Genomic DNA, 57,671 nt, shown 5'->3' with positions numbered 1-57,671 from the left:
GTTACACATAAAATATCAGCATTGGGAACAATGTCGTGTAATCCTGCTATTGGTGGACTTGGAAAAGGGCATCTAGTTCGGGAAATAGATGCATTAGATGGTCTCATGGGAAGAGCAGCAGATGCTGCTGGAATTCAGTTTAGACTACTTAATAGACGTAAAGGACCGGCAGTAAGAGGACCACGAACACAGGCAGATAGACAACTTTATAAAAAAGAAATTCAAAAATTATTAAAAGAACAAGAAAATCTTACTCTTATTGAGGATGAAGTTATTGATCTGGTTGTTAAAGATAATTGTGTATCAGGTGTTATTTTAAAAAAACAAGGAATAATTTTATCTGGTGCTGTTGTTTTAACAACAGGGACGTTTTTAAATGGCTTTATTCATATTGGTGATAAAACATGGGCTGCTGGACGTATGGGGGATCAGTCAAGTGTGAAACTTGCTAAACGTTTAAAAAATTATCATATAAAACTTGGTCGATTAAAAACAGGAACCCCTGCTCGTTTGAGTAAAAAAACAATTGCTTGGGAAGCTCTCCAAAAACAACAAGCAGATGAAAATCCCATACCCTTTTCTCTTTTAACAGAGAAAATTGAACAACCACAAATTGAATGTGCAATAACACGTACAAATGAGAAAACACATCAAATTATTCGTGAGAATATTTATCGTTCTGCTTTATATTCTGGAAATATTGAAGGGTTAGGACCACGTTATTGTCCTTCTGTTGAAGATAAAATTGTTAAATTTGGAGAACGTGATGGACATCAGATTTTTCTAGAACCAGAAGGATTAAATGATGATACCGTTTATCCAAATGGTCTTTCTACTTCTCTTCCTGAAGATGTGCAAATTTCTCTATTGAAAACCATTGAAGGATTGGAAAATGCTATAGTTTTGCAACCTGGTTATGCTATTGAATATGATTTTGTTAATCCACAACAATTAACGAGAAGCTTAGAATTACGCTCTTTACCAAGTTTATTTTTAGCAGGACAAATTAATGGTACAACAGGATATGAGGAAGCAGCAGCACAAGGACTTTTAGCTGGATTAAATGCTGCACGTAAAGTAGGTAAATTAGATGAAATACTTATAAGTCGATCTACGGCTTATATTGGTGTTATGGTTGATGATTTGGTTTCACGTGGTGTTTGTGAACCTTATAGGATGTTTACATCACGTGCCGAATTTCGTTTATCTTTACGATCTGATAATGCTGATACGCGTTTAACACCTTTGGCACAAAAATGGGGTATTGTGAGTAAAATACGTTTGGAATGTTATCAGAAAAAACAACAACGGCTTGATCAAGCACGATCAATATGTCAAAATATTTTTTTAACACCTAATGAAGCTTCTGCTCATGGATTACATGTTAATCATGATGGAATTCGGCGTTCGGCTTATGATTTTCTTGCTTATCCTCATATGACCTTAGAGCGTCTTTCAGATTTTTGGCCACAATTACAAAAAATTGATTCTAAAACAGCAGAATCTTTAGAAATTGAAGCACAATATGCGGTTTATTTAGATAAACAAGCACAAGATATTGCTTCTCTTCAGAGAGATGAGCGTTTAGAAATTCCTTCTTCTCTTGATATTCAGGCAATTTCAGGTCTTTCAAATGAACTTAAATCAAAAATTAAAGAATTATCGCCGCGTTCAATTGCTGATGCACAAAAAATTGATGGCATGACACCCGCTGCGTTATCTCTTATTATTACATATATTCAACGTCAACGACGTGAAAAGGCTAAAACAGCTTAATGGATTTTTCTATAGAAAAAAAATATCAACAATTATTAAATATTGTTCCTTCTGTTTCACGTGAAACAATGGAAAATTTAATTCAGTTTGAGTCTTTAATACTTCAATGGAATGCGCATATTAATTTGATATCTGCTACAACAATACCAGATCTATGGACACGACATATTCTAGATTCAGCACAAATTTTTCCTTTGTATGCTCATTCTTTACATTGGTGTGATTTAGGATCAGGAGGAGGTTTTCCTGCAATTGTGATTGCTATCTTTTTGAAAGAAAAAAAAGAAGGACATATTAATCTTGTTGAAAGTAATGGGAAAAAAGTTGCTTTTTTGCGAACAGTTATTGCTCAACTTAATCTTCCAGCAACGGTTTATCACGCTAGGATTGAAGATATATATCAAAAAATTCCCATGTCTGATATTATAACGGCACGGGGATTAGCGCCGCTTAATACTCTTTTACAACTTATTTTTCCTTTATTAACAGAAAAAACTATAGCTCTTTTGCAAAAAGGTCGGGATTACGCTACAGAAATAAAAAATGCCTCTGCCAATTGGCACTTTGATCTGTTAAAACATAAAAGTAAAGTTGATGAAAATTCTGTTATTTTGGAAATTTCTCATATTCGATCATATAGAGGGTAGAGCAAAATGAGCGAAACACGAATTATCGCTATTGCAAACCAAAAGGGTGGAGTCGGAAAAACAACCACAGCAATTAATCTTGCAACAGCTTTAGCAGCCATTGGTGAAAATGTTCTTATTATGGATGTTGATCCACAAGGTAATGCAAGTACTGGTTTGGGGATTGATCGTAATAGCCGTCCTTTATCGTCTTATGATGTTTTGGTTTCGGGCGTTTCAATTACACAGGCGGCTTTAAAGACAGCTGTACCCAATCTTTATATAGTTCCCTCTACACTTGATCTCTTAGGTGTGGAAATGGAAATTTCTTCATCAAAAGATCGCATACAACGCTTACGTAAAGCTCTCTATGATGATCCGGAAATGGAAAAAAAATTCAATTATATTTTAATTGATTGTCCTCCCTCCCTTAATCTTTTAACACTTAATGCTATGGGGGCCGCGGATTCTGTTTTGGTACCTATGCAGTGTGAATTTTTAGCACTTGAAGGTTTAAGTCAATTACTTGAAACAGTAAAACAAGTGCGATCCGTACTTAATCCATCTTTAGAAATCCAAGGTATTGTTCTAACAATGTATGATGGACGTAATAACCTTTCAAATCAAGTTGTTGAAGATGTACGTTCTTTTATGGGAGATAAAGTTTATCGTACTGTTATTCCACGAAATGTAAGAGTATCAGAAGCACCTTCTTTTGGCAAACCTGTATTGCTTTATGATCTCAAATGTGCTGGAAGCCAAGCTTATTTGCGTCTAGCATCAGAAATGATACAACGTGAAAAACAAGCACGCGCTGCTGCTTAAAAATATAAAAAAATAATCTAAAAATTCAAAGAGAAAAATTATGAATGATGATCTCTCAAAAAAAAGACTAGGACGTGGATTAGCGGCATTGATTGGAGATATCAATTTAAACAACAATATTGCACGTTCATCAAGCTTTGATAAATTAAATGAATCCGGTAGTATTTCTGAGCGATTTATTTCTATTGAATCTATTTCATGTAATCCTCACAATCCTCGGCGTCATTTTACTGAAACAGAGCTTGATAATTTGGCACAATCAATTCGTCAACACGGTGTGGTTCAACCGGTTATTGTAAGGCCTTTAAGAGATCATCCTCATCGGTTTGAATTGATTGCGGGTGAACGGCGCTGGCGTGCAGCACAACGTGCAAATTTAAGTCAATTACCCGTTATTATTCGTGATGTGGACGATAAAACCGCTTTGGAATTGGCTATTATTGAAAATGTTCAGCGGGCAGATCTTAATCCTATCGAAGAAGCAAAAGGATATGAGATGCTTTTGAATGAGCATGATTATACACAAGTAGATTTAGCACAAGTTATTGGAAAAAGTCGTAGTCATGTTGCAAATACGCTTCGTTTATTAAAACTTCCAGAAAGAGTACAACAATTCTTAACGGATGGACAACTTTCTGCTGGTCATGCACGTTGTCTTATAACCGTTGATGATCCACAAAATTTAGCTGAGAAAATTATTCGTGAAGGGCTTTCAGTACGTCAAACAGAAATACTTGCATATGAGAAAGCCAATCCTAAAACTAAAAAGCGTACCAATACGGAAAAAGATGCTGAAACAAAATCTTTAGAAAAATTACTTGCAGATGTGATAGGAATGAAAGTTATTATTCGGCATGGTAAAAAAGGTGGCGATTTAAAAATACATTACTCTTCATTAGAACAATTAGATGAAATTTGTCGGCGTTTACAAAGTTAATCAATTGTTCTAAAAAGATTTTTAACAGTTATCTCTTAAAATTTGGATTATTCTATACATATGTTCTTTAACAAATTCTAGATTTCTTGAAGGTAAAGAGTTTTTTTCATAAGTATAATTTTCCTCATCAGTAAGTACATATAATGTCGCTTTAAGTGCTAGGTGAGCAACAATAAAATCTTTTGGTGTGATATTATTTTCTTTTAAAATATTCACAAGTTTTGGATTATTAGAAATATAGGCAGCATATTTTTCAATATGATCATCATAAGTATTGATATCACTTTTTGTATTTGTTTGTTCTGGTTCTGAAGATAAATTTCTACATTCTTCTTTGATTTTTTCCAGCTTTAAAAGAATATCTTCTGTTAAGGGATAATTTGCAATGAAAGGCGGTATAAAAGAAGGATCATCTATTTCTTGTTTTTTTTCTTGAGCGTATGATACAAAGGGAAAAATGAAGAAAAAACACAATAGAAGTTTAAACATGACTAAAAATTATCCTTTCTTTTTTGAATTTCAATAAATATTTTTCCGTCTGTTATTCTTTATTTTTAGAAAAACATTTGTAAATATAATCGAAATAAAAACAATTATTAGGAATGATAAAAATACGGTGATTTTTTAATGCACTGACTTCTTTATTAGATTAAAGGGGTGATATTTTCTAACATTTCATAACTGATTAGTTGCTCAAAATGAGTTTTTCACAGCTATCTAAAAGAATTGTTGCTTTGTAAAAATGTTTTTTAACAAATTCAAGATTGTTTAGAAATATAGTATTTTTCTCAGTAGAATATTCCTTTTCAGGTGCAAATATGAGAAGCGCGGATATTTCTTTAAGTACTAAGGTTCCAGCAGCAAAATCTTCTGGTTTGATATTATTTTTTTTTAAAATATTCATAAGTTTTGGTTTACTAGAAATATAGGTAGTGTAGTTTTCAATATTAGAGTGGATACTAGAATCATAAGTGATAAGATCATTTTTTGTTTCTGGAAGTAAATTTTCACATTCTTTTTCAATTTTTTCCAGTTTTAAAAAAAAATCTTCTGTTAAGGGATAATTTGCAATGAGAGGGGATATAAGAGAAGAATTATCTGTTTCCTTTTCCTCTGCTCTTGTTAGTTGAATATGTATCACGAAAAGAAAAAGGAGAAACAAACGTAATACGAACTTAAGCATGGTTAAAAATTATCCTTTCTTCTTCGAATTTCAGCAAAAACTTCTTCATCTGTTTCTTCTTCCATTACAAGGTTCCTTCGCAACACACTATCATCCCAGCGGAGAAAAGGATTGGTGGCTTTTTCTTGCCCTAAAGTGACAGGTAAAGTCATAGCGTTTTTTGCACGTAGCAAAAAAACTTCCTCTATTCTTTGGTGGAGTTTTTTATTATGTGGGTCAATTGTTAGTGCGAAAAGAGCGTTATTTTTTGTATATTCATGTCCACAATAGAGAAGTGTTTCATCAGGAAGTTTACGAAGTTTTTTTAAAGAATTTAACATTTGTGCAGGTGTTCCTTCGAAAAGACGTCCACAGCCCAATGAAAAAAGTGTATCTCCAGCAAAGAGTAAACTCTTCTCAGGAAAATAGTAAGATAATGCGCCTAAAGTATGACCAGGTGTTGAAAGAGCTAAAAGCAGGTGCGTGCCAAAAGAAAAACTTTCATCAGGTTGAAGTGTTTGATCAAGATAATTGATCTTTTCTTTTTCTGCTTCTGGCCCGATAACCATAGCGTTGTAAACTTGTTTTAATTCTGATAGGGCTTCTACATGGTCGTGATGATGATGAGTTACAAAAATAGTGTTAAGTGTCCAATTGTGGCGCTTTAAAGCATTGTGGATTGCTTTGCTTTCAGGAGCATCTATTGCAGCTGTCATACCACTTTTTTCATCATGAATGAGTATACCGAAATTGTCTTCTCGACAAATAAACTGTTCAATCAACATATTTTTTCTCCCGAACAGTGTTTGGCGATGAATCTATAAAATAATCGGTAGTGGTGATTTTTTTTAAGAATCAGATTTGTCCTCTTCTGTAAAAAGTCCTTTTGAATGTTTTATAATTATAGGCATTTGGGTAAGCATGAAAAGGACTGTTATAGGCATGACGCCAAATACTTTGAAACTTGTCCAGAAATTATCGCTAAAATTACGCCAAATTATTTCATTCAAAAGGGCAAGAAAAATGAAAAAAAACGCCCAACGATAGGTAAGTTTTTGCCAACCTAAATCATCAAGTTTTAAGGTAGAATCAAGAGCATAACGTAAAAGTGGTTTTTTAAAAAACATCCCACCAAAAAGTATAAAAGCAAATAAGCTATTAATGATTGTCGGTTTCATTTTTATGAAAGTTTCATTATGAAGCCAGAGAGTTAGAAAGCCAAAAACTAAAACAAATATTCCCGAAATAAGAGGCATAATAGGAATTTGTCTTGCAAGGATCCATGATAAGCTTAGGGAAATAATTATCGCTACCATGAAAATAGCTGTTGCAGGGAAAATAGATTTGTTAAAATTTTGAAAAAATCCAATGTTTTTTATCAGCCATTCTCCCTTATAATTGGCAAAAAAGAAGGCAACCAATGGACCCATTTCCAAAAGAAACTTAAGTGTTGGTGAGAGAGATTTTTTTTTATTGTTATTCATTTTTTTTTCAGAATTATTGTGTAAATTAGGATTAGATAAAGGCTGTTTCATGCATGTTTTCCTGCGATAGTTTCGGCAAAGTCAGAAGCAGAAAAGGGTTGAAGGTCTTCAATATCTTCTCCTATACCGATAAAATAAACGGGTAATTTATATTTTGCTGCGATAGCGACAAGAATTCCACCTCGTGCAGTCCCATCTAGCTTTGTCATGACTAAACCATTAACACCAGCAATATCGCGGAAAATATCTACTTGGTTGAGTGCATTTTGTCCGGTTGTTGCATCAAGCGTTTGAAGGATTGTATGGGGTGCTTGGGGGGTATGTTTTTTTAAAACACGAATAATTTTTGCTAATTCATCCATCAATTCAGATTTATTTTGTAAACGCCCTGCTGTATCAATAATTAATACATCACTGTTTGTTTTTTTTGCTTTTTCATAAGCATCAAATGCTAAGCTGGCGGCATCTGCACCCAATTTTGTTGAAATAACAGGAGAATTGGTACGTTCACCCCAGATGTGTAGTTGCTCAATAGCTGCGGCTCGGAAAGTATCACCAGCTGCCAGCATAACTTTTAATCCCCCTTCTGTTAATTTTGCTGAAAGTTTTCCAATAGTTGTCGTTTTTCCAGTGCCATTTACACCTACCAGCAAAATAACATGCGGTTTATGGCTGAGATCAAGTTCCAATGGTATTGCAACAGGTTCCAGAACTTTTTTGACCTCATCCGCTACAATAGTATGAATATCATCTGGGGAGAGGTCTTTTCCGTAACGACTGGAAGCTAAAGTATTTGTGATGCGTGTTGCCGTCTCTACACCTATGTCAGCTTGGATAAGAATATCTTCGAGCTCTTGCAATGTGTCTTCATCAAGTTTTCTTTTAACAAAGAGATCGCTAATTGATCCGCTTAAGCGTTGTGAAGAAAGGGATAGACCTTTTTTAAGGCGCCCAAACCACGCTGTCTTTTTTTGTTCAACAGAAGGTTCAGATAAAATTTCTTCATTCTTTTTTTCACGGATGTTGTCTGTGACAATAATTTTACCAGAAAAAGGAATTTTATCAGAACGGGATTCTAGAAATGGAGATTTTTCATCATATTTTGTAAGTATTGACTCTGGATTTTTTGTTTGTTCTTCTTTTTCTGTGTCTATAGAAACTTGGTTATTTTTTGTCTTTTCATTTTTGTCTTTATTTTCTTCTATTATATCGCTTTTATCAGGAATAGAAATCTGTTGTTCAATTTCTTGCTCTTGAGATTTGTTAAAAGAGAATATTTTTTTAATAAAAGATTTCGTCATAAGAATTTTCCTGCTCAAGCAGCGTTTAATTTTGGAAGGACAGCAATCAATTTATCGCCATCATGATCAACGATAAGGGCTTGAACAATTGTTCCTGCTTTTGCACCTTTAACCTGTACAAGGGTATAATCTTCTGTTCGTCCGATTTCATCTTTTTCAACGAGAATTGTTTGTAGACTGTTTTGTAAATGAGCAAGATGCTTTTGGTAAGCCATCTCACCTGCTTTACGCAATTTTTCAGCACGCATCTTAACTATTTTACGGTTGATTTGTGGCATACGTGCGGCAGGTGTTCCTTCTCTTGGACTAAAGGGGAAGACATGGAGATGGGTTAAATTACAATCTTTGATTAAAACAAGACTGTTTTGAAACATCTCTTCTGTTTCTGTAGGAAAACCAGCAATTAAGTCAGCACCATACACCATTGTAGGACGTTTGGCACGCAACTCTTGGCAAAATTGAATGGCATGTTCGCGCAGATGACGCCGTTTCATCCGTTTTAAAATCATATTATCACCTGCTTGCAAAGATAAATGCAAATGGGGCATGATTCTTGTTTCATAAGCTAAAAGATTGATGAGTTCTTCGTCTGCTTCAATAGAGTCAATAGATGAGAGGCGTAATCGCGTTAAGTCAGGAACATGATGCAAAATTGCTGAAGTTAATTTTCCTAGAGTAGCTTTTCCAGGAAGGTCGTGGCCATAACTTGTAAGGTCAACACCTGTAAGGACCACCTCTTGGATACCCCCACCTATCAGCTTTTTAATTTGTTCTATGACAGCACCCATGGGAACTGAACGAGATGGTCCTCGTCCATAAGGAATAATGCAAAATGTACAGCGATGATCACATCCGTTTTGTACCTGTACAAAAGCGCGGGTGCGCTCTTGCATTGCACTGACCATATGTGGGGCAATTTTTTGTACTTCCATAATGTCATTGATACGCACCTTTTCAGAATGATTAATACCAAAATCAGGAAGTTGACGATAAGAATGGGCGTGAAGTTTATCTTCGTTTCCTAAAACGAGATCCACTTCTGTCATTGAGGCAAAATTTTGTGCTTCTGTTTGGGCTGCACACCCTGTTACAATGATACGCGCATGAGGATTTTCACGTCGTGCTTTGCGGATAGCTTGTTTTGCTTGTCGTACGGCTTCGGCAGTGACAGCACAAGTATTAAAGATAATAGCACCATCTTTAAGTTGATCTAGCCCTGAAGAAGTACTTTCTTTGCGAATGATTTCCGATTCGTAGCTGTTAAGTCGACAACCAAAAGTTACAATTTCTATTGCCATCAGGAGTGATCCTTTTTGTAGGACCCTGTTAAAGGGCTTAAAAAACCACTAAATTGATATTTTATTGGTCCTGTCATAATAATGTGATCGTCTTCTCGGTAAAAAATATTAAGTGTTCCCTTTGGTAAGTTTACATCAATATGACGTTGTGTAAGACCACGACGATAAGCAGCCACTGCACTTGCACAAGCAGCACTCCCACATGCTTGTGTTAATCCTGCTCCTCGCTCCCATGTACGTAAATTTAGACTTTTCTTTGACGTTATGCAAGCAATGGAAATATTGCACCGTTCGGGAAACAGGGGATCATGTTCAAGGTTTGGTCCATATTTTTCTAATGGAATATGTTGAATATCATTTTCAACAAAAAAGATAGCATGGAGATTGCCAATGGATATGAGACAAGCGTCTTTTAGGGGACCAGCCGTAATTTCTACGTGATTGGTATCAACTATTTCACGTGAAACAGGCATCTCTTTTGCATTGAAATTTGGGCATCCCATATCAACAGAAATGAGATTGTCGGTTTGGTATTTCCCTTCAATAATTCCAGCGGGAGTTTCTAAATGAAATTTTTCACCAAAATTGTGATCTTTAAGCCATGCGATGACACAGCGGGTACCATTGCCACAAGCTTTAGCCATTGATCCGTCGGCATTCCATATTTCGATGCGGAAGTTGGCTTTTTTCTGGGTTGGTGTGTGGATAGCCATGATTTGATCAAAATGCATTTCAGGATCTGCTGACAAAGCAAGGATTGCTTTTGGTGTAAGAGCATGAGTGCTTTCACGCATATCAACAACAATAATTTGATTTCCAAGACCGTCCATTTTGCTAAATGGCGTTTTCATGAAACTTCTCTATTTCTAATGATTACTTATAAAAGAGATATATGGCTGAAAATATTATAAATTTCCAGTGTTTAATAAATATAAAATTTGGTACATAAGTTATTTCGTTTAAAATAAGTGATTTTAACCTGTTTTTTTTAATTTGTTAATTTATCTTTGTAACTATAACAAATATTCGCTTAATTTTTTTGTGAACTTATTTATTGTCGTGGGAGAGAGTACAGACATGGCGTTTTCAAGAGTTTCGTTTTTCGTTGCACTATCAACTGTAATGTTTTTAGGGGGATGTTCAACAACACGGTTTGATGGTAATGACGATAATAACGCATTAGAAGTTTTTTATCCATCTCAACAAATGACAATATTGGAAGCGTCTGATCTGTCGTCTCCTTCTTCGTCGATATCTGAAGACGCAAACGCTTCGGTGTATGAAAAAGGAGATTCTCAGAGCGATGGACGAATGGCTAGTCTCGAATTGCCAAGCAGTGCCACTGATTTATTTCCTGCAAGTATTGCTGGGGTATGGAATCTTTCTATGGGAGGAAAAGTTTGCCGGATTGCAACTCCACAAACAAAGTTTGGAAAAGGGTACCGTGCTGGTCCTTTACACTGTCCAGGAATTGCTTCCCAAGTGAGATCGTGGGACGTTAAAGGAAAAAGATTATATTTTTATAATAACTCTGGACGTGTTATCCTCGTTCTTTATTCTTCAAATGTTGATCGTTTTGAGGGACGTACACTTGATGATCATCCCGTTGTTTTAAGTCGTTAAATCATTTTTGACCGTTTATGACAAGCTAAGCTAGACGGACAGATTCGTGAAAAGTATTTGTATTTTTCATTGAGATCGGTTTGAAAAAGGTTTTTTGGATGATTCTCGTTTCAACACGTTATAAGGAGCTTGTCGCTAAAGGAGAGGTTTGTTTTGATCCCGCTCAATTAGCTATAACAGAATATTTTGATCATTTATTAAAAAAAATTACGGAACAAAATATCCCTCGTCCTTGGACTTGGATATTTTGCTCTTTCTTTAATAGAATATTTAAAAGGAAAAAACAAAATATTTCTTGTGTTGTAAAACAAGGAGATGAAACAGGTTTTTTTCAGGGACTGTATATTTATGGTGAAGTAGGACGGGGCAAAACCATGCTGATGGATTTGTTCTTTTCTTGTTTGCCTAAAGGTCATAAAAAGCGTGCCCATTTTAATGATTTTATGGCTGATGTACATGAGCGTATTAATTTTTATCGTCAAGCATCTGGGTGTGCAAAATTTAAACAAGATAATCCTATTTTAGCTGTTGCTGAGGATCTTGCACGAGAAGCAAAAATACTTTGTTTTGATGAGTTTAGTGTAACAGATATTGCTGATGCTATGGTATTGGGGCGGCTTATTTCTGCTTTGTTTGATAAAGGAATTTTCTTTATTGCAACCTCAAATGTGGCGCCGGATAACCTTTATTGTAACGGTTTAAATCGTGAACTCTTTTTGCCTTTTATTCAAGTTTTGAAAGCATATGTTCGCGTTGTTAATCTTGATGCAAAAACAGATTATCGCCTTGAAAAATCAAATCTACAACAGGTGTATGTGTCGCCGTTGGGGGTCCCGGCAAATGAATATATGGATCAAGCATGGGCACTTGTATTGCAAGGACATAAGGAGACATCTGATGAGCTTTCTATAAAAGGGCGCCTTATTCCTATTCCGCGCTTTGGTGCAGGATGTGCTCGTTTTGATTATGGGGATTTATGTGCAAAGCCTTTGGCCGCGGCTGAATATTTGTTATTAGGAGAGCGTTATCATACGATTTTTATTGATAATGTACCGGTCATGGATGATACATGTCGCAATGAAACAAAACGGTTTATTTTGCTTATTGATATTCTTTATGAACGCCACATACGGTTGTTTATGTCGGCTGCGGCAGGGGTAGGGGATTTGTATAAAGGGCATGCGCAGATTACGGAAACATTTGAATTTAAAAGAACACAATCACGTCTTTTCGAAATGCAAAGCTACGATTATTTAAAACTTTGGGAAGAACATTTTCTTTTGAAGAAGAAGCATTGATTATACTTTTACCTTTACGTAAACTGTAAAAACAATAACTTTTTGAAATTAAAGAAATATAATAATTCTGTTGTATTTTTTTTAAATTCACTTTATCGATACATCGTGATAATTTTCTAATAGTTGTTTCAGCGGAGGGTTGTTGTTTCTGTAAAGAGAGAAATTTGTAAATTTCATTTCTTTACTCCTTTTTATGATATTGTTTGAATATGGTTGAAGTCAAAAATATTCAGTATACGGACGCTGATGGGTGTGCGCTGAATTATCTAAAAGTTAGGAAAAAATAAAATGGCACGGAAAAAAATAGCTCTCATTGGTTCAGGTATGATTGGTGGTACTTTAGCACATATTATTGGGCTTAAAGAGCTTGCTGATGTGGTCTTATTTGATATTGCAGAAGGTGTGCCACAAGGTAAGGCTCTAGATATCGCCGAATCTTCTCCTGTTGATGGTTTTGATATCAGTCTAAAAGGTGCTAATGCTTATGAAACAATTGAAGGTGCTGATGTTGTTATTGTAACAGCAGGCGTTGCGCGAAAACCTGGTATGAGCCGTGATGAACTTTTGGGCATTAATTTAAAGGTTATGGAACAAGTTGGAGCTGGAATTAAAAAATACGCTTCTTCGGCGTTTGTTATTTGTATTACTAATCCCCTTGATGCGATGGTGTGGGCTTTGCAGAAATTTTCAGGTCTCCCTACACATAAAGTGGTTGGTATGGCAGGTGTTCTTGATTCAGCGCGTTTTCGTCATTTCTTATCTGAGGAATTTAAGGTCTCTATTAAAGATGTGACAGCGTTTGTTTTAGGGGGCCACGGTGATACAATGGTTCCTCTCGTGCGTTATTCAACGGTTGGTGGTATTTCTTTGCCTGATCTTGTAAAGATGGGCTGGACAACACAGGAAAGAATTGATCAAATTATCCAGCGTACCCGCGATGGTGGTGCAGAAATTATTGGTTTGTTAAAAACAGGTTCTGCTTATTATGCACCAGCAGCTTCTGCTGTTTCTATGGCTGAGGCTTATCTAAAGGACACTAAGCGTGTTGTGCCTGTTGCAGCTTATCTTTCAGGGGAATATGGGGTTAATGATACCTATGTTGGTGTTCCTGTTGTACTTGGTGCAGGTGGTGTTGAACGAGTCATTGAAATTGATCTTGATAAAGAAGAAAGAGGTGCTTTTGATCATTCAGTAAATGCGGTTAAAAAGCTTTGTGAAGCTTGTATTGCTCTTGTACCTAGTCTCAAGTAAATTGAACAAGGTTTAATTCATTAAAATAAGTATTTAGAATATTAAAACTTTAGGATTAATAAGATCCATGATCCATAAAAGAAAAGGACAAATGCATGAATATCCATGAGTATCAGGCCAAACGTCTGCTTCATGAATATGGAGCACCAATTGCAAATGGTGTCGCTGTTTATTCTGTAGAGCAAGCGGAAAAATGGGCGGAAAAATTGCCCGGACCTCTCTATGTGGTTAAAAGTCAGATACACGCTGGTGGTCGTGGTAAGGGTAAGTTTAAAGAACTTGATCCTGATGCAAAGGGTGGTGTTCGGCTTGCACAATCTGTTGAAGAAGTTGTTGCAAATGTTCAAGAAATGCTTGGAAAAACTTTGGTAACCAAACAAACTGGTCCAGAGGGTAAGCAGGTCAACCGCCTTTATATTGAAGACGGTGCCGATATTGAACGGGAGCTTTATCTTTCACTTTTGGTTGATCGTAGCATTGGTCGAATTGCTTTTGTTGTTTCAACAGAAGGTGGAATGGATATTGAAACGGTTGCTGAAGAGACACCAGAAAAAATATTCACGCTTCCCATTGATGCTGGAGAGGGTGTTACTTCTGCTGATTGTGCAAGACTTTGTGATGCGTTGAAACTACAAAGTAGTGCGCGAGAAGATGGTGAAAAGCTTTTTCCGATTCTCTATAAGGCATTTTGTGAAAAAGACATGAGCCTTTTAGAAATCAATCCACTTATTGTGATGAAAGATGGTCGTTTGCGTGTTCTTGATGCGAAAGTTTCTTTTGATAATAATGCTCTGTTTCGTCATCCAGATATTTTAGAATTGCGCGATCTTTCAGAGGAAGATCCAAAGGAAATAGAAGCATCAAAGCATGATCTTGCTTATGTTGCTCTTGAGGGTACGATTGGTTGCATGGTTAATGGTGCTGGGCTTGCTATGGCAACAATGGATATCATTAAGCTTTATGGAGCAGAGCCAGCGAATTTTTTGGATGTTGGTGGTGGAGCATCAAAAGAAAAGGTGACAGCTGCTTTTAAGATTATTACGGCCGATCCAAATGTTAAGGGCATTTTGGTTAACATTTTTGGTGGTATTATGCGTTGTGATGTCATTGCTGAAGGTGTGGTTGCTGCTGTTCGTGAGGTTGGTTTAAAAGTTCCCTTGGTTGTTCGTCTTGAAGGCACTAATGTTGAGCAGGGTAAAGCAATTATTAATGAGAGTGGTTTGAATGTTATTCCTGCTGATGATTTAGATGATGCTGCCCAAAAAATTGTTGCAGCCGTGAAGGGAGCTTAAGCTATGTCGATTCTTGTGAATAAAGAGACAAAAGTTCTAGTTCAAGGGCTTACAGGAAAAACAGGAACATTTCATACAGAACAGGCGCTTGCTTATCATGGTACGCAAATGGTTGGTGGCGTTAATCCTAAAAAGGGTGGAGAAACATGGGAAGGTTCAAAAGGTGAAACTCTTCCTATCTTTGCTAATGTTGCAGAAGCAAAAGAAAAAACAAGCGCGGATGCTTCCGTTATTTATGTTCCTCCTGCAGGGGCTGCGGCAGCTATTATAGAGGCTATTGAAGCTGAAATTCGTTTAATTATCTGTATTACGGAAGGTATTCCCGTTATGGATATGGTTAAAGTGAAGGCGCGATTAGAAAACTCAAAGTCTCGTCTTATTGGTCCTAATTGTCCCGGTATTCTTACACCAAATGAATGTAAAATTGGTATTATGCCTGGTTCTATTTTTAGAAAAGGTTCTGTTGGGGTTGTCTCGAGGTCGGGAACTTTAACTTATGAAGCCGTTTTTCAGACGAGTCAGGAAGGTCTCGGACAAACAACTGCTATAGGGATTGGTGGTGATCCTGTTAAGGGTACTGAATTTATTGATGTGTTGGAAATGTTTTTAGCAGATGATGAAACTCAGTCTATTGTTATGATTGGTGAGATTGGTGGTTCTGCTGAAGAAGAAGCAGCACAGTTTCTGCAAGATGAAGCAAGAAAAGGTCGAAAAAAGCCAGTTGTTGGCTTTATTGCTGGCCGTACGGCTCCTCCAGGACGTACAATGGGACATGCCGGTGCTGTTATTTCTGGTGGTAAGGGTGGAGCAGAAGATAAAATTGCAGCAATGGAATCAGCAGGGATTCGTGTGTCTTCTTCACCATCACAGATAGGTAAGACTTTGATGTCAGTTTTGAAAGGCTAAAAGAAAGTTTCACCTGAATAAGCAAAGGTTCTTAGATTCAGGTGAAAAAACTTGAGTATAAATAAGGTAAAACTTTTTTGAATGTTCAAATCACTGCTTGTTTGTAAGCATTTAAAGGTCAAAAGAGATATAAGGAGACGGAATAGATGTTCCGGAGAGGTATATGGCAAGGCAGGACGAAATAAATAGCCTTTTTGCACAGACATCATTTCTTTATGGTGGGAATGCGGATTATATAGATCAACTTTATGCTCAATATGAAAAAGATCCTACCAGTGTTGATTCACAGTGGCGTGCTTTTTTTGAAGGACTTCATGATAATAAAGAAGATGTTCTTAAAAATGCTGAAGGAGCAACATGGCAGCGTGATCATTGGCCATTAAAAGCAGAGGGTGAATTGGTTTCTGCTCTTGATGGTGATTGGTCTTCTCTTGAAAAATATCTTGGCGATAAATTAAAGGAAAAAGCAATAACAGGTGCTGCACAAAAGGGAAAAACTTCCAGTAAACAAGATATTATTCGTGCAACACGTGATTCCGTTCATGCAATTATGATGATTCGTGCGTTTCGAGAACGGGGACATCTTCATGCGCAGCTTGACCCTCTTCAATTGGCCGAAAAACAAGAAGATTATAAGGAACTTTCTCCAGAAGCTTATGGTTTTACTCCAGCTGATTACGAGCGTCCCATTTTTATTGATAATGTTTTAGGATTGGAATATGCAACTATTCCGCAAATGCTTGAGATTCTCAATCGGACCTATTGTTCAACAATCGGTGTGGAATATATGCATGTTTCTGATCCAGTTCAGAAAGCATGGCTTCAAGAACGCATTGAAGGGCGAGATAAAAAAAATTCTTTCACACAACAAGACAAGAAAGCTATTCTGAATAAGCTTATTCAGGCAGAGGGATTCGAACAGTTTTTAGACACTAAATATAAAGGTACAAAGCGTTTTGGACTCGATGGTGGTGAGGCGCTGATTCCCGCTCTTGAACAAATTATCAAATGTGGTAGTGCTTTGGGGGTGCAGGAAGTTATTTTAGGAATGGCACATCGTGGTCGTTTAAATGTTCTTTCACAAGTTCTTGCCAAACCGCATAGGGCTATCTTTCATGAATTCAAAGGGGGATCTTATAAGCCTGATGATGTGGAGGGATCCGGTGATGTCAAATATCATTTGGGAACTACCGCTGATCTGGACTTTGATGGTAAAAAAGTTCACTTATCGCTGTTGGCTAATCCATCTCATCTTGAGATTGTTGATCCGGTTGTTATGGGGAAAGCACGTGCTAAACAAGATCAACTTATGGGACCTGCGCATACTGATTTACTCCCATTAAGTGAGCGTTCAAAAGTGATGCCATTGCTTATTCATGGTGATGCTGCTTTTGCAGGACAAGGCGTTATCCAAGAAACTTTTGGTCTTTCAGGTCTTAAAGGTTATCGTGTTGCAGGCTCACTTCATGTTATTATCAATAACCAGATTGGTTTTACAACATCTCCACGTTTTTCACGTTCTTCGCCTTATCCATCAGATGTCGCAAAAATGATTGATGCACCAATTTTCCATGTGAATGGTGATGATCCTGAGGCGGTTGTTTTTGTTGCCAAAATAGCAACAGAGTTTCGCCAAATTTTCCATAAACCAGTGGTTATTGATATGTTTTGTTATCGCCGTTATGGGCATAATGAAGGTGATGAACCTTCCTTTACGCAGCCGCTTATGTATAAAGCAATTCGTAATCATAAAACAACACTTCAACTTTATAGTGACCAATTGGTAGCAGAAGGAATGATTTCTTCAGAAGAGATTGAGCAACAAAAAAAATTATGGCGCGATAAGCTTGAAGGTGAACTTGAAGCGAGTGCTTCTTATAAGCCTAATAAGGCTGATTGGCTTGATGGAAGCTGGACGGGACTCAAAGCTTTTAGTAGTTCTGATGAGCAGCATTCTAGAGCAACCGGTGTTGAATTAAAAACTTTAAAGGAAATTGGTCAGAAAATTGTTGAAATTCCGGCGAATTTTCACGTTCACAAAACCATTCAACGTTTTTTAAATAATCGTGCTAAAATTTTTGAAACCGGTGAGGGTGTTGACTGGGCAACCGCTGAAGCTTTAGCTTTTGGTTCACTTTGTTTGGAAGGTGCACCGGTTCGTCTTTCCGGTGAAGATGTTGAGCGGGGAACTTTTTCACAACGTCATTCCGTTCTTTATGACCAAGAAAATGAGGCGCGTTATATTCCTTTGAATCATTTACAAAAGGGGCAAGCGCTTTATGACGTTGTTAATTCTATGCTTTCTGAAGAAGCTGTTCTTGGTTTTGAATATGGATATTCTCTTGCTGAACCACGAGGATTAACACTTTGGGAAGCACAATTTGGTGATTTCTCTAATGGTGCACAGGTCATTTTTGATCAATTTATTTCATCCGCAGAGCGTAAGTGGCTTCGTATGTCTGGTCTTGTGTGTTTATTGCCTCATGGTTTTGAAGGGCAAGGGCCGGAGCATTCTTCTGCACGTTTAGAACGATTTCTTCAACTTTGTGCGGAAGATAATATGCAGGTTGCTAATTGTACAACCCCTGCAAATTATTTTCATATTTTGCGTCGACAAATTAAGCGTGATTTCCGTAAGCCATTGATTTTGATGACACCGAAATCACTCTTACGTCATAAGCGAGCGGTTTCTCTTCTCAATGAAATGGGGCCAGAAACAAGTTTCTGTCGTGTGTTGCTTGATGATGCAGAATGTCTCAAAGATTCTGTCATTAAGTTGCAAAAAGATAATAAAATTCGCCGTGTCGTTCTTTGTACTGGTAAGGTTTATTACGACCTTTATGAAGAACGTGAAAAAAAGGGTATTGATGATGTTTATCTCCTTCGTATTGAACAGCTTTATCCTTTCCCTGCAAAAGTTTTGGTGAATGTGTTATCGCGCTTTTTGCAGGCGGAAGTTTTTTGGTGCCAAGAGGAACCAAAAAACATGGGGGCTTGGTCATTTATTGAGCCTTATTTGGAATGGGTTTTGACGCATATTAATGCGCAATATTCACGTGCTCGTTATGCAGGACGTCCTGCGAGTGCGTCACCGGCCTCTGGGTTAATGGTGAAACACCTTGAACAACTGGCTGCGTTTCTTAAAGACGCGTTAGGTTCTTAATTTATTACTACTCTGATGTATGGAAAAATATTATGACTACTGAAATTCGTGTTCCTACTTTGGGCGAATCGGTTACCGAAGCAACGGTTGGCAAATGGTTTAAAAAACTTGGCGAAGCTGTCGCTATGGATGAGCCTTTGGTTGAATTAGAAACTGATAAGGTAACCGTTGAAGTTCCTTCTCCTGTTGCTGGGAAATTATCTGAAATTATTGCAAAAGAAGGCGATACGGTTGAAGTAAATGCTCTTTTAGGAGTGGTGAAAGCTGGAGAAGCTGGTGTCTCCCAATCATTTTCACCTTCTGCTACACTTGTTCCAGCGGCTTCATCTGAATCGGAGAAGTCTGCTTTGAGCAGTGCAATGCCTCCTTCTCCTTCAGCAGCAAAATTGATGGCTGAAAATAATGTTGCAAAAAGCGATATTTCAGGTTCTGGAAAACGTGGACAAATTCTTAAAGAAGATGTTCTTGGTGGATTAAAACAAAGTACAAATGCCCCTACACCCTCTTCTTCTGCGACGAGTTCTTCGGCAATTCCTGTCCAAGAAACACGTGAAGAGCGGGTTCGTATGACGAAATTGCGTCAAACAATTGCTCGCCGTCTTAAAGATGCACAAAATGTAGCTGCGATGTTAACCACATTTAATGAGGTTGATATGTCAGCTGTGATGGATTTGCGCAAGCGTTATAAGGATCTTTTTGAAAAGAAACATAGTGTTAAACTTGGTTTTATGGGTTTTTTTACCAAGGCTGTTTGTCATGCATTAAAAGAACTTCCTGCTGTTAATGCCGAGATTGATGGGACAGATATTGTTTACAAAAACTATGTCAATGTTGGAATTGCTGTTGGAACGGATAAAGGGCTTGTTGTTCCAGTAGTGCGAGATGCAGATCAAATGTCATTGGCAGAGATTGAAAAAGAGATTGGTCGTTTGGGACGTCTTGCGCGTGATGGAAAATTAGCCGTTTCTGATATGCAGGGCGGAACTTTTACCATTACCAATGGTGGTGTGTATGGATCGTTGATGTCAACACCGATTTTGAATGCACCACAATCTGGTATTTTGGGAATGCATGCGATTAAAGAGCGAGCAATGGTTGTTGAGGGCCAAGTTGTGATTCGTCCCATGATGTATTTAGCGCTTTCTTATGATCACCGTATTGTGGATGGGCAAGAAGCTGTGACTTTCCTTGTGCGTGTTAAGGAAAGCTTAGAAGATCCGGAACGCCTTGTTCTTGATTTGTAAAATACAGTTTTCAGGATGAAAGGAGAAACGGATGTCTTATGATGTGGCTGTGATCGGAGCGGGTCCAGGTGGTTATGTAGCAGCAATAAAGGCGGCACAACTGGGACTTAAAGTAGCGATTATTGAAAAGCGTACAACATTAGGAGGAACATGTCTCAACGTTGGTTGTATTCCTTCTAAAGCGTTGTTGCATGCTTCAGAAGTGTTTTCTGAAACCCAGCATGGTTTTGAAACGCTTGGTATTTCTATTGGTAAATCTAAGCTTAACCTTGAACAAATGATGGTTCATAAGAAAGCTGTGGTAACAGCCAATACGAGTGGTGTTTCTTTTTTGATGAAAAAAAATAAAGTTGATACTTTTTTTGGGACAGCCAAAATTTTGAGTGCGGGTCATGTGGAAGTTGTTACCAGAGATGGTAATAAACAAACAATTGAAACAAAAAATATTATTATTGCTACCGGTTCAGAGAGTTCAGGCATTCCAGGGGTGAATGTTGAAATTGATGAAAAGACTATTGTTTCTTCTACGGGAGCTCTTTCACTTGAAAAAGTACCAGCGCATATGATTGTAGTGGGTGCTGGTGTCATTGGTTCAGAACTTGGATCAGTTTGGAGCCGTTTAGGTGCTAAGGTGACCATTATTGAGTATCTTAATAAAGTTTTGGGCTCAATGGATGGTGAAGTTTCACGGCAATTTCAGAAATTAATGGAAAAACAGGGGATTGAATATAAAACGGGTGCAAAGGTGACAGCTGTTACACAATCTGGCTCAACTGCTCAGGTGAGCTTTGAATCTGTCAAAGGTGGTGAATCTGAAACTTTAGAGGCTGATGTTGTGCTTATTGCTACTGGACGTTCTCCCTATACAGAGGGGCTTGGCTTACAAGAGGCTGGTGTTCAGTTAGATGAACGCGGATTTATTGCAATTGATGCTCATTGGCAGACGAATGTTCCAGGAATTTATGCAATTGGTGATGTCGTAAAAGGACCAATGTTAGCACATAAAGCAGAGGAAGAAGGCGTTGCTGTGGCAGAAATTTTGGCAGGTCAAAAAGGACATGTTAATTTTGATGTTATTCCTAGTGTTGTTTATACACAGCCGGAAATTGCGAGTGTAGGAAGGACAGAAGAAGAGCTAAAAACTGCTGGTATTGAATATAATGTTGGCAAATTTCCTTTTATGGCTAATGGTCGTGCACGTGCAATGCAAAAGAGTGATGGGTTCGTTAAAATCCTTTCTGATAAAAAAACAGATCGGGTATTAGGGGGGCATATTCTTGGATTTGGTGCTGGTGAAATGATCCATGAAATTGCAGTTTTAATGGAATTTGGTGGTTCATCAGAAGATCTGGGACGTTGTTGCCATGCACATCCTACCTTATCAGAAGCCGTGCGTGAGGCAGCTTTGGCAACATTTGCTAAACCACTTCATATTTAAAAAGCTTTTAAAAAGTACATTTAAAAAGGCACATGAGGCGGAAAATATTAGTGAAGCATGCAACAGCATTTTAAAACTTTAAAAAGGAATATAACCAATTGTATTAAAATGTTCCATTTGTTGTATGCTTTTCGATAATTACTGTTTTAGATATCTGTTGTGCAGTTTTGATTGATTATTCTGTTGTGCACTATCGTTTAGAGCGGTGGTGTTTAGTCTATGTAAAGTTTTATATATGGGGTAGTTTTTATACTGTTATAAATATTTAAGATAGGATTCTGAGCCTATCTGCGTGCTTTGTGTTAAGAAAACATCTCTCAAAATGCCCAAATCTACTTCGCAATGGTGCTCGTGAATGGTATAGCTGTAAAGTTTCTCTTGAAATATATGAAATTCATTCAAACTGTTATAAGACCTATTGTGCACCATCATCTTTATGTTTAGTAAAAGTACACGCTGACATTGATAATACACTTTTTCAGTTCTCAATATTTCTAAAGCTCTTTATTATTTGAGAGTTTTCATAAGAGAATTTTTATTCTGTTCTTTTATCATTTTACCTCACACGCTCGCTTTGTTTGTGATGTGCAGACAAAAGATTTTAATTGCTTCAATGTGAGAAAGTTTGTGATAAGAAAATCTTACAGTATTCAGCGTTATGAATCAAGTTGAAAATGATATTTTATTGTTATAAATCAATGTGTTATATATGATGATGAATCATATGAAGAGAGAAGCCAAGAGGAATTCACCCAAAGAAATTGAATTGTTTAATGATTGGTGTGGGTTAAGGATCTTTGTCATTTAAGATGAAGAGGGGAGGGATTGGATATTCTACAAAATACCGCTCTTCTTTAAAAAAGCGGTATTTTTATATCTTTTGTTTATGACACTATCTTTTTGATGATAATGACAAGTCATACAGTGTGATTAAGTTAGTTTTTTCTTCTCTGCTTTTCTTGATCATTGCTTGCTATGTCTTAAAAAGATGATATGTCTCTTCTTTAAGGTTGTTAAGAAATCGTAATGTTGCCAAAATATAACGAATAGCTAAAATTTTTTTGAAAACCATAATTACACGAGAATATTAAGTTTGTTTTCATTGGGCAGTTTTGTGATAACTTAAAAAATCAAGCATATGCTTTCTATAGGTATTAAAATTGTAATTTTTTATCTTCTTGTTGTTTTCTTATAAAAGTGGGAAGCCCCATATGATCAAGATATTTAAGGAAAGGGTGGGGTGGTAATTCTTCTACATTGACCATAGTTTTAACATCCCATTCGCCTGTGGCAATAAGAAGAGCTGTTGCGGCTGCTGGTACGCCAGCTGTATAGGAAATGCCTTGTGCCCCAGTTTCATGAAAAGCTTGTTTGTGATCGGCTATATTATAGATAAAAACTTCTCTCGAGTTTCCATCTTTTTCGCCTTTAATAAGATCTCCGATACAGGTTTTTCCTGTGTAGTCTGGGGCGAGAGAGGAAGGGTCGGGTAAGACGGCCTTCACGACTTTCAAGGGCACGACTTCTTGACCTTCTGCCGTTTTAATTGGTTGTTCGGATAAGAGTCCGAGGTTTTTTAGAACCGTAAAAACAGTGATATAACGATCACTAAATCCCATCCAGAAACGGACATTCTCTACATCAAGATTTTTGGAAAGTGAATGAATTTCATCATGTCCTGTCATATAGGCTTTTTGTTTTCCCACAACGGGAAGATCCCATTCATGGCTGATTTCAAACATTTTATTGGAAGTCCATTTTTTATTTTGCCATGACCATACTTGTCCTGTAAATTCACGGAAGTTAATTTCTGGATCAAAATTTGTAGCAAACCAACGCCCATGATTTCCGGCATTAATATCAATAATATCAATATCTGTGATTTTATCAAAATAAGCATCGCGCGCTAATGCAGCATAAGCGTTCACTACACCTGGGTCAAAACCTGCTCCTAAAATAGCGGTTATACCAGCTTTTTCACATTCTTGACGTCGAGGCCATTCATAATTGCCATACCAAGGAGGTGTTTCACAAATTTTCAATGGGTCTTCATGAATTGCGGTATCGATATAAGCGCATTTGGTTTCAATACAAGCTGAAAGAACAGACATATTAAGAAAGGCAGAACCAACATTAATGACAATTTCGCATTTGGTCTTTTGGATGAGCTTTATAGTTTCTTCTACATTCATGGCATTGAGCGAATGGCTTTTGAGAACACCCTGTTCTTTCATTGTGTTTTTTTCTTTAATAGAAGCAATGATGGCCTCACATTTTTTGAGTGTTCGTGAAGCAATATGAATTTCACCAAGAATATCGTTGTTTTGAGCGCATTTATGCGCAACAACTTGTGCAACACCTCCGGCACCAATAATGAGAACATTTTTTTTCATTGTAGGTCCATCTCCTTTTTAATACTGTTGTATGACGTTTTTTATGGTTTATCTTTATGAAAGGCTTTCCTGATAGTCGTTATAGCTGAATTGGCGTTGAAGTGTTAATGTACCATCGCACTCTTTGAGAACAATAGCAGGCATTGTAACGCCATTAAACCAGTTTTTTTTGACCATTGTATAACCTGCTGCATCCTGAAAAGACAGTCTATCGCCTATTTTAAGAGGTTTTTGAAATTGAAATGTTCCAAAAATATCGCCGGCAAGACAAGACTTTCCACAAATCATAATTTCGTGTGGACCTTGATTGGGTTCTAATTTGGCATTCTCACGATAAATTAAAAGATCAAGCATATGAGCTTCAATGGAGCTATCAACGATGGCAAGTTTTTTTTCATTATACAATGTGTCAAGAACGCTTACTTCCAGTGTGGTGCTTTTGGTAATAGCAGCTTCTCCTGGTTCTAGAAAAAGAGTGACACCATGAGTTTTAGAAAATTGTTTTAAGCGTTTTGCGAAAGCTTCTAGAGGATAATTTTCAGCCGTAAAATGGATTCCGCCGCCAAGGCTTATCCAGTCAACAGCAGAAAAAAGTTCTGCAAATTTTTCTTCCATATACCCAAGCATTTGGTTAAAAAGATTAAAGTCAGCATTTTCACAATTGTTATGGATCATCAATCCGTTGATAAGAGGCAGAACTTCTTTGATAGCGCTTTGGTTTGTTTCTCCTAAGCGGCTAAAAGGGCGAGAGGGGTTGGCAAGATCAAAATTTGATGCGCTCATTCCTGGGTTTAACCTTAAACCTCTTTGAATGGTTTTTGTTGCATCAGAAAAGCGTTGAAGCTGTTGGATGGAATTAAAGATGATTTTATCTGCATAACCACAGGCTTCATCAATTTCATCATCTGCCCAAGCCACTGAATAAGCATGGGTTTCTTTGCCAAATTTTTCTCTTCCTAAACGCAGTTCATAAAGGGATGATGATGTGGTTCCATCCATGAACTCAGACATTAAATCAAAAACACTCCATGTGGCAAAACATTTCAAAGCAAGTAAAATTTTAGCTCCGGACATTTCCCGTAAACGAGAAATTGTTTGCATGTTTTTGATGAGTTTCGATTTGTCTATAAGATAGTAGGGGGTTTTTATCATTATTTATTCATTCTTTTTTGTAGGATCTTATTGCCAAGATCAACGTTTAGTACAAAGAGTAACAGAATGTCTCAAGAAAAAAGAATCTTAAGAAAAGAATCTGTTTCTGTCCAGCAAGAGAAAGGCTTTCTGTAATTACTGTTGTTTATTATGTTGAGTTTTTTGTTATGAGTATGAAAAAAAAATTATATTATGCTTTAGCTTTTGTATTTGTTAGCAGTTTTTTCATTATAATAACCACTCTTGTTAATTGGGGGCAAAATAGGAGTGATGCTAAAGCCAAACTGGTTACTCAGACCTCTCTCCAAGATAGTTCGGTGCCTTTGATTTTTACGGGGCGTAGAGAACTTAATGGTTTTAAAGGTTATCGTCATTATCGGCGTGGTTATCGTAAATACAGTGATAATTGGTGGTATCCTGAAGTGGCATTTATTACATCACCGCACTTAAGCACAAAAGGCGCATCATTAAAAGTTGTACCAGATGCTAAAAAAGTGTTTTTAACTTCTTCTTCGGAAAAATTAGAAAAAAAAGAGCCATGGATGCTTAAACAACATATTGAATCTTGCCTTGCGCGTTATCGCTCTTATAATAAAAATGATAATAGTTTTCAGCCTTTTCATGGGGGGCGTAAGCAGTGTTTATCACGATTTTTTAAAGGATAGAAATTATTAAATAAAATTTTAATTGCTTCTTGTCGTGGGCGTTATTGTTCTTAAAATAAAGAGAAGACTTGTGTGGTGCGCAGTATTTTCATGCCAGCATTGTTTTTTTTAAAATTTTAAATGCTTTTAAGTTTTATTAAATCTTATTATCATTAAGTGTGGAATGGGGGGTGAGAATATAAGTTTTTGTCGATGACAAAATATTAAGGCAAAATGGAGTTTAAAGAATGACAACACGGGAAGCAATGTTGGTATTGCTCGTCTTGCTTCCCTTTGGTGGAAGTGCTGTCATTGGCTTTTTTCGTTCGACAGCAAAAAATAATGAAGCCTGGTTTGCTGGGATTGTCGCGCTTTTCTGTCTTATTTTTACAATAATGCTTTATCCGGAAGTTCGCGGAAACCACATAGTGCGTTTAGATATTTCTTGGCTTCCAGAATGGGGAAGCGATTTGATTCTTCGTATAGATGGTTTATCGTGGCTTTTTTGCTTGCTCATTACAGGGATTGGGCTGCTTGTTGTCATTTATTCACGTTATTACATGGATCCAGCGGATTCTGTACCTCGTTTTTTTTCCTTTTTTTTGGCTTTTATGGGATCAATGATAGGAATAGTTTTATCAGGTAATCTTGTCTTTTTGGTTGTTTTCTGGGAACTCACCAGTATTTTTTCTTTTTTGTTGATCGGCTATTGGTACCATAATGCAAGTGCGCGTGAGGGTGCGCGTATGGCTCTAACGATCACAGGTTTTGGCGGCTTTGCCCTTTTTATTGGAGTTTTATTGATTGGGTATACTGTTGGCAGTTTTGATTTGGATAAGGTGCTACAGTCTGGAGATATGATCCGGTCAAGTTCTCTTTATAGTCCTATCCTTATTTGTATTTTATTGGGAGGGTTAACAAAAAGCGCGCAATTTCCCTTTCATTTTTGGCTACCCAACGCGATGGCTGCTCCAACCCCCGTATCGGCTTATTTGCATTCGGCAACAATGGTAAAAGCGGGATTGTTTTTGCTTGTTCGTTTATGGCCTGTGCTCTCTGGAACAGAATCTTGGTTTTGGCTGGTTGGCTTTTCAGGACTCTCGACATTGCTGCTAGGTGCCTATTTTTCCATGTTTCAGCAAGACTTAAAAGGACTGCTTGCTTACTCGACTATTAGTCATCTTGGATTAATTACAACGCTTTTAAGTCTTGGTAGTCCACTTGCATGTGTTGCGGCGATCTTTCATATGGCCAATCATGCTACTTTTAAGGCCTCTTTATTTATGGCTGCTGGCATTATTGATCATGAGACAGGAACACGTGATATGCGTAAACTGTCAGGGCTTTATTGTTCTATGCCTATTACAGCAACTCTTGCTTTAGTTGCGAGTGCAGCGATGGCTGGGGTTCCTTTGTTGAATGGTTTTTTATCGAAAGAGATGTTTTTTGCTGAAGCTGTTGAAACGCATATGGAATCATGGCTCGATTGGATTGCGCCTTATGTGGCAACGCTAGCTAGTCTGTTTAGTGTGACTTATTCTATACGCTTTATTCACGGTGTTTTTTTAGGACCAAAGCCTGACAATTTACCCAAGACTCCCCATGAACCACCGCATTTTATGCGTTTACCAATGGAGCTTTTGGTGTTTATTTGTTTAGCGGTTGGTATTTTCCCTAATTTAACAATAGGGCCTATTTTAGATAATGCGGTCGTGTCTGTTTTAGGACCAATGACAATTCCTTATAGTTTGGCTGTTTGGCATGGGTTTAACACTCCATTAGTGATGAGTTTTGTTGCATTATTAGGGGGCGGATTGCTCTATGCTGTCGGGCATCGTTATTTTTTATCCTGTGATGATGGGGCTCCTTTTTTCCGTCACTTAAAAGGACCGCGTATTTTTGAACGCATTCTCGTAATTATTTCTTGGAAATGGGCCCGTGCGGTGGAATCTGCTTTGTCAACACGCCGTTTGCAGATCCAGTTGCATTGGATTTTTTGGGTCTGTTTTGCATTTGTTGGTCTTTTACTTTGGTGCGATGGTTTCATTCCAGTGGGGACATTACCGCTTTTTCCACTTGATATTCCTTTTCTCGCTCTTTGGCTGGTTGGCGGATTATGTGCGCTTTTAGTTGCTTGGCGAGCAAAGTTTCATCGTCTTGCTTCACTTATGCTTTTAGGGGGAGCTGGTTTGATGACTTGTGCAACCTTTTTATGGCTTTCTGCTCCTGATTTAGCAATAACACAATTGGTTGTTGAGGTTGTTACAGTCGTTTTATTATTGCTTGGTTTACGGTGGTTGCCTAAACGTTTGCATGATCCTGGGCCAGCTGCTGTTCATTTTTGGATTCGTTTGCGTCGTTTCCGTGATTTCATCATATCCCTTGTAGGAGGTGCTGGTGTAGCATGGCTTTCTTTTGCAGTGATGACACGTCCTCAAGGTACAACGATTTCTGATTTTTTTCTAACGCATGCTTACTCAGATGCTGGTGGTCGCAATGTTGTGAATGTGTTGTTGGTTGATTTCCGTGGTTTTGATACCATGGGAGAAATTGTGGTTTTGGGTGTTGTTTCCCTTACTGTTTTTGCCCTCTTACGACGTTTTCGTCCTGCGCCTGAGAGTATTGATGCGCCTTTTCAACAACGTATCCAGAAAGCCTTTGATATAGCACAGCCTAATCGAAATGTGGGAGATACAGTATTAAATTATTTAGCTGTTCCTGCTGTTATTATGGGTTGGCTCTTTCCGATTATTATTGCTTTTGCTATTTATTTATTCATGCGAGGGCATGATCTGCCAGGAGGTGGATTTGTCGGTGGTATTACTTTGGCGATAGGGTTTATTTTACAATATCTTGCACGCGATATTCGGTGGGTGGAAACGCATTTGAGAGTTTTACCTTTGCGTTGGATAGGCTTTGGCTTATTGTTGTCAGTTGTAACGGGGATGGGCTCTTGGTTTTTTGGATATCCTTTTTTAACATCCTTTTTTCGATATATTCATCTTCCGTTAATTGGGAAAGTTCCCATGACATCTGCTTTTTTGTTTGATTTTGGTGTACTTTCTCTTGTGTTGGGAGCAACTGTTCTCATTTTAATTGCACTTGCACACCAGTCAATTCGGAGTTACCGAATCGGTAAGAAACCTATTTTAAAAGAGAAGGAAAATTAATGGAAATTGTTCTTTCTTTGGGTATTGGTGTTTTTGTCGGATCAGGTATTTGGCTTGTTTTGCGTCCACGTACTTTTCAAGTCATTCTTGGTTTGTCCTTGATCTCCTATGGTGTTAATCTTTTTATATTTTCAATGAGTAGACCGCGTAGTAATGCTGCTCCAATTGTTGATCCTACCACTGTTATTAATCCAGCTAATTATGTCGATCCTCTCCCACAAGCCTTGGTGTTAACTGCGATTGTGATTGGTTTTGCAACAACAGCTTTATTTTTAGTTATCTTGTTGGTTTCACGTGGTTTAACGGGTTCTGATCACGTTGATGGACGTGAGGTGCAATAATGGAAGTAGGGGTGCATCATCTCCTTATTTTGCCTATTCTTTTGCCGTTAATCACTGGAGCACTTCTTCTTTTTTATGATGAACGTCGTGCAAAACTTAAATCATTCATCAGTCTTTCTTCTGCGGGACTGTTGGTCGTTACTGCCATTTTATTGATTATACGTACTCTTGAAATAGCACCGGCTTGCGATGTTTATCGACTTGGTAATTGGCCGTCTTCTTTTGGAATTGTTTTAGTCCTTGATCGCTTAAGCGCTATGATGCTTTTACTTTCCAGCTTGTTGGTGACTAGCGTGTTGGTTTTTGCGCGGGCTCATTGGTACAAAGCTGGTTCTCATTTTCAGTCACTAATGCAATTTTTTATGGTGGGAATAAATGGTGCTTTTTTGACCGGCGATTTATTTAATTTATTTGTGTTTTTTGAAGTTATGTTAACGGCTTCCTATGGGCTTGCTTTGCATGGTTCTGGTCAGACACGCGTGCGCGCAGGGTTGCATTATGTCGTGGTTAATCTTGTTGCTTCATTATTTTTTTTAGTGGGTATAGCGCTCATTTATGGAGTCGTTGGTACTCTTAATATGGCCGATTTGGCTGTTAAAATAAAATATATATCTTCTACAGATATTGTTTTGTTCGAAATAGGTGTTGCACTTTTAGGTATTGCTTTTTTGCTTAAAGCGGGTATGTGGCCGCTTAATTTTTGGTTGGTGCCAACTTACAGTGCAGTAGCAGCACCCGTTGGAGCTTCTTTTGCACTTTTGAGCAAGGTGGGTATTTATATTATTTTACGTTTAACGTTGCTATGGTTTAGTCCTGAAAGTGAATATTTTAACCATTTTGGTCATACGGTTTTGTTTTATGGTGGGCTTGCCACTATGATTGTTGGTTTTATTGGGGTATTGGCGAGTCAAGTTTTGGTGCGTTTGGCAGCTTATAGTGTCCTTGTCTCTTCTGGTACATTGTTGGCCGCGATCGGCATCGGCAATGCAGCACTGACAGCAGGTGCACTTTTTTATATTGTTTCTTCAACTTTAGCACTGGGAGCTTTTTTTCTTTTGGTAGAGTTGGTTGAGCGCTGTCAAGATGTGGCTGCTAATGTTCTTGCTGTCACAATGGAGGTTTATGGCGACGATGAAGAGGAGGAAGAAGATGAAGTTGGCACATATTTCCCTGTAACCTTGGCAATTCTTGGGGCTTGTTTTGGTATCTGTGCCATTTTGATTATTGGATTGCCACCTTTTTCTGGTTTTGTTGCTAAACTTATGATGTTCATGGCAATTTTAAACCATAGTAGAGAGGATTTTTTTGCCTCTCTTCCGGTTTACCAAGATTGGCTTTTTGTAGTTTTTGTCACCCTCTCTGGCTTTGCAGCTTTGATTGCACTGACACGAACGGGTATCCGAACTTTTTGGATTTCTCTTGAAGGTCGCGTTCCCCGTGTGCAGGTGATAGAATTTGCACCTATTGCCGTTCTTCTTGCCTTGTGTTTTCTTATAACAATTGTAGCCAGTCCTGTTAGTCATTATATGTCTGAAACCGCTAAGACTTTGTATGAACCTCAAAACTATATTGGGAGCGTTTTAACGGATTTTTCTCTCGAAAATAGGGAGATGAGTAAATGAATCGTTTTTATACTTCCCCTTTTTTCAGTGGTGGCATTGTCCTTATGTGGCTTATTTTAAATGGTTTTAGTTTAGGGCAATTGCTTTTAGGGATTTTAACCGCTTTGTTTTGTGGTTGGATGATACGGCTTCTGGAGCCAGAGAAGGCTGTTATTAAAAGCTGGAGTGCGGTTTTTCGTCTCGTTTTTCGAGTATTTATAGATTCTATATTCTCAAATGTTTCGGTGGCTTGGTTTGTTTTAACAAAAAGGTCTCGAGAGCAGAAATCTGGTTTTATTGTAGTACCTCTTCTGCTTCATAATCGCACTGCTTTGGCTATTTTAGCGTGCATCCTTTCGGCAACCCCTGGAACTGCTTGGGTTGCCTATAATAGTAAAAAGGGTGAACTTTTGCTTCATGTCTTAAATTTAAAAAATGGATATGATTACAAACAGTTGATCAAACAACGGTATGAGCAATTGCTTTTGGAGATTTTTTTATGAGTATGGTGATTCTTTATTGGGGGCTTTTCTTTTCACAGTTTTTTTTAAGTTTAGCGGTGATTTTCGCGCTGTTTCGGTTGATTCGTGGTCCACGGGCACAGGATAGAATTGTTGGTTTGGATGCCCTTTATATAACCACTATTCTTTTGTTTCTTACATTCGATATTCGTTCTGGAACAACCATTTATTTTGTCGCAGCTCTCATTATTGGGTTGTTGGGTCCTGTCTCGAGTATTGCTTTGGCGAAATTTCTCATGCGAGGGGAGATTATTGAATGAAAGATGATGTATCGCTTGTGGTTGCTATTGCTATCACGATTTTCTTAATATTAGGGTCGGGACTGACATTGATCGCAACAATAGGTTTGGTGCGTTTTTCCAATTTTTATAAGCGTTTGCATATGCTTTCAGTATGTACGAGTTGGGGCGTTGGTAGTATTCTTATTTCTTCATTTCTTTATTCAATATTTGTGGACCATTATTTTGTTTTTCATGAAGCGTTGCTGATGTTTTTTTTGTTTTTAACAGCGCCGATAGCTTCTATGTTGCTTTCACATACAGCAGCTTATCGACATCATTCAGAAGAACAGTCAGAAAAACCGCTGGCTCTTTTATTACACCAGACGGAGGAAAAGTTACCCACATCAGAAGGAACATCAAGAGATGAGAGCCAGCGCGGTTCTTGAAATGTAAGAACCTTCCTTATTCTGTGCTTTTTTCTTCTACACAGTGGATGGGCTTTTCTTCTTTTGGATCATTAATAAGATCGTAAAATATGGCTTCATTTTTGGTTATCCACCAAATGTATTGACCACCCACATATTTTCCTCCAGAAGCGGCAATTACATTAGAACCAACGATGCGCTTACCGTTCCATTTTAAATCAACAAGCGCAATATTGCCAGCATTATGATAAGTTGCTTCAACATGCTCTTTGCTTGTTCCCATATCGCATTGATAGGAGACGGTCTCTGTTGTTGGTTCTGGATCATCTGGTACTTTAATGACTAAAGAACTTGCTAATGCATTAATTGAACCGAGGAGGAACACACTTAAAGTAATGAAAAATTGTTTAGTAAAAGAAATTTTTTTCATAATATTTCCCGTGTTATTTAAAATAATAATGTTGACTCATCTTTACAGAGGATAGGTTTTTTTTCTTCTGGATCCTGAGCAAGGTCATAAAGCGTGACTTCTTTGTTCTTCTCCCACCAGATATACTGAGCTCCTGCAAATTTTGCTCCTGTCGCAGCGATGACATTAGCAGCAATGACACGATCACCGTTCCATTTGAAATCAACCAACGAAATATTGTCAGCATTAAGATAGACTGCCTCAACGCGCTCTTTACCTGTTTCAGTATCACACTGATAGGTAATGATCTCTGTTTTGGGCTCTGGATTGTCTGGTACTTCAATGATTAAAGAACCAGCTAAGCTATTGTTTGAGCTGAAGAGTGATAAACTTAAAGCGGTGAAAAATCCTAAAATGTGCAAAGTTTTTTTCATGATGCTTCCCTATATTCCTAATATTGTGCACAAAGAATAATTTGACTGATACGATGGTGTCTACGGCAGGATTCGAACCTGCGACCCCAGGATTCATACCACTTCGATTTTCACCGCCAGCCTTATCGGCTGTTTGTGGTCTGGACTGTCTCTTCACCTTGAAGCTTTTGCTCTTTAGGTGCTGCCCGTTCAGTCTCTACACCTTTCTCTCATTTGAAGAGAGACTTGGCTCGGGATTGGCATATAGTCGCCCATGAAGCTTTCCCCGAATTTGAGCAGATTCACTTTGAGGATTTCTCCTCAAAGTGCCCAATTTCTTTAGGAATCCTGTGCTCTATCCTACTGAGCTACGCAGACATCATCATATTTAATCTTTAATAGAAGTATAAAAACGAATCAATTATATTCAATATGAATTAACGAATTTCTGTTAATTTTTGTTCCAAAAAGGATAAAACTGCATCTGGTGAAACATTTTTTGCAATAAATGATTGGCCAAGTCCGCGCGTTAAGATGAAGGTCAAATTATTTTGTAAAACTTTTTTATCTTGGGCAATGAGAGTCATTAAAGTTTCAGCATCTGGTAGACACCCTGGGATATCCTTTAATTGTGTAGGTAATCCTATTGCTTTAAGGTGTGCTTCAACGCGTTGTGTAAGCGTGGGGCTTATTAAATTTAATTGAGCAGAAAATTGATGCGCTAGAATCATTCCAATTGCTACAGCTTCACCGTGAATTAAACGCTTTGAGTCATAAGCGGTTACTGTTTCAAGCATGTGTCCAAATGTATGGCCGAGATTTAAGAGTGCGCGCTCTCCTGTTTCGTGTTCGTCACGTGCTACAATGGCAGCTTTAAATTGGCATGAGCGGACAATGGCCTCTGTTCGCATAGGGCCATTAGAAAAGACTTCTTGTCCATTTTTTTCAAGCCATTCAAAAAAATCAGGCTGGTTAATGAGTCCATATTTGACCATTTCCGCGTAACCAGCACGAAATTCGCGCAGTGATAGGGTATCAAGGACACAGGTGTCAGCAATAACGCATTGCGGTTGAAAAAAAGCACCAATAAGATTTTTGCCATATCGGCTGTTGATGCCTGTTTTTCCACCAACAGAGGAATCAATTTGTGCAAGAAGCGTTGTGGGCATTTGAATGAAGTTCATACCACGGCGGATTATACTTGCAGCAAATCCTGCTAAATCGCCAATGACACCACCGCCAAAAGCAATAACACAGTCGCCTCTTTCTAAACGCGCGGCAAGAATTTGATCGATAACAACTTGCAGGGTTGAAAATGATTTTGATTGTTCTCCCGCTTCTACAATAATAGGGACAGTATGAATTTTATTTTTTGTTAACTCTGCTTGTAATATCTCCAAATGAAGGGACGCGACATTTGTATCTGTAACAAGTGCCAAGCGCGTTGGAAGAGGATCTTTTTTGTTAAGAGCATGTTTAATCTGTGAAGCAGCTTGTGCAATTAGACCCGGACCAATGATGATATCGTAACAGTGTTTGTCCAGTTTAACAGTGACGGTTTTGGTTTGCATGCTGGTTATCCCTATTGTTAATTTCTGTGTATAGGTAGTGCTGTACGGATCGTATAACATTTTGTGCTACGGTATGACGGCTTTCTTTATGACTGTTAATTGTTAAGTTTGCCTTTTCATAGATAGGATAACGCTGTTCCATGAGTTTTTGCATGGTTTCTTTAGGATTGGCTGTTTGAAGCAGGGGACGTGTCGGGTGCTTTGAGACACGTTGCATGAGGATATCAAGATCGACTTTTAGCCATATAGATATACCATTTTTGTGAATGGCTTTTCGGATATTTTCATTTATGTAGGCACCACCACCTGTTGCTAAAATAAGGGGACTTTTTTTCATGAGGTTTAGAATAACACGCTGTTCAAGAGCACGAAATTCTGATTCACCATAAATTTCAAAGAGTTCCGTGATTGTCATTTGTGCAGCTTTTTCAATTTCTTGGTCAGAATCATAAAAGGGTAAACGAAGCATGGTGGCGACGCGTTTTCCGATCACTGATTTGCCTGCCCCCATAAGGCCAACAAGGACAAGTGCTCTTTTATCAAGGGACGATAAGAGCTGATTCTTTATTTGTGTTATGGGGATTCGTTTTGGTCGATTGCTTTTCATAACTTTATTTCGGCATTTATCCATCTTAAAGTCAATTCCTGTTAATCTTTGTGAGGCATTATACGAGATAGAATATTTTTGGGTAGGTTATTGTCTTATGCCAACATTGACTAGATTTTTGATGATTCTTTTCATTTTGTTTTCTGTTCTTTTCATTATAATGGGTGCTCTTGTGGTTTGGGTTGAACCAGTAACTGTGGATATGTACATTGATGTTCCCTTGGATTCATGGAATCTTTCTACGGAAGTGAATCAATGAAATGAAAAGTGGTGCTGTGATAGATCATTTTCTTGAGATGATGAGCGCGGAGAGAGGGGCTTCACCTCATACACTTGCGGCTTATCAGCATGATTTGCAGTGGGCACAAGACGAATTGTCTTCACACTCTGTTTCGCTTTTTTCAGCACAAAAAGAAGATTTAATTACCCTTTTGTCGCTTATGCATACTTTTGGTTTTGCGGCATCGTCGCAAGCGCGCCGTTTATCGACTTTGCGACAGTTTTATCAATTTCTTTATGCTGAAGGGTTGAGAGCAGATGATCCCTCTCATGATATTGATGCACCTCGTCAGGGGCGTCCTTTGCCCAAAATCATGAGTGAAGATGCAGTGATAAAATTGCTTGATTTGGCACAGTTAGAAGTCAATCAAGCAGATTATGGGTCCAAAGAGTATTTCCGTGCACTGCGTCTTCAGCTATTGATTGAAATGCTGTATGCAACGGGATTACGCATCAGTGAGTTGGTGAGTCTGCCGGTTCAGTCTGTTCGAAGGAAGGAGTACAGCGTTTTGGTTCGTGGTAAGGGCAAAAAAGAACGAATGGTGCTGTTATCAAAAAAAGCATGCCAAGTTCTTTCACAGTGGTTAAACTTGCGTGATCAGGGAAAGGGTGCTACGAGTTCTTATCTTTTTCCCGCGCATTCCGAGACAGGATATATTGCTCGTCAAGTCGTTGCGCGGGAGTTGAAAAATCTCGCTAGAAGAGCAGGAATAGAAAGTGATAGCTTTTCTCCCCATGTGTTGCGTCATGCTTTTGCTAGTCATCTTTTGCAAAATGGTGCTGATTTGCGTGCCGTTCAACATTTGTTAGGTCACTCTGATATTGCTACTACTCAGATTTATACCCATGTGTTGGAAGAGGGACTTTATCGTTTAGTCAATGAGCATCATCCACTTGCCGATGAGCAAAAGGCTCGTTAAAGAAAAGGTGATGTTTTTGAAAAAGACTTTATAAAGCAAATTATAAGTGTATAAGTGACACTGAATGAGTTGACACAAATGTATAATTATCTTGATTTTGAAAAACCAGTTGCTGATCTTGATGGGAAAATTCTTGAATTAAAAAAAATTTCTCAGGAAAAAGGCAGTCTTAATATGAGCGATGAGATTGCTCGCCTTGAAACGCGTTCCCAAACAGTGTTGCGCGATATTTATAAAAAATTATCGCCGTGGCAAAAAACACAAGTCGCTCGTCATCCTAATCGTCCCCATTTTATGGACTATTCTAAACGCCTATTGAGTGATGTTACGCCTTTGGCCGGAGATCGCAAGTTTGCTGAAGATGAGGCTATTCAAGCGGGGTTTGCACGCTTTAAAGGTGAGGCCGTTGCTTATATCGGTCAAGAGAAAGGTTATGACACGCAAACACGTTTGCGCTATAATTTTGGTTCTGCACGTCCAGAAGGCTATCGTAAAGCTGTACGTATTATGGAAATGGCTGATCGTTTTGGTTTGCCACTTCTCACTTTTGTTGATACGGCAGGCGCTTATCCTGGTGTGAGTGCTGAAGAACGGGGGCAGGCAGAAGCAATTGCCCAATCAACAGCTACAACTTTGCGTTTGAAAGTTCCTGTAGTTTCCGTTGTTATTGGAGAAGGCGGTTCTGGAGGGGCGATAGCAATCGCGGCTGCCAATAAAGTTTATATGTTGGAGCACGCAATTTACTCTGTTATTTCACCAGAAGGAGCAGCTTCTATTTTATGGCGTGATCCAGCTCGTGCGAAAGATGCTGCAATGAATATGCGTATTACCGCTCAAGATTTATATCGCTTAAAGATTATTGATGGCATTATTTCGGAACCTTTAGGGGGAGCACATCGTGGCAAAGAGATTGCCATTGATGCAACGGGTGATGTTATTTCAGAGGCTTTAAAAGCTATGGCTGGAAAAGATGGGGAAGCCCTTAAACAAGAGCGAAGGGAAAAATATCTTCAAATTGGTCGATCTCTAACATAGGTTATTTTTGTGAGGGGTGTTGGATTGGAGTTTTATTCGATGACATTTAGCAGATTCCTCGCTGTGTGCATGTTGTTTGTAATGGGAATATTGACGGCATGTGAAGGAAGATTACCAGCTTCTATTCGTGCTAAGGTTGAGCAGCCGTTGCCGCAAGAAATCCAGAATAGAATGGCTTTGTACGATATTGATCCTTATGCACCAATTGTAATGCGATTTTTCAAGGAAGAAAATCTTGCTGAAGTTTGGAAACAATCTCGTTCAGGACCTTTTATCTTGGTTGCTCGCTATGGCATTTGCAAATGGTCTGGTAAGCTTGGACCTAAATATAAAGAAGGGGATCTTCAGACACCAGAGGGTTTTTATACTATTAGCGCAAACCAAATGAATCCTTATTCAAAATATTATCTTTCTTTTAATATAGGATTTCCTAACCTTTATGATCAAGAAAATGGTCGCACAGGAAGCAATCTTATGGTGCATGGTTCTTGCTTTTCCGCAGGTTGTTATTCTATGAGTGATAAGAACATGGCTCAGATTTATGCGTTTGCACGGGATGCTTTTAAAGGAGGACAAAGAGAGTTTCAGTTACAGGCTTTTCCTTTCCGCATGACCGAGGATAATATGTCACGTCATAGCAAAGATCCTCATTATCAATTCTGGGTTATGCTTAAGAAAGGTTATGATTTTTTTGAAAAAAATCGTCAACCTCCAACTGTTGAGGTTTATGGAAAACGTTACGTTTTTAATCGCGATATTGATAAAACTTCAGTTTCTCGAATGCCGTGAGTGTTATTATATTCTATTGCACTGTAACACTATCACTTAATAATGGCGATACAGGATATGCAAAAACTTTGCACATAAGGTGTTTAAGTGAGTAGTCAATATTTTAAAGCGCAGAGTTTTTTCATAGAGCCTTATGTAAGTAAATCAGATGAAGTGGGAAGCCAAGAGGAATTTTCTCAAAGAAGTTGGATTGTTTGCACATCGGCACTGGTGTCAATCTTCGTTTTTAGTGAAGAGTAAGTTAACATGGAATGTGCCTCTCTTTTTATTTCTTTCAAAGAGTTTTATTCTTTTATGCTGTAAAATATTGTCTTGTCGTGCTGTTATATAAGATACATTCACATATTTTAAAATGCGATATTGCCTCTGTCTGATTTTGGTTTTTTCTTAACAGGGATTTTTATTTCAATTAGCTTGAATAAATATAGAGTTGAGCAGAATATTTTAGAACCAAGAATTTGGCCAATCTGTCTGTGAAATGAATCACATGAAGTGGTTTGCAGATGAAGCGCATTTAGAGAGAAAACAATCTGTTTACAGATTGATGGATATTGAAAATTTTTATCATAACAATTTGATTTATAATGATAGTTTATAATTTTTCAGTTTGAATTAGGGACTAAATATCATAAGATCCTTTTATCTTAAAATTTGTTTATGGTGAATCAATCGAAACCATTTTTTGCACGCCATAAAATTGGATTGGCATGTGAATAAAATTTTTAAAGAAAGGAGTACAGATAGTTCTCATGAGTACTCTAAAGTGCCAAGTTTTTTCAAAACATTTTTAACTGGCAAAAGTATGAGGCGATCAGTTTACATATTTATAGAGTAAAGATGGAGAATGGGCCTTATACATTTCATGGAGAATTTTGTATTATATTATTTATGGGTAGCGTCTTGAAATAGGAATAATGCGTATTGAGAGACGGTGTTTTTAAACGAGTGCGTGAATTCGTGATACAATGGTATTCTATTTTGTGTGAGGGCGACGATTTTACAGATAAGGGTAATATGTTAGCGCTGGAGTGTTTTAATAGATAGTCATTTTCCGGCATGTGATTTTGTAAGAGAGCTAAAAAGTTTCAATTGTGGTAGTCTATGGGGATTTTGCCGCTCAGTGAAAAGGTACGAATAATTTTATGAGAGGCATTATTGTGCAGAAAGCATTGTTAAAAATGTGTATTTTCTTATTTTTTATTCCATTATGTTAATAAACTTGAATAGAAATATTTATGAAAGTTTTTTATAAATTTATAACATATTGATTATAAAGATAATTTAGTGTTATTCAACTTGAATTAGAACCCTGAATACCGTAAGATTCCACATTTCAAAGCTGTTGCATGTTGAATAAATTAAAACCATTTGCTTGCACATTACAAGCGAGGATTGCTGCGTGGGTGAAATTGTACAAGAAAGACTAAAATGCTTTTTACAAACCGTTTCAAGTGCCAAAAGCTATTTCAACATTGGGAATTAGCAAAGTGTGTAATGATGTGCCGGTTTGCTCCTTTAAAAACATAAAGATGGTGGTGTCAATGAATTTAATGCTATATCATTGAAGAGGAGAAAAAATTAAAATTTTATTCCTAGAATGACCAGAGGATTTTCTAAGAGAGCTGTTTTGTCTGCAGTATCTATTGCTGGTTTATTAAAAAAAGCATTGAGGAGTTTTTGTATAGCTTCTTTTTCAACACCATCGGCAATGATGACGAAACGTGTTTGTTTTATTCCTTTTGGCCATGCTGGCAATCTTATGGGAGGGTGAAAAAATGTTTGTACGCCATGTAATACGAGTGGGCGATAAGGGTCATCACGCAATGCGATAATTGCTTTAATACGTAATAATTTTGTACCATAACGCTCTTGTAGGAGATCTAAAAAGGCTTCAATTGTGGCGTAATCAACAGGACCCTCACAGTTTAGTGAAAAGGTACGAATGGTTTTATGGGGGGTATGATCATGCGGGGTAGTCGTAAGATTTTGTTTAAGTTTTGTATTTTCTACTTTTTCAGCCCATAATGTGTTATTTATTAATAGATTTGAACAGAAATCTTCAGAATGGGCGTCAATGATTTGTGCTGTAGGATTCATTGTTTTAAGTGTGCTAAGGAGTGTATCTGAAAGCGTTTGTGGGTCTCTAAGATCTGTTTTGGTGAGAATGATTTTATCAGCAAATATTAATTGTTTATATATTTCAGGATAGCGCTCACATATGGAAAGCGGGCTTAATGTATCAAATGTTGCAAGAACAGCATTTATGGACAATGTTTGAATAAACAACGGGTGGCTTAAAAGTATTTGTAAAATAGGGGCGGGATCAGCCATCCCTGTGGTTTCAATGATAATATGATGGAGTTGTTTGATCTGTCCTGTCTGAACGCGATTTATTAAATCAATTAATGTGTCGATGAGATCACTGCGTAAATTGCAGCATAAGCAGCCATTGGCAAGCTCAATAATTCCTTCTGTCGTTTTTTCAACCAGAAGGTGGTCAATACTGATTTCGCCGAATTCATTGATGATAACAGCACATTCTGTTAAAAGAGGGTCTTGTAGCATACGGTTGAGCAAAGTTGTTTTGCCAGAGCCTAAAAAACCTGTAATAAGTGTGAGGGGGATGCGCTTTATTTTCATGTTAATCATCAATCATAGTTTTGTTTTTAAAAAATATATCTCAGTATGTCTAACCAATTTATAATGGTGTCCGTGAGGGATATAATGGTTAATCCCCCATGAAATCCATTGTACCACTATCTTTACGCTTATAAAGGTAGGTGCACGTGGGTATATCATACACTTTTTAGCGTCAATGTTACGATAATTCTTAGTTCTTGAAAGGACTTATAGGAAGAATTTTTATTCTTTGTTTTAATTATTTTATCTACATGTTTATCCACCTTGTGGTGGCAAGAAACTGGTTTTTATTGCTTCAACAAATACAGATTTGAAATGAGAGAATCTTACAATACTTGTGGTTCTGACATAAGGTACAAAATAATTAATTATCATTATAAATCAAAGTATTATAATTAATTTTAGATTATGATTTATGGTTTTTTATAGAATGGTTTGCGTGCCTTTTATACGGAATATAGGGTTTTCTTAGTGGTTTTACTGTCATTTTAGGTGTTTGTGGCGTACGAATGAGATGTACTAATAAAGGATGAGAAAAAGAAGGTGGAGCAGTGATAAAAGGTGAGGTGAGAATAATATTTCCTTGATCATCATATGAATTTGCATGCATTTTTATGGCTTCAGGTGTGCATGTTTGTTGTCTCATATTGTTGGCTTGTGTTATGTTGCTCCCATAAGGTTTTAATGTTGCTAGTGTTAATTGGGGGTTTCCTTGGTGCAAAAATCCTGTTTCAAGAAGTTGTGCAGCTTTTTCTTCTCTTTCACTTATGTTGTTAGCCCCTAGAATGACAGCAATAATTGTACGTTTATTGCGGGTGGCTGAGGCAACAAGATTAAAACCAGAGGCACAAATAAAGCCTGTTTTCATACCGTCTATCCCATAAAAACGGCCAATGAGGTTGTTTGAGTTATGTTGGATTTTTCGATTATTACCAAAATCAATGGCTGGAATAGAAAAATAATGAGCATATTGTGGAAATTCTCGACGTATTTGAACGGCTAAAAGAGCAATATCGCGTGCCGTGGAGTAGTTTTGAGGATCTGGTAAACCACTTGCGTTCGCAAAATGGGTGCCAAACATGCCTAAACGTTTAGCTTCGCTATTCATTTTACGTACAAAATCTTTCTGTGAACCCGCAATAGCTTCACTCATGGCAATGGCTAAATCATTGGTAGATTTAACCATGGTAATACTTAAGGCTGTATCAAGTGTGAGTACAGAACCAGCTTTATAGCCTGAACGATATGAGGGAGCTTTTGCGGCGTATTCGCTGATGGTGATATGTTTGTTTGGTGAAACTTCCCCTCGGCTCATGGCACGAAAAATAACATAAGCAGTCATTAATTTTGTCAAGGAAGCAGGATACCAACGCTCAAAAGCTTGATTATGTTTTAAGATACGCTTCGTTGTAACATCAACAGAAATAAAAGGCTGCGCTAGAGCAACAGCGCTGGATAAACTCAAAATCACAGAAAAAAATAAATTATAGAAGAGACGTTGCATTAATTTAAATCTAGTTCCCTCTTATTCGTTATTTAGAATTGTTTTAATGTAGCACACAAAGCTTTTAAGTCTAGGATAGGGAGGAAAGATGGTTAATTGCTGTATCCGTTGTGTATGTGGGATAAAAAACAACACTCATTTTTATTTTCCCCTTGAATTTGGTTTGATGACTTAAGTATCTCAAGAAATACTTTTTAAATAATGAAGATTGTACAAGATTTCAGATTCTTGGGGGATTGATGTTTCTCAGGAAGGAACGAATCTGCATAATCATACATTTTTCTTGCTTTCCTATTAGGACAGCCCTTGGTATTTGAGATGGTTCGTAAAAAGTATTTTAATCTTTTCTTGTATCGTTTTATTCACACGAGGTATCCCCGTTTGTAATGTGCAAGAAAATAATTCTAATTGATTCAACCTAGAGTAGATTTGAAATGAGAAAATCTTACGGTATTCAGGGTTCTCATTCAAGTTGAATAACGCTAAAATATCCTTATAAATCAATGAGATGTAAGTTATTTAAATGATTTTAAAGAGAGGAAGAATTCTTTTTCAAAAAAATTTACACATTGATTATTTCTTATCATGTACATGTGTTTTATAATTTTGAATTAGAAAGTTTGAAGTATCTTTCTTATATTTTTGTTTCCTATACTCCGCTCAATATACAAAGTGATGCATTATTCTTATCAATCAGTGCATTGTTTCATGATGATTTAGTTTTTGAAGTTTCTGAACAGCGTATGGTGGCATAGGAGGAGGGGTAGGATCTTGAGCTGCTAAGAGAAGCAGTTCATCACACGCTTTTTCAGTTTTTTGGACAAGTTGATCTAGAAAATCACGTTTGCTTAAACCAGCCTCTATCGGGGGAAGAATACGGACACGAATTGTTCCAGGATAGCGGCGAAAATTATTGCGTGGCCAATATAAACCCGCATTATGTGCAATAGGAACAACTTGAAGTCCTAATTCATTATAGAGCGCGACAATTCCTGACTTATAATCTGGTTCTTGACCGGGTTGTCGGCGTGTTCCTTCGGGAAAAATCAAGATTTGGCGCCCTTGTTTTACTTTCTCTTTTGCTTTTTGTATAATCATTTTTAAGGCTTTGATGGGTGTTGTGCGGTTAATGGGGATAATTTGCGTTTTTGCCATATACCAGCCAAACAATGGAATCCACATCAATTCACGTTTTAAAATGAGAGTGGGATCATCAAAATAGGGAACAAGACTGAAAGTTTCCCAAGCCGATTGATGCTTTGGAGCAATGATGTAGGGTCCTTTGGGAAGATTTTCTAAACCTTCAATCTCATAACTTGTGCCTGCGATGTATTTTTGCAAAAAGAGAGTAACGCGCGCCCATGTTTTAGGGACAATCCATGCCTTTTTGCGGGGCATTAAAAAATAAACGGGAGCGTAAAGAATCATTTGTATGAAAGTTGTTGTATAAAAAGCGAACGTAAAAAGAATAGAACGAAGGATAAGCACTACATTTTCCATTTTATATCTATAAGAAGACTTCGTATATAATATAATTCACATGAGAAAACATCTTCTTTATATTTTTTCAAGCATCTATTTTTCGGTAACTCATTTTCCGATATTTAAAAACAGAAGGAAAGAGGTTGATGGAATTACAAAAAGATAAACTTTTTATTCCACGGATTTTATCTATTGCGGGAACAGATCCTTCTGGTGGCGCTGGAATGCAGGCGGATTTGAAGGTTTTTTCAGTTATGAAAACTTATGGTATGAGTGTGGTTACAGCTGTTGTTGCACAAAATACTCAGGGTGTGCGTTCTTTTCAGGCATTAGATGCTTCTTTTGTTGCAGATCAAATTGATTCTGTTTTTGAGGATATCCATGTTGATGCTGTTAAAATTGGTATGGTTGCAAATGCTCAGATTGCACAGGTTATTGCAGAACGTCTTGCTTATCATAAAGCGCGTTTCATTGTTTTTGATCCGGTTATGGTTGCAAAAAGTGGTGATGTTCTTTTAAAGTCTGATGCAATTGAAATTATGCGTGATGTTCTTGTGCCGATGTCAACTTTGATCACGCCAAATTTGCCTGAAGCTGCATTGTTATTGGGATGTGAAGTGCAATGGTCTTTAGAGACTATGTATCAATATGCTCCACGACTTTTGGCGCTAGGGTGTCATGCAGTTTTGTTAAAAGGGGGACATTTGAATACGCTTACCAGAAATAGTACAGAAAATTACGATTGTTCTAGTCCAGATCTTTATTGTGATTGTGAAAACCTTGTTATACTTGAAGCCTCTCGTCTTTCAACCACTCATGATCATGGGACAGGGTGTACCATTTCTGCTGCCATTGCAGCTCTGTTACCTACCCAACCTTTGGATTGCGCTGTTAAACAAGCAAAAGATTATTTGCATGGCGCTTTAACTGCTTCAAATGCTTTAAAAGTAGGGAAAGGGCGAGGGCCGCTTCATCATTTTTATGCATTATGGAAAGATTAATACAACAATTGATAGTGAAAAATCTTCACTCTATGAATTTGTTTCGTCATTATATGCTGTTTTGGACTTATGACTATAAGTGTTAGCGCATTGTAGCTTAACAGTTATTTTGTATTAAGAAGGATGAGAAAAAAATGTTATAATTTGTTTCTTTTATATATTTTTTACGATTAATCTATCCTGTTTCAGAGGCAATTTTGAGTATAAAAAAAGAGAGAGAAAGGAATTGTAAAATCAGGATTTGATAGAAAAAAGGATAGAGGGAAAGACCAATATTAAAGCTGGCTGATCCCACTATATTTGCTGTTTCTTATATTGGTGGCAAAACAGGATGAGCCAAAATCGTTATCAAAATTATTGAAGATATCTAACATTTACAGAGTTTTTTGTCGGCATGGATAGGGTTTTCTAAATAGAAATTGATACTTTCTGATGGAATTATCAATGATCTTTCAGGTGATGTGGTAAATTTTTTTCGGATATTACAACGTCATTATCCTTTTTATGGAACTGCTTTATGGAATTATTGGCGTTTCAGATGAGTAGCCATGAGGAGTTTCAATATTTAATACAGCAAGATCTAGAAACTTTCACGCATTTAGAGCGGGTTTTAAGGTTTTTATATTTATAGTGATTAAATTTTAGCGAGAAGATAGTCGATCGTACAATCGGAGTTTCAATAGACCTGTAGCGTATGGTTTAATCTTTTCAAAATTGAATTTTTATTCTGTTGTTTAGCAGATGTTACCATTAAACATTTAAAATGGCCTGATTTTATTGTGCGCTATGACGGTTTCAACACCTTATGTTACCTTATCTTGATTAAAGTTATGTTCCTCATGTAAAATAGAATGCACTTATATTGTTAATTCACATGTTTATTTTAAAGAGATTTCTCTCAAGGTGTGTAACGTCCATTTTATAATAATGTTCGTGAATGGTCTAAAGCCTCTATGAAGTGTATAAAACTATTATGCTTCCCATTTTTACGTTTTCAAGGTGAAAGGGGTCCCCCCCTATACTATTTTAGCTCCCAATGTTGCGATAATCTTTGGTATTTCAGAGCGTTCAGAAGAAGAGTTTTTATTCCTTTCTTCAAGTGAATTTTATCGATACGTCAATTTTGCCTGTTATGCGTGAGAAGATGATTGTGAGTGATTTTAATGTATAGAGATTTGAAATGAGATAGTCCTATGATATTTGAGACGCTTGCTCAATATGAATAATTATAAATTATCTTTATAAATCAAGTTGTTAATTTATTTTTGTGTTGAAGATTATTCTGGATAAGAATTTGTTCAAGCAAGAGGATTACCAAATGATGTCAACGCTGTTTACACAAGTACAAGGGAAAATTTCTTTTGTCTTTCAAATGATGTGCTAGAAATCCCAAAAACTTAATTCACTCTACATAATAGGTGAAAATAGTTTATTTCGTGTAAAAATAATACAATTAGCGTGAGAGATTTCTCATCATCAACTGTGATATAAAAAAGAAACAATACACATAAAGGACCTTTAAATGATCTTTGAAAGTTTTTTTAAGCTCCTTTGGTTATTTTATAAAGCGAAAATTTTTTCTATTAATTAACTAACAGACTAACCATCTAACAAACTATGATGCAACTGTCGTTCTAAATATTTGCTTTCGAGTTCTTCATAATTATCAGTAACAAACAGTAGATTATTGATCATATAAAAAATTTACACTTATTCAACTTAGATTTGTGATAGATATCTTTATTTAAGACAAAGTAAGAAAATAAGAAAATTTGAGTGAGTCATTTAAAACAATTATATTTGTAATGATTTTAGCTTTTCACTATCAGTAGTAAAGGGGATTGGCCAAGCTTCCTTGGTTGTATCGATTGCTTGATCATATTTGAGCTCTGCTGAAAATAATAAATTCTTTTAGTTGATGAGCAAAAAAGAATTCATCACTCAATGATCATGTGTTTATTGGAATAAATTTTAAATTCACCAAAGTTTGTAAAGCCCAATTTTTTATAAATGCCAATTCCCTCGTGAGAGGCTTGCATACCAATAACATGACATTTCTTTCTTTTTAAATGCTCAATAGCAATTTTTGTCATGAATGACCCAACACCTCTTTTCTGAAAATCTGGATTGGTGACAATATCATACACTCCACCAACTCCATCTGCTTTAATACAAAAACATATTGCTACAGGATTGTTATTTATATAACCAACGAACATCTCTACAACAGAGTCTTTATTTATAACAACGGCCTATTGTTTCATAAAATATAACTGCTTCTTCATCAAAAGGCTCGAAGACTGATGCCATAACATTTCCATAATCTCTAAAATCTTGAAGTGATTCAACTTCCTTGATTTTGAAGTTATCCGGCATAGAAGTAACATGTGAGTCTATATCTTGCGCTAAAGCTGCCATGCCTACCTCTGTTTCAACATGCTCTAAGCTAATAGATAAGAGAACTTCATCAACTTTATAATGAGACGAATGAGGTCCAACCCACCAAGCTAAAGGTAGTTTCTGCGCATTACAAGAAAGCGATTATAGATTTTGCCTGCTCTACAGGTATAGTTTCTTGTAAATTTTTAGCAGAGATAATATTGAATGTATCTGAAGCAAATGTTGAATTAATAGAAGAAACGCCATTTTAAAAATCAACAACCTTTATTTTAGGGCACAATTTTGGTAAAAAACGTACTTTTGAACAAAAATTATTCTCTAATGATAAGTCAATTTTTGATTTGTTTAACATTTGTTTTTCTTGTTATTGCTCATCATTTCTAATTAATCTTTTATACGGGGGCTGTAAAAAAATCCGTCTAAGTTAAAAATTATTATCTTAGATCTAAGCCCCAATCCAATAGATGCTTCACAAGTAGAATTCGGTATCATATCAAAAAACACAATAAAGTCAATAGTTTGTGTGCAATTATTTTATATGAATCCACTCAAGAATCCATCTTTTTATGCATGATTCATTTGACCATTTTTTATATAAGATTGCCATGTATGAATAGACCATAAAAAGCAAATCATAATGTAAATATTATAACGCATGTAAACGTTCATATGAAATGAAAAGCAGTTATCATTCATAACAGTTCATAAATTTTATGATACGTTTTTATCACAGCACAAATCGCATACGTTTAAAGATCCCATCTTGTTTTAAAGATTGGATTGTTAATCACATGATAAAAACATAAAATTACAGTTCTCAAAATTAGAAGCGTAAAATAGAGAGCTGTCATAACAGCATCATCATAACAGCGAACATTTTAAAGATTGCATAAAAGGATTAAGGACAAGATCGCTTTTAAAACGCTGTCTAAAAGTTTAGAAAACGATAAAGAGGTCTTTTATATCTTATGAAATCAAAAGCCTTTTAATGAATAGATTGCAGGCTAGTTTTGAAGAACGGAACTATTCGCTTCCATAAAAAAATGGAGGCAAATAATGCCATGGCAGTAGAATTACTATCTACTTTAGATTTGGTACTAAAAACGTTTTAAAAGTTACCATTTAAAAGTACAGAGCACAAATATAGAGCGATTAATTTGCAAAGAAGTTCTGTTTAAAAGAAACTTATGAAAGCCTTTCTAAATGAACGTTTAAACGTTTGAAACTGATGTTTAATAACAGTTTTTAAAGCCTTTCGTTTGATAAAAGCGGTTATTTATTTGTCTTATGAGAGATTGTTTTGAAAACCAATACTCGTAAATGTAAAAAACGAGTTTTGTTAAAGCTAACAAGCGTTTTGATTTTATAGAATGCGTTATTTGAATTCACTCAGCTCGATTTTGAGCTTAGTATATTGAAACGTTTTAAAAGAAGCATTTTGATCATGGGCTTTGTTTTAAATAAATCTCTTTAAGATAAAGACATTATGATTGATATATTTAATGGCGACAAAAAGCATTTATAGGCTCTCTCATTCAAATGAGTGATTAAAGATCATACGCATCATTTACATTCCTTTTGATAAGTTTTCATATCTCTCATAGAGCGCTTGCAATATGATACGTTTTGTATATATGCATTCATTACTCCATTGTGGATGATTCATTTTAATCAATAAAAAACGCTATTTGAAAGCCGCGTCATATCACTTGGCACGGCTTTTTTTTATTTTACTCTCTCTTTTATGATATGTTTATAGCAATGCATTTTATATGCGTTTATAACCATAAAGAATGCACGCCCCCCATGACCCTTTTTATTCTGTTTTATCAGATATATTGACAACATTATCCCTGTCATAAACCTCACAATTTTTTGGAACCAACCTTACTTTGCTTTTTTTATTGATTTTTGCATTGCCATAAGCACGCCCCCAGATCGTTGCACAATATGAGATTTTAGCATTGCCATAAACAGAGCCATAAATCTCACAAGAGCCACTCACACAAGCATTTCCATAAACCTTGCCATAAATTTTTGCACGACCATTAATAACAGCATAATTATAAACTTTTGCATGGCTATAAATGCAAGCAGAGCCAGAAACCTTGGCATGACCATAGACGCGTGCATAACTAAAAACCGTAGCATCATAAGAAACATGCGCATGGTCATAAATATGAGCATCAGCAAGAATGCGGGCACTACCATTCACATGAGCATACCCATAAACATTGCCATAAACATGAGCATTGCTATAGACAAAAGCATGGTCATAAACTTTAGCATATTGAGAGATAAAAGCTTTTCCATAGACCTCAGCATTGCCATAAACTTGACCACAGACTTGAGAAAAATGGCGTATTTTTGCATTTTCATACACTCTTGCATGACCATAGACACAAGCCTCATCATACACCCAGCAATTACCATCATGGGATAGGTTAACTTCCTTTTCAATAAAGCCGCCTAAAGACCCCGCCTGTACATCATCAAAATCTTTTAAAGCTTTAATGCGATAAAGGTTTATAATATTTCGAGTAAGAGCATGTTTGATTTTTTTGATTTCACTGGTTAATTCGTATTTTTTGCACATAGAGATACCCTCACAATTTAATGTGATAAATATTTGGTAAAATTTGAAATGAGATGTTTAAAGAAGGGCGCCCCCGCCGCGCCCGCGCGTCTTTACGCAGCGTTATTTTCAATAATCTTTACAACGGTATCGTTTTCATAAATTTCACAATCTTCAGGAATTCCATATGCATAATAAAAGTTTTGTTTGACATATGAATAACCATCTCTTTTTAACCTTGCATTGCCATGTACCAAACCTCTAATGGTGTGATAACCAGTCACTTTTGCATTCCCATAAACAGAACCATAGACCTTAACATACCCACCCACGCTAGCATTGCCATAAACCTTGCCATAAATTTTAGCAGCGCCACTGATAACAGCATGATCATAAACTACCGCCTTGCTATGAATACGAGCATTTCCTGATAATTTTGCATTGCCATAAACCTTGCCATAAATTTTAGCAGCGCCACTGATAACAGCATGATCATAAACTACCGCCTTGCTATGAATACGAGCATTTCCTGATAATTTTGCATTGCCATAAACCCTTGCATATTGATAAACCCCCACCTTATCAGAAAGATGCGCATTGCCATAAACAAAACCACCAATGGCAGCATTGCCATATACCCTTGCATTTTCATAAACACGACCAGATTTTACAACACAAGCATTATCATAAACCCAGCAATTGCCATCATGAGAGAGGTTATCTTCCTTTTCAATAAAGCCCCCTAAAGTACCTGCTTTAACATCAGCAAAGTCTTTTAATGCTTTAATGCGATAAAGGGTATGATTATTAATTACACGCGTTTCATTTGTGAGTGCAAACTTCTTTTGCATGAGCACAATTCCTTTATAGAGATTTAAATTTTTAAATGAGATGTTTAAAGGAGGGCGCCCCCGCCGCGCACGCACGTGTCATTTACGCAGCATCACTTTCATATTCGCTGTCATTATCATCGTCATAATACCCTTCAAAATCAGCATAATACTCATGACGATAATAATCATCTTCGCTACCAAACTCAGGATATGCATCATCACAGATATCTTCATTAGCTGTTAAAGAGGCATTGCTATGAATATATGAAGAACCAGAGATAAGAGCATCACAAATAACGGCATCATCAAAAACACGTGATTCATCACAAATGTAAGCAGAGCCACTTATTTTTGCATTGCCTCCGACATGGGCATCATCACAAATGACAGCATTATCAGAAATATGAGCATGATCAGTGACACGGGCGTTATCATAAATTTGTGCATTGCCTTCAATTACAACGGCGTTGTTAGCATGCGCATTACCAGACAGCTTTGCATTGTCCTTTAATGTCATACCTTCAAAAATAGCATTCCCATAAATTTGCGCATTACCATAGACATCAACAAAAAAGCTTTTTACTTTAGCATTTCCAAAGACGCGTGCATTTTGAAAGACCCGTGCTTTATTATACACCCAGCAATTGCCCTCATGAGATAAGTTGCTTTCATTTTCAATATACCCCCCTAAATCGCCTTTTTTGACATCATCAAAATCTCTTAAGGCTCTAATTCGAGTTAAGAAATGACCATCGATATATTCACAATCATCAATAAATTCGTATTTTTTTGCAGGATTTTGCTTATTAAAAGACGCAGTTTCATTTGAAATGGAAGAGATAACGGGGGTGTTTTTTGAGATATTTGTCATAATTAAAACCTTGATGTTAATATTGTTTTCAATTGACAACCTATAAAGGCGCCGGGTGTTGAAAACACGGCATCAAGTCCGTCGGCATGCCTTCCCCATAGGGTTTTGTATAGCATGACCACACCCGACAAAATTCTCATATATGCTAATCACAGCATAAAAGATAGTCAGTTTTTTGATATGGGAAAGATTGTTTCGTAATCTACCCGCTTGATGTTTAAGTGTTTTCAGCACTTGATCATTTATATAATAAAATACGTATTTATTGTCAAATGGTATTTTATCTTTTTTGATATTTTTTCTTATTTTTTTAATACGTTATGTATTGATAATATCTTATGCTTATTAATTGCTTCTTTTATATTTATGTGCTTTTAAAGCTATATTATGGGCTTTATGAAACGATTGCGTATTTTCTGAATCTATACATTTATAATATTTAAAAACGCTCTCATAATGCGTATTTTAAACTTTATAACCTATCAATTTTGTCACTAAATGGCTTTTAAAATTTCTGTTAATTTCTTTTAATAACACATTTTAGACTTAACAGCCTTATAGGGACTGTCTTTATAACAAATGCTTTCATTTGCATTTTTGCTTTTTCTATAGCTGTTATATGCTTTATAGCCATGGCATCATTTTTCATGTTCATAAGAGAAATGATAAATAGGATATATGATAATTGTGATTTATAGACCGTTATGAAAACACTTATGAAAACATCTCAATAGAAACTGATCATTATAGAGATGAGCAAAATCCCTTTTAATAAACTTTTGTCATTTTTGTCAGTTCTTTTTAGAACCTATATCATTTTTTTTAAATGAGAGAAAATTAAAATCATTATATTTCAATAAGTTAAGTTTTATCAATTTTTCAAAATACAACTTATTAAAACAGCCATAACAAATAAATACAACTGTAAATATATATTTGTCAGTTTATGTCAGTACATTGAATCGACAAAAGTGATCATTTAGTGAATGATTAAAACATGTCTTATGAGAGTATGTGATCTTTTAAAGCCTTTCAAAAGAAAGGGATTATAATCATAATAAATGCTATCAAGACCATTATGGTTATGAGTTTTGGAGGTGCTTTTTACGCCCCCCTTTACATATTTTTCAATAAAAAATAAAAGTCATTATATTTCAATATGTTATTTTTTATCAATTTTTCAAAAAACAACCTATATCAATAGTACAACCTATAAATTCAACTAATGCTCTATGTTTTGTAAGGGTTTTGGGGGGGTAGAAACATTCAAAACCTATAAGTAATATAAGAAAATGAATATACATAACCCTCTTTAAATAAAGCTTCTGATAACAATAAAGCACTCATTTTAGATTACGGTTTAATCTTTTAAAGGCAATGTAAAAGAAGCGTATTCACTTTAAGATGGGATTTCTTAAAAGTCTTAAAGCAATTCAAAGTAGAGTATTTAAAAGTGTAAGTTTCTTCTTTTTAGAATAATGCATATAAACACTCCTTTTAAAGATTGTATCTAATCAACTTAACAAGAGAGGTATAGATTATGGTTATAAGATTCTATACCCCTTTGTGAGTTTAGCAAGCCAAGTCTATTCAGTTTCTCTAATTTCTAATTTTGGTAAGTTCTTAACAATTTTCATTGTCTCTAAACTTATGGTAATAACTCTAGAGGGTAGGCAGGGGTGCCAATGGTTTCAACAGCATAACGATTGGCATCATTAACAATGCCACTCTTTTTATCAGTCTTAACACATTGACGCCCCATAACCCATTCAAGAGCGGGTTTACCATTAACGATATACTCACAAGCGTCAAGAGGGATATCTGTTATTGTGATATTGTTATTATAAATAACAGTGGTTTTATCTTTCTCTTTACCTGCTTTTGCGAATTTCATTTCAGTCACGTAATAGAATTTTTCTGGATTAGAGATCTCTGTAACTTTTGGATTACCTTTTTTAAAGGTTACGGGATAAGGTTTTACAGTTTCATAATTCACGTGCAAATGATCCAGTTCACGCCCTGTTACAACAGAGTTCCGTTTTCGTATAAGGGGTTTAAGTCTCTTCAAAAGAATTAAAACGAAGCTTATTAAATCCATTTTGAATGAATTGAGAAAAAATGCAGAAAAATGCTAAAAAAGCCGATAATTTTTTCAAAAGTTTTTTAAATGCTGTTTATCCGCAGCCCATGAGAGAGATCAGATCAGCAAAATAGTGAAATTTGCTGTTTATTTTATGGAAAAAAGACAAATGAAGCATGTGCTTTTAAAATATCATAATGATTATTTTGATAGGTTTTATGAGTCACTAAAATAATCTAGTTTGTTAGTTCAATTTACAGACACAAACTGACAAATATATATTATTGATTGTATTTAAGGTTGTATTGTCGATATAGGTTGTATCGTTAAAATTCTAACCTATTGAAATATAATGTTTTTAATTTTCTCTCATTTTAAAAAAATAATATAGGTTCTAAAAAGAACTGACAAGACTGACAAAACTCTTCTGATAAGGTCACTCAGATCATTTGCTTTTGGAAAAAAGTTCCTTGATGAGAATGCCATAAAAAGAGTTTTGCGTGGTTGTCTTAAAGACTTCAAAAGAGATTTCTTTATTGTTTTATGCTGTTGTTTTTAACCAAAGGATTCCATTCATACCGTCTATCAGGACGCCGACCTAATTCATTCCCCTCTATAGGAAATTCACGAATATAGTTACAACGACATAAAAGCTCTAAAGCTTGCTTAACGGTTTGATTGTCTTTTAAAGATCTCCAACACCGTCTATAGATATCTCTTGCCGTAAAAACATTGGGTAAAAGATCACAGCGCTCTACAATTAATTTTGCACGCTCTGCTGTTAATGTATCATTCGCCGCATAAAGACGTTTTGCATGACTTATCAGATATTCTTCCCAATATAAGGCTCTCTCAAGGGCATCTCTATTGATTTCAAAACGCCCCCCTTCACTCAATTCAAAAATCAATGCAAGGGTTGGTATGGTTTTATTCATTTTCAAAAGATGCGCTTGTAAACTTGATGAGAAATGACCTCCTTTGATTGTTCTTTGAAAATTTTCCCACCATACACGAAACATTTCTTGAGCTTCAGCAGAAAAGCGTATGGTAATAGGGTGTTTTGGTGATCCTAATGGTTTATCATAAAGAGAACGAAAAATTCCTTGATAACTTTCCCATGCCTTTTGATTGGGAGGTCTATCAACCCATAACCGCTCTTTTCGTTCATCGGGCCACACCAGCATTTGAAATCGTTGCAATAAGCCGTCATTATTTGTTCCATGGTGCATTGCTTGAATAATGGGAATAATCCGTGAAGGTTGAATGCCCCCAATAATGGAAATGGTTGCATTGGGAATAAAAATGGTTCCACGTCCTATACGGTCATAGGTGTATGATTTTTTGCCATTAAAAGCTGTTAGATAAAAAGAACGGTCTGATTGATATTCCTTCCGTTCCAAATCGGATAAAAAACCAGATAATTCATCACGAACCAACAAGAGACCACGGGGGTTTTCTTTTAACAATTCCCCAAGCTTTTCGACGGTCACATCGTTGACAATAAGACGTCGTTTATTAAGCGTGTCATCTTCCTCACTTTCTTTATGTTCAAGAGATTGAGAAAGAAGAGCAAGGGCTTGTTCCTCGTCTTGATCTTTGAGTGCTTTGTAGGCTTGTTTTTTCTTTTCTCTTTTGTCTAATTCAATAAGAATATCTTTTGTTTCTTGCTGTTTTTTCTTCTTTAACCATTCTTGATGCCATTCCTCTTGAAAAACATCGAGAGGTGCTAAAGCAGCTTCCATGGTATCTGTTTTCATAGTTGAAGGTTCCCCCACAATGGCACCCCAGAGATTAGGAACAATTTTCCAATTGGCATGTTGTTTTGGAGAAACCCGCACGCCATTTCCAATGACAGCAGACAATCCACATAAAGCAGAAACAGCAACAAAATCGATAGAAGATTGTTGAATATCAGCAACGTCATAAACATAGTTTATTAATGGTGTTGGAAGCAGGAATATTTTAAAAGGCTCGACGGGTAAGAGAGCCGTAGCAATCGGTTGTAATTGCCCCCAACCATTTTGTTGCAAGGCTTGTTCATAAGAAATGGCTTTTAAACAAGTATTTTCGTTTAAAGAGACATTATCGTTATCATTGACGGGAGTATTTTCATTATTGTTTTGTAAATTACTATCTTTCATAGTTTCCCTCTTTTAAGAAAGTAATACGTTATTAAAATCGGTTCCTTTTGGAGCTTGCATCATAAAGACCTCAAAGCCTTGTCTATAGGCACGCGCAGCTAGGGTAAAACCTGCTTTACGACCCGCATCATCGCCGTCCATTGCAATGGTGAGACGTCCTTTTGTATGGGGTAAATTCACACGCATCATGCCACTGGTTGAAAGAGAAGCCCATAAATCAACGGGCTCTGATAACAACCCAGACAAAAGAGCCAGCCCCGTTTCAATGCCCTCACAAATGACCAGATGTTTGGGATTGCCTTGACTTAAATGCACAGCACCACCTGTTACAGATCCCAACATGGCTTTTGCTGGTTTTTGGTCTGTTTTGCAGCCATTGGCTTGTAAAAAGGTTCTATGAATGGCGAAAGAGCCAGCGCCATTAACAAGAGCCACCAACGCGGGCAGTGTAATCCCAGAGGGGTGCGAACATTTGTCGTAAAAGCGTAAATCAGCAGGCAAATCACATGTAATACCCCGCATACGTAAATAGGTTTCTGCTAAAGTATTTTTGATTGGTTGGCTTTGTTGCCAAATTGCTTTTGCTCTCTCTGCTTTCTGTTTTGCTCGTTTGAGATCAGCACAAAACTGTTTTGAGAAAGAGAGCGTCTGATCATAAGCTTTATCAAAAAAGGCTTGTTTTCCAAGCAAGCCAATTCTAATGAGCGCTTGTATGATCTCTCTAAAAGAGCAGCCAGCATAACAATAGAGTAAAAGACGCCCATCATGTCCATTGGCAAGGGATAAGCTAGGCAGCCTATCATCATGAGCAGGGCAACGGGCTGTTCCATAACGCCCATGCCAAGTACCACGCAAGGCACGTGTGATACCTTGCGCATTCTTAAAAGAACACATCATTGTAAATCCTATAACGTTGCGTCATAGGACGGATTGTGCTATCTCTAGGGTGATGAGTTTGAGAAAGCCTTGTCCGTCCTTACGTGACAAGGTTTTTTTTTATGCCGCGTCACTTTGACGTTGCTGTTTTGCTTGCTCGATGACATTCAAAAGATCTGATTGTAACCAACGGGATAAAAAACCAAATTTTAAAGGTTTTGGGAGAGAGCCATTGGTTACATGACGGCGGAATGTTGAGACACTCATATGAAGCAATTTTGCACTTTCACGGTCTGTCAAAAGAATATCATTTTCTGTCATACTAAAATCCTTTCTATCAAAAAATGGTAACAAATCATAACTATTTATTAACCACATTTTGGTTCATTTAGAAAGATGTTTTATTCATAGAAAACAATATTTTATCATACAATTTCTGATGTGATAATTTATGAGTCTTATTGAGAAAGAATGAGAGACAAGAGAGAGAAAGTTATCCACAGATCATGGGGTTATTCACCCCATATCTTAAGATTGACCCGTGACATAAGCCGCCCATTTATCCATATAAACGCGGCGCTGTTCTAAATAGTCAGTCCGACGATAGGCACGCTCTACTTTACCGCCGACCGTATGAGCTAAAATAGTTTCAGCGACTTCATAGGGAGCATCGGTTGTCTCAGCGAGCCAATTGCGTAAACTAGAGCGAAAACCATGGGGGCAGGCATCAATCTTATTCTCTCTCATATACTTTGCCATACAACTATCAGCAAGGGGACCGCGACCGGTAGCAGAAAAAAAGAAATCATTGCGAGAGAACAAGCGCGCTTGTTTTAAGATTTCTAATGCCTCTGATGATAAGGGCACACGAAATTCTGTTGTAGCATCACGCAAACCTTTCATATTTTCAGCAGGGATAGTCCAGATATCTCCATCAACTTGATCTTTATGAATATGACACAAAGGATTGGTACGAACCCCTGTCAGAATAAGCAAACGCAAAGCCAGTTGTGTTAAGGTTGATGCTTCGCAAAGTGTTTTATAAAAGGTAGGGACATCTCTCCAATCCATAGCTGGTAAATTTTGTGTTTTATGACGTTGTTTACCTAAGAGCGCGCGTGCTTTTTCTGTTGCTTGTAAATCAACATTCAAA

48 protein-coding genes and 1 pseudogene (1 of these 49 running past the window's edge) are annotated in these 57,671 nt (G+C 36.8%); 23 read left to right on the top strand and 26 right to left on the bottom strand.

From position 1 onward, the window contains the following. The 4 genes in view from mnmG to ACFIK7_RS02945 are tightly spaced (at most 40 nt apart) and all read left to right on the top strand, a layout consistent with a single transcriptional unit that may run on beyond the window. Window positions 1-1,776, top strand: partial view of a tRNA uridine-5-carboxymethylaminomethyl(34) synthesis enzyme MnmG gene (gene mnmG / locus ACFIK7_RS02960; protein WP_375662912.1) — the 3' portion only. It extends 93 nt beyond the left edge of the window; only the last 1,776 of its 1,869 coding nucleotides appear in the window; its start codon lies beyond the left edge, outside the window; the stop codon is at window positions 1,774-1,776. Beyond that, window positions 1,776-2,423 carry a 16S rRNA (guanine(527)-N(7))-methyltransferase RsmG gene (gene rsmG, locus ACFIK7_RS02955; RefSeq protein ID WP_375630633.1) on the top strand — a complete coding sequence of 216 codons (648 nt, stop codon included), beginning with the start codon at window positions 1,776-1,778 and terminating at the stop codon, window positions 2,421-2,423. Before mnmG ends, rsmG begins: the two co-directional genes overlap by 1 nt. A 6-nt stretch (window positions 2,424-2,429) precedes the next feature. Further along, a complete protein-coding gene (locus ACFIK7_RS02950) occupies window positions 2,430-3,227 on the top strand; it encodes a ParA family protein (RefSeq protein ID WP_273790170.1) in 798 nt (265 codons plus the stop codon). A 40-nt stretch (window positions 3,228-3,267) separates the two neighbouring features. Then, entirely contained in the window at window positions 3,268-4,164 is an 897-nt protein-coding gene (locus tag ACFIK7_RS02945; protein ID WP_273790169.1) for a ParB/RepB/Spo0J family partition protein, read from the top strand. A 21-nt stretch (window positions 4,165-4,185) separates the two neighbouring features. On the opposite strand, the gene ACFIK7_RS02940 is transcribed toward ACFIK7_RS02945, so the two are convergent. From ACFIK7_RS02940 to dapF, 7 genes are all read right to left on the bottom strand, one after another. After that, a complete protein-coding gene (locus tag ACFIK7_RS02940) occupies window positions 4,186-4,653 on the bottom strand; it encodes a hypothetical protein (protein WP_375637280.1) in 468 nt (155 codons plus the stop codon). 196 nt (window positions 4,654-4,849) lie between these two features. Beyond that, window positions 4,850-5,305 (bottom strand): hypothetical protein, encoded by a 456-nt coding sequence (locus tag ACFIK7_RS02935; protein ID WP_375662911.1) that lies wholly within the window; start codon window positions 5,303-5,305, stop codon window positions 4,850-4,852. Window positions 5,306-5,349: 44 nt separating this feature from the next. Next, window positions 5,350-6,111 carry a hydroxyacylglutathione hydrolase gene (gene gloB, locus ACFIK7_RS02930; RefSeq protein WP_273790166.1) on the bottom strand — a complete coding sequence of 254 codons (762 nt, stop codon included), beginning with the start codon at window positions 6,109-6,111 and terminating at the stop codon, window positions 5,350-5,352. Between the two features lie 63 nt (window positions 6,112-6,174). Beyond that, window positions 6,175-6,861: a septation protein A gene (locus ACFIK7_RS02925; protein WP_273790165.1), complete on the bottom strand. Its 687-nt coding sequence runs from the start codon at window positions 6,859-6,861 to the stop codon at window positions 6,175-6,177. Then, on the bottom strand, window positions 6,858-8,111 hold the full coding sequence (gene ftsY, locus ACFIK7_RS02920; RefSeq protein WP_273790164.1) for a signal recognition particle-docking protein FtsY: 1,254 nt from the start codon (window positions 8,109-8,111) through the stop codon (window positions 6,858-6,860). The genes ACFIK7_RS02925 and ftsY overlap by 4 nt, the downstream gene beginning before the upstream one ends. Window positions 8,112-8,125: 14 nt before the next feature. Beyond that, complete coding sequence (gene mtaB, locus ACFIK7_RS02915; RefSeq protein WP_273790163.1) at window positions 8,126-9,409, bottom strand: tRNA (N(6)-L-threonylcarbamoyladenosine(37)-C(2))-methylthiotransferase MtaB; 1,284 nt, start codon at window positions 9,407-9,409, stop codon at window positions 8,126-8,128. Further along, the gene (gene dapF, locus ACFIK7_RS02910) at window positions 9,409-10,260 is read right to left on the bottom strand and encodes a diaminopimelate epimerase (protein WP_375662910.1); all 852 of its coding nucleotides are present in this window, start codon (window positions 10,258-10,260) and stop codon (window positions 9,409-9,411) included. Before dapF ends, mtaB begins: the two co-directional genes overlap by 1 nt. A 226-nt stretch (window positions 10,261-10,486) precedes the next feature. On the opposite strand from dapF, the gene ACFIK7_RS02905 reads away from it, so the two are divergent. The 8 genes from ACFIK7_RS02905 (at window position 10,487) to lpdA (ending at window position 21,624) form a co-directional block, all read left to right on the top strand. Further along, window positions 10,487-11,032 carry an AprI/Inh family metalloprotease inhibitor gene (locus tag ACFIK7_RS02905; protein WP_273790161.1) on the top strand — a complete coding sequence of 182 codons (546 nt, stop codon included), beginning with the start codon at window positions 10,487-10,489 and terminating at the stop codon, window positions 11,030-11,032. Window positions 11,033-11,130: 98 nt separating this feature from the next. Further along, window positions 11,131-12,330 (top strand): cell division protein ZapE, encoded by a 1,200-nt coding sequence (zapE, locus tag ACFIK7_RS02900; protein ID WP_375662909.1) that lies wholly within the window; start codon window positions 11,131-11,133, stop codon window positions 12,328-12,330. Between the two features lie 288 nt (window positions 12,331-12,618). Next, the gene (mdh, locus tag ACFIK7_RS02895; RefSeq protein WP_273790160.1) at window positions 12,619-13,581 is read left to right on the top strand and encodes a malate dehydrogenase; all 963 of its coding nucleotides are present in this window, start codon (window positions 12,619-12,621) and stop codon (window positions 13,579-13,581) included. A 95-nt stretch (window positions 13,582-13,676) separates the two neighbouring features. After that, window positions 13,677-14,873, top strand: coding sequence for an ADP-forming succinate--CoA ligase subunit beta (gene sucC / locus ACFIK7_RS02890; RefSeq protein WP_273790159.1), 1,197 nt, complete (start codon window positions 13,677-13,679; stop codon window positions 14,871-14,873). A 3-nt stretch (window positions 14,874-14,876) separates the two neighbouring features. Further along, window positions 14,877-15,779, top strand: a complete 903-nt coding sequence (sucD, locus tag ACFIK7_RS02885; RefSeq protein WP_375630649.1) for a succinate--CoA ligase subunit alpha — start codon at window positions 14,877-14,879, stop codon at window positions 15,777-15,779. A gap of 163 nt (window positions 15,780-15,942) precedes the next feature. Next, window positions 15,943-18,942: a 2-oxoglutarate dehydrogenase E1 component gene (locus ACFIK7_RS02880; RefSeq protein WP_375654298.1), complete on the top strand. Its 3,000-nt coding sequence runs from the start codon at window positions 15,943-15,945 to the stop codon at window positions 18,940-18,942. A 32-nt stretch (window positions 18,943-18,974) separates the two neighbouring features. After that, window positions 18,975-20,186 (top strand): 2-oxoglutarate dehydrogenase complex dihydrolipoyllysine-residue succinyltransferase, encoded by a 1,212-nt coding sequence (odhB, locus tag ACFIK7_RS02875; protein WP_375660487.1) that lies wholly within the window; start codon window positions 18,975-18,977, stop codon window positions 20,184-20,186. Between the two features lie 31 nt (window positions 20,187-20,217). Continuing rightward, entirely contained in the window at window positions 20,218-21,624 is a 1,407-nt protein-coding gene (gene lpdA, locus ACFIK7_RS02870; RefSeq protein ID WP_375662908.1) for a dihydrolipoyl dehydrogenase, read from the top strand. A 1,154-nt stretch (window positions 21,625-22,778) separates the two neighbouring features. On the opposite strand, the gene ACFIK7_RS02865 is transcribed toward lpdA, so the two are convergent. Beyond that, window positions 22,779-24,017, bottom strand: a complete 1,239-nt coding sequence (locus tag ACFIK7_RS02865) for a saccharopine dehydrogenase NADP-binding domain-containing protein (protein ID WP_375662907.1) — start codon at window positions 24,015-24,017, stop codon at window positions 22,779-22,781. A 54-nt stretch (window positions 24,018-24,071) separates the two neighbouring features. Further along, a complete protein-coding gene (locus ACFIK7_RS02860) occupies window positions 24,072-25,169 on the bottom strand; it encodes a carboxynorspermidine decarboxylase (protein ID WP_273790153.1) in 1,098 nt (365 codons plus the stop codon). A gap of 167 nt (window positions 25,170-25,336) precedes the next feature. Between ACFIK7_RS02860 and ACFIK7_RS02855 the strand changes: the two genes are divergently transcribed. From ACFIK7_RS02855 to mnhG, 7 genes are all read left to right on the top strand, one after another. Further along, window positions 25,337-25,834, top strand: a complete 498-nt coding sequence (locus tag ACFIK7_RS02855; RefSeq protein WP_273790152.1) for a BA14K family protein — start codon at window positions 25,337-25,339, stop codon at window positions 25,832-25,834. Between the two features lie 227 nt (window positions 25,835-26,061). Continuing rightward, window positions 26,062-28,983 (top strand): monovalent cation/H+ antiporter subunit A, encoded by a 2,922-nt coding sequence (locus tag ACFIK7_RS02850; protein WP_375662906.1) that lies wholly within the window; start codon window positions 26,062-26,064, stop codon window positions 28,981-28,983. Beyond that, a complete protein-coding gene (locus ACFIK7_RS02845; RefSeq protein ID WP_273790150.1) occupies window positions 28,983-29,324 on the top strand; it encodes a Na+/H+ antiporter subunit C in 342 nt (113 codons plus the stop codon). The genes ACFIK7_RS02850 and ACFIK7_RS02845 overlap by 1 nt, the downstream gene beginning before the upstream one ends. Beyond that, the gene (locus tag ACFIK7_RS02840; protein WP_273790149.1) at window positions 29,324-30,946 is read left to right on the top strand and encodes a monovalent cation/H+ antiporter subunit D; all 1,623 of its coding nucleotides are present in this window, start codon (window positions 29,324-29,326) and stop codon (window positions 30,944-30,946) included. The genes ACFIK7_RS02845 and ACFIK7_RS02840 overlap by 1 nt, the downstream gene beginning before the upstream one ends. After that, a complete protein-coding gene (locus tag ACFIK7_RS02835; RefSeq protein WP_273790148.1) occupies window positions 30,943-31,428 on the top strand; it encodes a Na+/H+ antiporter subunit E in 486 nt (161 codons plus the stop codon). Before ACFIK7_RS02840 ends, ACFIK7_RS02835 begins: the two co-directional genes overlap by 4 nt. Beyond that, window positions 31,425-31,706, top strand: coding sequence for a K+/H+ antiporter subunit F (locus tag ACFIK7_RS02830; protein ID WP_273790147.1), 282 nt, complete (start codon window positions 31,425-31,427; stop codon window positions 31,704-31,706). Before ACFIK7_RS02835 ends, ACFIK7_RS02830 begins: the two co-directional genes overlap by 4 nt. Then, the gene (gene mnhG, locus ACFIK7_RS02825; RefSeq protein ID WP_273790146.1) at window positions 31,703-32,113 is read left to right on the top strand and encodes a monovalent cation/H(+) antiporter subunit G; all 411 of its coding nucleotides are present in this window, start codon (window positions 31,703-31,705) and stop codon (window positions 32,111-32,113) included. The genes ACFIK7_RS02830 and mnhG overlap by 4 nt, the downstream gene beginning before the upstream one ends. Window positions 32,114-32,129: 16 nt before the next feature. On the opposite strand, the gene ACFIK7_RS02820 is transcribed toward mnhG, so the two are convergent. From ACFIK7_RS02820 to ACFIK7_RS02805, 4 genes are all read right to left on the bottom strand, one after another. Next, window positions 32,130-32,522, bottom strand: a complete 393-nt coding sequence (locus ACFIK7_RS02820) for an MliC family protein (RefSeq protein ID WP_273790145.1) — start codon at window positions 32,520-32,522, stop codon at window positions 32,130-32,132. A 17-nt stretch (window positions 32,523-32,539) separates the two neighbouring features. Further along, the gene (locus ACFIK7_RS02815) at window positions 32,540-32,935 is read right to left on the bottom strand and encodes an MliC family protein (protein WP_273790144.1); all 396 of its coding nucleotides are present in this window, start codon (window positions 32,933-32,935) and stop codon (window positions 32,540-32,542) included. A 416-nt stretch (window positions 32,936-33,351) separates the two neighbouring features. After that, window positions 33,352-34,485, bottom strand: a complete 1,134-nt coding sequence (aroB, locus tag ACFIK7_RS02810) for a 3-dehydroquinate synthase (RefSeq protein WP_375662905.1) — start codon at window positions 34,483-34,485, stop codon at window positions 33,352-33,354. Beyond that, the gene (locus ACFIK7_RS02805) at window positions 34,460-35,092 is read right to left on the bottom strand and encodes a shikimate kinase (protein WP_375645449.1); all 633 of its coding nucleotides are present in this window, start codon (window positions 35,090-35,092) and stop codon (window positions 34,460-34,462) included. The genes aroB and ACFIK7_RS02805 overlap by 26 nt, the downstream gene beginning before the upstream one ends. A gap of 260 nt (window positions 35,093-35,352) precedes the next feature. On the opposite strand from ACFIK7_RS02805, the gene ACFIK7_RS02800 reads away from it, so the two are divergent. From ACFIK7_RS02800 to ACFIK7_RS02790, 3 genes are all read left to right on the top strand, one after another. After that, window positions 35,353-36,291, top strand: coding sequence for a site-specific tyrosine recombinase XerD (locus ACFIK7_RS02800; RefSeq protein WP_273790142.1), 939 nt, complete (start codon window positions 35,353-35,355; stop codon window positions 36,289-36,291). 78 nt (window positions 36,292-36,369) lie between these two features. After that, on the top strand, window positions 36,370-37,326 hold the full coding sequence (locus tag ACFIK7_RS02795) for an acetyl-CoA carboxylase carboxyltransferase subunit alpha (protein WP_375662904.1): 957 nt from the start codon (window positions 36,370-36,372) through the stop codon (window positions 37,324-37,326). A 39-nt stretch (window positions 37,327-37,365) separates the two neighbouring features. Further along, window positions 37,366-38,115, top strand: a complete 750-nt coding sequence (locus tag ACFIK7_RS02790; protein WP_273790140.1) for a murein L,D-transpeptidase family protein — start codon at window positions 37,366-37,368, stop codon at window positions 38,113-38,115. A gap of 1,578 nt (window positions 38,116-39,693) precedes the next feature. On the opposite strand, the gene ACFIK7_RS02785 is transcribed toward ACFIK7_RS02790, so the two are convergent. From ACFIK7_RS02785 to ACFIK7_RS02775, 3 genes are all read right to left on the bottom strand, one after another. After that, the gene (locus tag ACFIK7_RS02785) at window positions 39,694-40,755 is read right to left on the bottom strand and encodes a CobW family GTP-binding protein (RefSeq protein WP_375662903.1); all 1,062 of its coding nucleotides are present in this window, start codon (window positions 40,753-40,755) and stop codon (window positions 39,694-39,696) included. 406 nt (window positions 40,756-41,161) lie between these two features. After that, window positions 41,162-42,259, bottom strand: coding sequence for a D-alanyl-D-alanine carboxypeptidase family protein (locus tag ACFIK7_RS02780; RefSeq protein ID WP_375660492.1), 1,098 nt, complete (start codon window positions 42,257-42,259; stop codon window positions 41,162-41,164). 693 nt (window positions 42,260-42,952) lie between these two features. Beyond that, window positions 42,953-43,759 (bottom strand): 1-acyl-sn-glycerol-3-phosphate acyltransferase, encoded by an 807-nt coding sequence (locus tag ACFIK7_RS02775; protein WP_273790137.1) that lies wholly within the window; start codon window positions 43,757-43,759, stop codon window positions 42,953-42,955. Between the two features lie 128 nt (window positions 43,760-43,887). Between ACFIK7_RS02775 and thiD the strand changes: the two genes are divergently transcribed. Next, window positions 43,888-44,742, top strand: coding sequence for a bifunctional hydroxymethylpyrimidine kinase/phosphomethylpyrimidine kinase (gene thiD, locus ACFIK7_RS02770; RefSeq protein ID WP_375662902.1), 855 nt, complete (start codon window positions 43,888-43,890; stop codon window positions 44,740-44,742). A 1,937-nt stretch (window positions 44,743-46,679) separates the two neighbouring features. Here the strand turns inward: thiD and ACFIK7_RS02765 are convergent. The 10 genes and pseudogenes from ACFIK7_RS02765 to ACFIK7_RS02720 form a co-directional block, all read right to left on the bottom strand. Then, entirely contained in the window at window positions 46,680-46,961 is a 282-nt protein-coding gene (locus tag ACFIK7_RS02765; protein WP_375630669.1) for a GNAT family N-acetyltransferase, read from the bottom strand. 16 nt (window positions 46,962-46,977) lie between these two features. Next, window positions 46,978-47,160, bottom strand: coding sequence for a hypothetical protein (locus ACFIK7_RS02760; protein WP_375630671.1), 183 nt, complete (start codon window positions 47,158-47,160; stop codon window positions 46,978-46,980). A gap of 1,798 nt (window positions 47,161-48,958) precedes the next feature. Further along, window positions 48,959-49,738 (bottom strand): hypothetical protein, encoded by a 780-nt coding sequence (locus tag ACFIK7_RS02755; RefSeq protein ID WP_375662901.1) that lies wholly within the window; start codon window positions 49,736-49,738, stop codon window positions 48,959-48,961. A gap of 92 nt (window positions 49,739-49,830) precedes the next feature. Beyond that, on the bottom strand, window positions 49,831-50,568 hold the full coding sequence (locus ACFIK7_RS02750; RefSeq protein ID WP_375662900.1) for a hypothetical protein: 738 nt from the start codon (window positions 50,566-50,568) through the stop codon (window positions 49,831-49,833). 82 nt (window positions 50,569-50,650) lie between these two features. Then, on the bottom strand, window positions 50,651-51,421 hold the full coding sequence (locus ACFIK7_RS02745; protein WP_375662899.1) for a hypothetical protein: 771 nt from the start codon (window positions 51,419-51,421) through the stop codon (window positions 50,651-50,653). Window positions 51,422-53,007: 1,586 nt separating this feature from the next. Further along, a pseudogene (locus ACFIK7_RS02740) lies at window positions 53,008-53,450 on the bottom strand (type ISP restriction/modification enzyme); the annotation flags it as partial. Between the two features lie 584 nt (window positions 53,451-54,034). Continuing rightward, window positions 54,035-55,642, bottom strand: coding sequence for a YfjI family protein (locus ACFIK7_RS02735; protein WP_375662898.1), 1,608 nt, complete (start codon window positions 55,640-55,642; stop codon window positions 54,035-54,037). A 12-nt stretch (window positions 55,643-55,654) separates the two neighbouring features. Next, window positions 55,655-56,539 (bottom strand): toprim domain-containing protein, encoded by an 885-nt coding sequence (locus ACFIK7_RS02730; RefSeq protein WP_375662897.1) that lies wholly within the window; start codon window positions 56,537-56,539, stop codon window positions 55,655-55,657. Window positions 56,540-56,638: 99 nt separating this feature from the next. Beyond that, on the bottom strand, window positions 56,639-56,839 hold the full coding sequence (locus ACFIK7_RS02725; protein ID WP_007347209.1) for an AlpA family transcriptional regulator: 201 nt from the start codon (window positions 56,837-56,839) through the stop codon (window positions 56,639-56,641). Window positions 56,840-57,046: 207 nt separating this feature from the next. Continuing rightward, the coding region (locus ACFIK7_RS02720; RefSeq protein WP_375662896.1) for a tyrosine-type recombinase/integrase at window positions 57,047-57,671 on the bottom strand (625 nt) is incomplete at its 5' end.

Source organism: Bartonella sp. CL266QHHD, assembly GCF_042195355.1.
Taxonomy (GTDB): Bacteria; Pseudomonadota; Alphaproteobacteria; order Rhizobiales; family Rhizobiaceae; genus Bartonella.
This window is presented reverse-complemented; position numbering and strand designations above follow the sequence as displayed.

What these genes read in the sequence shown, in the direction of transcription:
- ACFIK7_RS02940 (WP_375637280.1), bottom strand. Translation starts at nt 4,653, where the DNA reads ATGTTTAAACTTCTATTGTGTTTTTTCTTCATTTTTCCCTTTGTATCA.
- ACFIK7_RS02765 (WP_375630669.1), bottom strand. Translation starts at nt 46,961, where the DNA reads ATGTTCGTTGGTTATATAAATAACAATCCTGTAGCAATATGTTTTTGT.
- ACFIK7_RS02730 (WP_375662897.1), bottom strand. Translation starts at nt 56,539, where the DNA reads ATGATGTGTTCTTTTAAGAATGCGCAAGGTATCACACGTGCCTTGCGT.
- gloB (WP_273790166.1), bottom strand. Translation starts at nt 6,111, where the DNA reads ATGTTGATTGAACAGTTTATTTGTCGAGAAGACAATTTCGGTATACTC.
- ACFIK7_RS02780 (WP_375660492.1), bottom strand. Translation starts at nt 42,259, where the DNA reads ATGCAACGTCTCTTCTATAATTTATTTTTTTCTGTGATTTTGAGTTTA.
- sucD (WP_375630649.1), top strand. Translation starts at nt 14,877, where the DNA reads ATGTCGATTCTTGTGAATAAAGAGACAAAAGTTCTAGTTCAAGGGCTT.
- ACFIK7_RS02785 (WP_375662903.1), bottom strand. Translation starts at nt 40,755, where the DNA reads ATGAAAATAAAGCGCATCCCCCTCACACTTATTACAGGTTTTTTAGGC.
- ACFIK7_RS02745 (WP_375662899.1), bottom strand. Translation starts at nt 51,421, where the DNA reads ATGACAAATATCTCAAAAAACACCCCCGTTATCTCTTCCATTTCAAAT.
- odhB (WP_375660487.1), top strand. Translation starts at nt 18,975, where the DNA reads ATGACTACTGAAATTCGTGTTCCTACTTTGGGCGAATCGGTTACCGAA.
- ACFIK7_RS02945 (WP_273790169.1), top strand. Translation starts at nt 3,268, where the DNA reads ATGAATGATGATCTCTCAAAAAAAAGACTAGGACGTGGATTAGCGGCA.
- ACFIK7_RS02840 (WP_273790149.1), top strand. Translation starts at nt 29,324, where the DNA reads ATGGAAGTAGGGGTGCATCATCTCCTTATTTTGCCTATTCTTTTGCCG.
- ACFIK7_RS02805 (WP_375645449.1), bottom strand. Translation starts at nt 35,092, where the DNA reads ATGAAAAGCAATCGACCAAAACGAATCCCCATAACACAAATAAAGAAT.
- ftsY (WP_273790164.1), bottom strand. Translation starts at nt 8,111, where the DNA reads ATGACGAAATCTTTTATTAAAAAAATATTCTCTTTTAACAAATCTCAA.
- ACFIK7_RS02845 (WP_273790150.1), top strand. Translation starts at nt 28,983, where the DNA reads ATGGAAATTGTTCTTTCTTTGGGTATTGGTGTTTTTGTCGGATCAGGT.
- ACFIK7_RS02750 (WP_375662900.1), bottom strand. Translation starts at nt 50,568, where the DNA reads ATGCAAAAGAAGTTTGCACTCACAAATGAAACGCGTGTAATTAATAAT.
- ACFIK7_RS02760 (WP_375630671.1), bottom strand. Translation starts at nt 47,160, where the DNA reads ATGGCAGCTTTAGCGCAAGATATAGACTCACATGTTACTTCTATGCCG.
- ACFIK7_RS02800 (WP_273790142.1), top strand. Translation starts at nt 35,353, where the DNA reads ATGAAAAGTGGTGCTGTGATAGATCATTTTCTTGAGATGATGAGCGCG.
- lpdA (WP_375662908.1), top strand. Translation starts at nt 20,218, where the DNA reads ATGTCTTATGATGTGGCTGTGATCGGAGCGGGTCCAGGTGGTTATGTA.
- ACFIK7_RS02725 (WP_007347209.1), bottom strand. Translation starts at nt 56,839, where the DNA reads ATGACAGAAAATGATATTCTTTTGACAGACCGTGAAAGTGCAAAATTG.
- aroB (WP_375662905.1), bottom strand. Translation starts at nt 34,485, where the DNA reads ATGCAAACCAAAACCGTCACTGTTAAACTGGACAAACACTGTTACGAT.
- ACFIK7_RS02880 (WP_375654298.1), top strand. Translation starts at nt 15,943, where the DNA reads ATGGCAAGGCAGGACGAAATAAATAGCCTTTTTGCACAGACATCATTT.
- ACFIK7_RS02905 (WP_273790161.1), top strand. Translation starts at nt 10,487, where the DNA reads ATGGCGTTTTCAAGAGTTTCGTTTTTCGTTGCACTATCAACTGTAATG.
- ACFIK7_RS02775 (WP_273790137.1), bottom strand. Translation starts at nt 43,759, where the DNA reads ATGGAAAATGTAGTGCTTATCCTTCGTTCTATTCTTTTTACGTTCGCT.
- thiD (WP_375662902.1), top strand. Translation starts at nt 43,888, where the DNA reads ATGGAATTACAAAAAGATAAACTTTTTATTCCACGGATTTTATCTATT.
- ACFIK7_RS02755 (WP_375662901.1), bottom strand. Translation starts at nt 49,738, where the DNA reads ATGTGCAAAAAATACGAATTAACCAGTGAAATCAAAAAAATCAAACAT.
- ACFIK7_RS02865 (WP_375662907.1), bottom strand. Translation starts at nt 24,017, where the DNA reads ATGAAAAAAAATGTTCTCATTATTGGTGCCGGAGGTGTTGCACAAGTT.
- ACFIK7_RS02735 (WP_375662898.1), bottom strand. Translation starts at nt 55,642, where the DNA reads ATGAAAGATAGTAATTTACAAAACAATAATGAAAATACTCCCGTCAAT.
- rsmG (WP_375630633.1), top strand. Translation starts at nt 1,776, where the DNA reads ATGGATTTTTCTATAGAAAAAAAATATCAACAATTATTAAATATTGTT.
- ACFIK7_RS02835 (WP_273790148.1), top strand. Translation starts at nt 30,943, where the DNA reads ATGAATCGTTTTTATACTTCCCCTTTTTTCAGTGGTGGCATTGTCCTT.
- zapE (WP_375662909.1), top strand. Translation starts at nt 11,131, where the DNA reads ATGATTCTCGTTTCAACACGTTATAAGGAGCTTGTCGCTAAAGGAGAG.
- ACFIK7_RS02925 (WP_273790165.1), bottom strand. Translation starts at nt 6,861, where the DNA reads ATGAAACAGCCTTTATCTAATCCTAATTTACACAATAATTCTGAAAAA.
- ACFIK7_RS02950 (WP_273790170.1), top strand. Translation starts at nt 2,430, where the DNA reads ATGAGCGAAACACGAATTATCGCTATTGCAAACCAAAAGGGTGGAGTC.
- ACFIK7_RS02795 (WP_375662904.1), top strand. Translation starts at nt 36,370, where the DNA reads ATGTATAATTATCTTGATTTTGAAAAACCAGTTGCTGATCTTGATGGG.
- ACFIK7_RS02820 (WP_273790145.1), bottom strand. Translation starts at nt 32,522, where the DNA reads ATGAAAAAAATTTCTTTTACTAAACAATTTTTCATTACTTTAAGTGTG.
- ACFIK7_RS02850 (WP_375662906.1), top strand. Translation starts at nt 26,062, where the DNA reads ATGACAACACGGGAAGCAATGTTGGTATTGCTCGTCTTGCTTCCCTTT.
- mtaB (WP_273790163.1), bottom strand. Translation starts at nt 9,409, where the DNA reads ATGGCAATAGAAATTGTAACTTTTGGTTGTCGACTTAACAGCTACGAA.
- sucC (WP_273790159.1), top strand. Translation starts at nt 13,677, where the DNA reads ATGAATATCCATGAGTATCAGGCCAAACGTCTGCTTCATGAATATGGA.
- ACFIK7_RS02790 (WP_273790140.1), top strand. Translation starts at nt 37,366, where the DNA reads ATGACATTTAGCAGATTCCTCGCTGTGTGCATGTTGTTTGTAATGGGA.
- ACFIK7_RS02830 (WP_273790147.1), top strand. Translation starts at nt 31,425, where the DNA reads ATGAGTATGGTGATTCTTTATTGGGGGCTTTTCTTTTCACAGTTTTTT.
- mnhG (WP_273790146.1), top strand. Translation starts at nt 31,703, where the DNA reads ATGAAAGATGATGTATCGCTTGTGGTTGCTATTGCTATCACGATTTTC.
- mdh (WP_273790160.1), top strand. Translation starts at nt 12,619, where the DNA reads ATGGCACGGAAAAAAATAGCTCTCATTGGTTCAGGTATGATTGGTGGT.
- dapF (WP_375662910.1), bottom strand. Translation starts at nt 10,260, where the DNA reads ATGAAAACGCCATTTAGCAAAATGGACGGTCTTGGAAATCAAATTATT.
- ACFIK7_RS02855 (WP_273790152.1), top strand. Translation starts at nt 25,337, where the DNA reads ATGAGTATGAAAAAAAAATTATATTATGCTTTAGCTTTTGTATTTGTT.
- ACFIK7_RS02860 (WP_273790153.1), bottom strand. Translation starts at nt 25,169, where the DNA reads ATGATAAAAACCCCCTACTATCTTATAGACAAATCGAAACTCATCAAA.
- ACFIK7_RS02815 (WP_273790144.1), bottom strand. Translation starts at nt 32,935, where the DNA reads ATGAAAAAAACTTTGCACATTTTAGGATTTTTCACCGCTTTAAGTTTA.